Source organism: Methylobacterium sp. UNCCL125, assembly GCF_900116795.1.
Taxonomy (GTDB): domain Bacteria; phylum Pseudomonadota; class Alphaproteobacteria; order Rhizobiales; family Beijerinckiaceae; genus Methylobacterium; species Methylobacterium fujisawaense.
The window spans coordinates 1-41,069 of sequence record NZ_FPBW01000042.1; the positions used below are offsets into that span (position 1 = coordinate 1).

A 41,069-nucleotide genomic window follows, 5' to 3' on the forward strand; every position below is an offset into this window, starting at 1 on the left:
CTGCAGTTCTGCAGCGGTGTCAGGCCCAACGAGGCCGCGAACTGCCGACCGGAGCGGAAGCGTTCGGGCTCGCTCACCGAGGCGGCCAACGCGGTTGCCGACACGATGCCGACACCCGGGATCGTCGCCAGGCGCTGCGACAGGTCGCTGTCCCGATGCCAGGCGAGCAACTCCTTCTCCAGTCGGGTGAGCTGGATCTGCACGGCACCGATCTGATCGGCCAGCCCGGTCACCACGCGCTGGGCGAGCGGCGGCACCTCGGCCGCGTCTCCGGCCGAGAGCCGGGCCGCCAGTTCGAGCGCGTGCCGCAGGCCCCGCGCCATCTCGATCCCGAACTCGGCGAGCAGGCCGCGGATCATGTTCACCAACTGCGTGCGTTGCTTGACCAGCAGGTCGCGCGTCCGGTGCAGCGCCAGCGCCGCCTGCTGCTCGGTCGACTTCACCGGCACGAAGCGCATGCTCGGGCGCGTGACCGCCTCACAGATTGCAGCGGCATCGTTCGCATCGGTCTTGCCGCGCTTCACATACGGCTTCACGTAAGCCGGCGGCATCAGCCGCACGTCGTGGCCCAGGCTCATGAGCTCCCGGGCCCAGTGATGCGCCGTGCCGCACGCCTCCATGCCGACCAGGCAGCGCGGCAGCTTGGCGAAGAACGGCACGACCTGCGCCCGCCTCAGAGCCTTGCGCACGACGACGTGCCCAGCTGCGTCGACGGCGTGGACCTGGAAGATGCTCTTGGCCAGATCGATGCCGACGGTGGTGATCTCCATGGGGATGGCTCCTGCATGAGCGTGGCTGCTGCTTCGGCAGCGACCACATCTTGGCACCGAGATGCCGTCAGTCGGAGCGGGAGCCATCCACCCCATCTGCTTTTGGACAGTTCGTGCATACAAGCGGGCCTTCCTGGCAGGCTACGCATCGGCGACCTCGAAGCTCTGCGAGCCGCCCGAGACCTGCATCACGACCGGCGTCCGCCCCTGCGTCGGCCGCACCGAACTCCCAGGGCCACTTCCGTTTCGACCCAAGTGCGGGAGCGCGTCTGACATTGAAGGTCTTCAGCGTCGTGGCGGCGCGGTTTGTCGGCAAAGCCAGCGTGCGATCACATGGTGGTGCTTCACGCCGAACCGTACCTCCGATCCCCCTATCTTCATGGGCGACATCGAAGGGACGGTCGAGAATGCGACAGGTGAAAGTCAGGCTGATGGAGTCGGGTCTGCGCCCCCGGCGGACGCGCTTGGAAATCCCCGGTTGGGCGGGCGATCCCGAGCCCCGCACGAACGGTTCGCAGGAATATGCCTGGCACTGCATCCCCTTTTCGGAGGCGGCCAAGGGCGGGATCGAGCTGTTCTACCCCTACGACAGCGAGCTGCGCGTGAGCACTCGGGACGGAAAGCTGGTCTTCGAGGGAGCGTTCGCCGAGCCCGGCGAACCAGGGCCGCAAGGGCCGCCGTTCCGGAGCTTCGGCGACGCCTACTACACCTACCAGATCCTCATCGACCTAAAGGTGGATGAAGGTTGGGCGATCAAGACCGAGACCCACCCTCGCTTCTACACCGACCGGACCGGAACCGTGCCGGTCGCGGTACCGGCCCTGATCCGGCACTGGTGGCCGATGATGTACTTCATGGTGTTCAAGGCCCCGGACGAGGGCCGCACCCACGTGTTCCGGAAAGACGAGCCGTTCATGCAGGTCACCGTCGTCCCGGCCGAGGCCGACTTCGAGCTTGTGCCCATGTCCGAGGAAGAGGCGGCCGAGCGCGAACTCCAATCGCGGCGCATCTACGCCAGCCGCGAGACGCTGGCGGCGGACTCGCAGTGGACCTCGGCGACCCACACCGTCTTCGACGGAACCTACCGGCGCATCCTGGGCGCCGCCAAGAGCCAGCGGTGAGGCCGGACGGGGTGGGAACCAGCCACCCCGCCGCAGCCGGCTCAGTACCCGTACGGCACGTAGTAGCCGTGGTGATGATGGTGATGATGGTGATGGTGGTGGTACCGCCGGTAGTACCGGTGGTGATGATGGTGATGGTGATAGAACGGCGGGTAGAAGCCGTGATGATGGTGATGATGATGATAGTAGTATTGCGCCTGCTGGACCGTGGCCTCGCCCTCGGAGGCTGCCGGTAGCAGTTCGGCTTTCGCCGCGGCCTCGTCCGCCTCCTTGAGGAGCGCAACCGCGTTGGGGATGGGCTTGAGCAGGTCGGCGTAGCTCTCGGCCTGCATGGCCGCAGTCAGCCTGGTCTCGGCGGGCATCGCGGCCTGCGCCGGGTCGGCGGCCGCGAGCAGGGTGACGGCCCCGATCAAGCCAGCGACTGTCTTGTCCATCGACGGAATCCTTCCTTGCACGGCGCGGCCCGCCCCCGAAGAAGCGCGGACGGAAGCGCCGCCGGAAACACCACCCGCCATAAAGCCGTTCCGGCTTGCCCAGCGCTCGGCAATCACTTCTCCGGCATGAGCATCCAAGTGTATGCTGCCACTCGCTATTGCCGACGTAGATCTTTGGTGAAATGAAATTTAGTGGATTTTCTTCGCGTCCTCAGTTGCTGCATCTGGCGCGACTACGGCATTGAGTCGTTGGCGTAACCCAGCGGCGCGTGCATGCCGCTTTTCGAGAAGACGGCGATGACGGGACGCTGGCCGTGGGCCTAGCTCGGTCGTGGACTCATAAAGTCCGCAGCCAGACCCGCAGGGCTGCGAGCTTGACGCTGGCGAGGAAGTTGTCGGGGTCGTTGTCGTAGCGGGTGGCGACGGCGCGGAAGTGCTTGATCTTGCTGAAGAAGCGCTCGACTGAGTGGCGGTACTCGTACGGGAACGGGCTGAACGCCAGGACCTGCTGACGGTTGGGCATCGGCTTCACGTTTGCCCACGCGCCCTGCTCCGCCATCCGGGTGCGTAGCGCGTCCCTGTCGTAGGCCCGGTCACCCAACAGGATCTGAGCTGCACCCAACCCGCCCAGCATGTCGGCCGCCGCGCGTCCGTCATGCACTTGGCCTTCCGTGCTCTTGAGCACCACCGGACGGCCCTCGGCATCCACCAGCGCGTGGATCTTGCTCGTCAGGCCGCCGCGCGAGCGACCCATGCCACCGGATCGGCCGTCTTTTTTGGGGCGCAGGCAGCGTGCTGGTGCACCCGCACGCTGGTGGCGTCGATCATCTGCAGGTCGCCCTCGTAAGCCTCTGACACGGAATCCAGAAGCGGACCCCAGATGCCGCGCTTGCGCCAGCGCCGGAAGCGGTTGCCGCAGGTCGTATGCGGGCCGTAGCGCGCCGGAATGTCGGCCCAGGGCGCGCCCGTGCGCAGCCGCCAGACGATCCCGTCCAGCACCCGCCGGTCATCCACGCGCTCCTTGCCGCGCACGTCCGTCGGCAACAGCGGCTCGATCACCGCCCACTCCGCATCCGTCAGATCAAACCGCGCCATCCACGCCTCTCCTGCTCAGAGGGCTAACGATGGCGCGGCTCAACCGTGCCAGCCATTATGGGTTCGCGACCTAACGCTTCTTGCCCAGCTCGGCCGCGATGTCCTTGGTCATTCGCCCGACTTTGCGATGCGCGGCCGTAAGCTGGTCCTGCGTGACACCCCAGCGCTTCATCCAGAACTCGACAGCCTTGCGTTCCGACAGATCGAGGCGGTCCTTGTCGATGAAGCCACGCTTGTCCTTGAGGCCGGCCATGGGGATCCTGTTGGGTTGAAGACCTGCGGTCTGTGAAGAATCTCACGACGGACTGGCGAAGCATGAGCGCGAGGCGTCGCAAGCTAAGCTCTTCGCATTCGTGAAATCAGAAATAGTAAAAATTTATACGATAACTGCTTGTCAGGCGAACAGAGCGGCTAATCTCCGGGCACTTTCTGCTCGGCTTGATATTTGAGCCACATCGCACGATCAACTTCGGCGCGCTTGATACGGTCGGACTCTTTCTCATGCGTCAGCCACAGGACAACGCCGACCATCGTCGCTAGGACGAGCGGGCCGAGGAAAAGAACAACCATCTGTGCGAGCGTCAGGCTCACGCGCGCAGGGCTCCGAGCAGGCGTCTGGCCACCAGATGTAGTATGCCTGCCAGGAGACTCCAACCAACCAGGAGAGCGCTAGCTGTCAGCGCGCTGGCGGTGCCCGAGAAAATCGCCACTGACGGAGAGATACCGCCGACAGCCACGGAAGCGACTGCGACGCCGTTGACCCACATCGCTGTCAGCTTCGCCCGCTCATTGCGGATCAGCTTGGCGTCGTCGGGGCTCAGTGGCGGGATTTCGGTATCGGCCATGACACGGGGCAGCTCGGAGCAACCGAGGGGTTGAATAGAGGCTCGATCCGTGAGGTTATTTAGAACAAATCAGGAACAAAATCCAGGGTCGATCTCGCCTTATCGCGCGCTTTGGCGCCACCATCCCCAATATACGAGAGCCCGGATTTCGGCGGTCATCGGCAGCGGAGGCGGCCCCGATGATGAGCGTGCCCGCTTCTCGGATGGGGTCGGCAGCGGCTTCTAAGCGCGCAATTTGCGCTCAGATGCCGGTAGCTAGGCCAAGCCCAGCTTCACGTGCGCCTCGGCGGGCGTCATCTGCCGAATGGCTTCCTCGGAAAAGCCAAGCTCACGAAGCGCCGCCCGCTGCCGGTTCGTGATCATCAGCGACAAGGCAGGAGACGTTTCAGGCGCGGTGCCCGTAGTGTTCAGCTCGGTGTCCTCGGCGCGGCCGACACGGTCGAGGAACGTTTCCTTTGCCGCAGCCTGATCCAGGCTCAGCCGAAGGTCGTCATCAGTTCCCGCCATTCCCGGCCCTCATTGCTGCTCTGCCGGCCTAAGGTGTGCGTCGGATCAGCAAGGGGACGACGGTACAGCCCGCTCTGACGAAGCAGCAGGCTGTGGCCGTCAGGGCTGTTCCGTGAGGGCGGATCTCGCCTACCGTCGCCCCGAGTGGAAGCGGTGACGCCAGCCCTCATTGAGCCTGCGCTCCTCAGCGCTCTCCTCCGGGACAGCGTCCAGACGCAGCAGGATCATCGCAAAGCCGTTCTTCTGAAGGTAAACCTGCTCATAGAGGTCCGGAGCGTGGAGGTCGCGCTTCACATCGATCCAAAGATCGGCACTGCACGCGACGGTGTCGCTCGCGATATTCGGCTGGTTCGGACTGCTGTGATAGAGCGAGCCTGTCGGAACCGGATTGCCGGCCGCGTGGATGATGGTCGGAAAGGAGAGGCTACGGTAGCATCGCTGCACCCGGCCTTTGCCCGCCACGACGATGGCAATCCGCTCAGGATGGTACTGCACGTAGGCCCGAGCCGCCGCCTCCTTTCTGACCGCGAAGTCGCGCGCGAGCACAAGAACGTGTTGCAGATCGGGCTCGCGAAAGGCCGCCATGGCTCCCCGCAGGAGGTGCGGAGGCATCAGTATGAGAGTGGCGAAGCGGTTGGCCTCCACCTCCCTGCGCTGCCGCTGATCGCCCTCCTTCGCTGTGACGCAGAGCAGGTCAGAATTCTTGCACAGGAACCGGCCGGGCTGATCCGGGACGTGGTGCGCCATGAGGAAGTGGCCGAGTTCGTGCGCGATGGTGAAGCGGCGACGCGGTTCGCCCACGCGCTTGGCGAGGATGGTGCCATCAGACCGCTTCGCGTCGGTAACGAGGCCGCCCTCGAACTCGTCGATGTCGATGTCTTCGATCCGGCGGATGCCGAGTCGCGCGCAGAGCTCTTGGATCGGCACCGGCACCGGAAGGTTCGGCTCGGCCTGTAGGATGCGTTTGACGAGCGCCTCCGGCGAGCCCGCGTCCACGAGATCCATCCTGCTGACCGACATCCGCGCAGCCCCTTTCCGCCCCTGAGCCGATCCATCGGGCCGCCCCGCGCCCGCGATCCAAAGATCGGACTGTGGAGAGTTTGTGCGGGCGGTAACTCAACTGCGCCATCGCGAGCGAGGGCCATACTGACGCGGCTCGGCGGCCCCGAGATCCCAACGGCATCAGTGAGGCTGAGATTGATCCTCGGCACCGATGTGCGCGACCGCCAACTCAATCAACGCCACCTCCTGGGTCGGTTCATCACCGGTCATAGAATGCTTGCTCGCTAAGGCTGAATGCGAGCGCGTGCCCTATCTGAGGGATGCGTCCCCACGCTCGTTATGGTCAAGCTTGCGACAAACGGGGGATGAGCAGTGACCGAAGGGCCAAGTACCAGAGCCCCCGAGCGGGCTCGCCAATCCGATCTCGCGCGCTTCCTTCTCCGCAGCGTGGCAGTCAGCTTGAGCGCGGCTGTGCTGGCGGCCTGCGCGACTCTTGCCCAACCGGGGCCGGGCGGACGGCTGAAGGGTAAGCTCATCGTGGAATGGAAGGGTGAGAACCGGTTCGCCTACCTCCCGGACCCGAAGGACCCGCTCACCTTCGTGACGACCGACAACCGAGCCATCATCCCGCAGCCAATGTACACCGATGGCGGCTCGATCCCGCCTATCCTCCAACCCATCCCTGGCTTCTCACCCTGGGGGTATGGGCCGGCCTACATCGTTCACGACTGGCTGTTCGAGCAGCACCGCTGCGGCTATCCCGGCGCGGACCAGATCAGCTTCGACGACTCTGCGCGCATTCTGGGCGAGGTCATCGACACGCTGATGCGCGAGGGCATGGTTCCGCAGAATCCGGAGGCTCGCGGGCTGATCGAGGCAGGGGTGCGGACACCCTTCGCGCGCCGGTTGTGGGACGCACCTCCAAGCGGGACAAACTGTCAGACGCCGGCCGTGGCGAGCCTGCGCCGGGCCACTCCCGAGGGGCCGACCGTTGTCCAGATCGACTTCTCACGCCCGCGACGGTTCCGCTAGGCTCTGAACCGGATCAGCGTGGCCGCCACGTGCCGGCTCTCGAACCTCCTGCACGCCACATCCCCCTACCGAGGTGGGGCATCAGCCCTGCCGCGCGCGCGGCCACGGTCCTTCAACATCCGAAATAGGCCGGTACAAGCCGATGCGAAATATGGGGCGCAACGTGGGCCGACAACTTCAGCCCTTCCGATTTCGAAAATTAAAACAGCAACTTAAGCCACATAAGTGGCGGAGACGGAGGGATTCGAACCCTCGATACCCATTTCTGGGTATGCTCATTTAGCAAACGAGTGCCTTCAGCCGCTCGGCCACGTCTCCGGCGCTCTGGCTCTAGAAGGTCGGATCCGGCGGGTCAACCCGATCCTGGCGGGCGGCGGCCACGCGGCGGCGCTCGACATGCTTCGCGACGCGCAGATGCCGCGAGATCGCGTAGTTCATCGCCGTCAGGAAGCCGTAGGTGCCGCGCACGAAGTGGCGGCGCCCGAGATAGGCCTTCAGGAAGTTGCCCGGCAGTTCCACGAACACCCGCCAGGTCGGGATCACCACGCCCCGCGTCTCCAAGTCCTCCGCCTGCTGGTCGGAGTAGCGATTCAGCTTGTCGAGCTGGTCGCCGAGCGAGCGCACCGAGAAATGATGGATCACGCCCCTGAGCCGCCCCGGCATGACGCCGGGTTCCAGCGCCACCCGGTCGTGCACCGGCGAGGCAGCGTAACGGCCCCGGTCCTTCCTGTAGAGCCGGACCGGCGTCAGGGTATAGGCGAGCGGGTGCGGGCGGCCCTCGCCGGGAAAGATCTCCGCGATGCCGATCCGCCACGCCGGCCGGCGCGGCTCGCCCGCGGCCCAGAGGGCCCGGATCTCCCGGCCGAGATCCTCCGGCACCACCTCGTCGGCGTCGAGGTTCAGGAGCCAGACATGCCGGCACTGCTCCTCGGCGAACCGCTTCTGCGGGCCGTAGCCCGGCCAGGGATTGTGAATCACCCGCGCGCCGAGCGCGGCCGCCAGCGCCTGCGTGCCGTCGGTGGAGCCCGAATCGACCACCACGAGATCGTCGGTCAGGCCCCGCACCGCCCGGATCGTCGCGCCGATCCGGTCCACCTCGTTGTGGGCGATGATGAAGACCGACAGCGGCAGCCGCCGGTCGGCCGCGGCGGCCGACGGGGACGCGGGCGCGCCGCTCACGCCAGCCAGTCCGGCACCCGGTCGAGGGCGATCAGCGCGTCGACGTCGAGGCGCGGTCGCACCACGGCCGCCCGGTCCCCCCGCACCAGAACCTCCGGCACCAGGGGCCGCGTGTTGTAGGTGCAGGACTGCACCGCCCCGTAGGCGCCGGCGCTCATCACGGCGATCAGGTCGCCCGCCGCCACCGCCGGCATGTCACGGTTGAGAGCGAGATAGTCGCCGCTCTCGCAGACCGGACCCACCACGTCGGCGACGAGGCGCGGCGTCCCGGAACTTGGCTCGAGGACCGGCCGCAGGGCGTGATAGGCCTCGTACAGGGTCGGGCGGATCAGGTCGTTCATCGCCGCGTCGACGATCACGAAGGTGCGCCCCTCGCTGTGCTTCACGTAGAGCACCCGCGTCACCAGGATCCCGGCATTGCCGACGATCATCCGGCCGATCTCGAAGACCGGCCGCAGGCCGAGCGGGGCGAAATGCGGCCGCAGGGTCGCCGCCAGGGCGGCCGGATCCGGCGGCGGCGCGTTGTCGTCGCGATAGGGGATCCCGAGACCGCCGCCGAAATCGATGTGGCGCAGGGGATGGCCGGCCGCCATGAGCGTCCGGGCGAGGTCCGCCAGCAGCCGGGCCGCGTCGGCGAAGGGCGCCAGATCGGTGATCTGGCTGCCGATATGCATGTCGACGCCGTGCACCGCGATCCCCGGCAGGGCGGCGGCAGTGGCGTAGACCGCCGGCGCCCGGGTGATCGGGATGCCGAACTTGTTCTCGTACTTGCCGGTGGAGATCTTGGCGTGCGTGCCGGCATCCACGTCGGGGTTCACCCGGATCGAGACCGGGGCCTTGAGGCCGAGGCCCACGGCCACGTCGGACAGGACCGCGAGTTCCGGCTCGCTCTCGACATTGAAGCAGAAGATGCCGGCCTTGAGCGCGGCCTCCATCTCGGCGCGGGTCTTGCCGACGCCGGAGAACACGATCTTGCCGGGATCCACCCCGGCCGCCAGCGCCCGCTGCAGCTCGCCCCCCGAGACGATGTCCATCCCGGCGCCCTGGGAAGCGAGGGTGCGCAGGACGGCCTGGTTCGAATTCGCCTTCATGGCGAAGCAGACCAGCGCGTCGTCGGCCGCGAAGGCCTCCGCGAAGACGCGGTAATGCCGCTCGAGGGTGGCGGTGCTGTAGCAGTAGAACGGCGTCCCGACCTCCGCGGCGAGGCCGGTCAGGTCGACCGCCTCGGCGTGCAGGCGGCCGTCGCGATAGTGGAAATGGTGCATCTCGGCCGTGTCTCGTCTGCGCGCCGGAGCGCGGCCTGTTTCCCGTGAAACACCCCGCCGCAGGCCGACGCGGGCGCACGCCGACGACCGGATCCGACCGGGTCACCGGGCGCGGAGCACCACGACGGCCTGCCGGCGGCGTGGCGCCGTGCCGGCCTCAGCCCTCTACAGCAGCGGATCCAGAATGAAAGGCTCCTTCGGCACGCGGTAGCCCCGCCGCGCGCCGCGGCTGGTCTCCACCGGCGCATCGGTGCCGCCCGGCGGCACTGCCGCCACGGAGAGTTCGTCGCCGGCGCGCACCGAGGCCGCATCCGGCTCCGGGGCGCCCCCGCCGAGGCCGACGGAGACCGGCAGCGTCCGCCGCCCGGTCGCCGCGCCCCCGCTCGCCGGCGCGGCGGCCGGGGCCGCCGTCTGCGGCGGTTCCAGGGCACCACGCCGCCCGCAGGCGGAGACCGCCAGGGCCACGAGGCCGGACACGGCGAGGAGTTTCAGGGCGGGTTTCGACAACATCGCGCGAGGGTCCGGCGGGCTCGGCACCGGCACGCGATGGCCGGCGGGAGCGCTACCTTAGCCGTTGCCGAGCCCCGGCGCGAGCGCGCCCCCGCCACAGGCCGGGCTCGGTCCTCGGCCGATGGCCCGCTCGGGGGACTTTCGGCCGAGGATTGTCAGCGGAGAGGCGTCAGCCCCGCCGCTCCTTGCCGCCCTGCGAGCCCTGCCGGTTCTTGGCGGGGGCGTTCTGCTGCTGCTCGGCCTCGTAGGCGTCGATCGCCCGGCGGCAGTTCTCGCTCAGCTTCTTCCAGTTCTTCTGAAAGCAGGCGTCGGTGGCCGGATCGTCGGGGGCCAGATTGCCGCAGTAGGTCAGGTAATCGCCGGTGCAGTACTTCTTCAGGGTCTCGTTGCCGCGCTTCGTCTGCTGCGCCGCCGCCGGCAGCGTCAGGACAACGGACGCCGCGACGGCGAGGGCGATCGGCTTCAGGCGCATGGGTATCCGTACCATCTGTCGAAGTTGTGAATGCGTGACGCGTCGACGTTGCGATGATGCCTTTGCGTGGTCGAAACAAGGCAGTCGTCGCAGGTTTTCGGTCCGGTTCTGGTGGTAGAGGCCCCGTTTCGGAGGCGGATCCGCTCAAACCCGTTCGTGCTGCGGCATCGGCGCGGCGGCGCGGGGCATCCGGCCCGGGCCCGTGAGGGCGTCGGCGACCTCGACGATTCGCCGGCGCAGATCGGCGTTCTCCCGCTCGATCCCGGCTTGCCGATCCGGTTGCCGGTCCGGCTGCCGGTCGCCGGAGCGGTCGTTCTGCCGGTCGGCCAGGGTCAGGGCCAGAGCCTCCTCGGCCGCCTTCAGGCTGGCGCGCAGATCGTCGCGCTCGGCCACCAGCGCGGCGGCGTCCGGTGCCGGGGCCGTGCCCTGCCGGAGCGTCAGGAGGCTGTCGAGCAGGTCGGCATGGGCGTCCTCGAGGGCCTGGAGCGTCGCGAGGCTCGCGGTGCCGTCCTCGCGGGCGATCGCCAGTTCGGCCTCGAGCTCCCGGGTCTTGGCCTGGACCTGGGCGATTTCGGCATCGCGGGCCGCGACATCGCGCGCCAGGGCGGCGACCCGCATCGTCCCGGCTCCGATCGCCGCCATGTCGGCCTGCCGCCGCGCCTCGACCGTCTCGACCCGGCGCTCCAGGCGGCGCTGCTGGACGGCGAACTGCGCGCGCAGGAAGTCGCGCTCCGCCGCGATCTCGGCCGGCGAGAGGGGCAGGCGCGCCTCGGCCCGGCGTCGCTCCAGGCGCGCGGCACGCGCATTGAGGGCCGGCAGCAGCAGCAGGCCGCACAGGCTCGCCGCCAGGAAGCCCAGCGCGAAGATCATCACCGTTTCGATCACGAGGGTGCAGTCCGCGCATCCGGCCGGAAGACCCGACCCAAGTCCACTCTAGCCCAGGTTGGCCGCGGGGGTGAAATCCTGCGGCACCGGTCAATCAGAACGGATTCCTGATCAGAACGGGTTCCAGGTCGGCTCACGGGTGAACTTCAAATAACCGACATTGATCCCGAGGCGCGCGCCCACGCCGCTGCGGATCGGCACGACGATGGTCCGGTCGTTGACCACCGCGGTCATCCCGAAGCCGCCCACGAGGTAGGCTGAGCCGTCGACGCCGGCGAAGCGGCGATACAGGTTGCGCACGTTCGGCAGGTTGTAGACCAGCATCATGGTGCGCGCGCCGTCGCCGCCGACGTCGAAGCCGAGGGACGGGCCCTGCCAGTAGATGCGCCGCTGCCCGGCATTGCGGGTGTAGAGGGTGCCCTCGCCGTAGCGGACGCCCGCCACCAGGGCGCCGCCGCCCTCCTGTCCGAGGATATAGCCGTTGGGCTCGCCCCAGCGCCGGCCCGCCTCCTCGACGGTGAGCGCGAGGCCGCGCGACACGGTGCCGAAGAACCGGTGGCCGGATTCCACGATCTCGCCGGGGCGGAAGGTCTCGGGCGTGTCGAGGTCCTCGCCGGCAGCCCGGGCCGGCTCCGCGGCGGCGAGGCCGGCGAGAGAGGCGCCGAAGGGCGCGCCGAGAGCCAGGCCGAGGCCCGCCCGCAGCAGGGTGCGGCGGTCGGTGCCGCGATCGTCTCGTGCCATCATCGTTGTCTCCTCGCCCGGTTCGATTAACGGTTCGTGCGATGGACCTGGGCCGCTCTCGTCCCGCCGGGCCGGCAGCGGCCGCGCCTGCGCCCCGGATCGGCCGGGGCGCCGCCATCCATCCGGGCCGTGCGTCCCGCGAACCCGGGCGGATGAGTCGGACCAGCTTCTGAGGGAATTCGCAAGATGTGGTTAACGCGTCCTGACCCCGCGGCCGCGGCGATCATCCCGGGGGCGGCGCTGACGATCACGCTGGCCCTCGCGCTGACGGCCACGCTGGACCCTCTGCCGGGGGGCGGCCCCCGCCGCGCCGCGGCCGAAGAGGGCCTGCCGTCCCAGACGCGGATCGCGCTGCTGACGCTCAACGGCTTCGACCCCGTCAGCTACTTCCTGGAGGGCGGGCCGCAGGCCGGGGCGGCCCGGTTCGAACTGTCCTGGGACGGCCGGGTCTGGCGCTTCGCCAGCGGCGCCAACCGCGAGGCCTTCCGGGACGATCCGCCGGTCTACGCCCCGCGCCTCGGGGGCTACGACGCTGCCGGAATCCTCGAGGGCCGGCTGGTGGATGCCGATCCCCTGGTCTTCGCGGTGATCGGCGAGCGCCTCTACCTGTTCCGGAATGCCGAGCGCCGCGCCCGGTTCCTGGCCGAGCCCGACCTGGTCCGGCAGGCGGAGGCGGCGTGGCCGGCCCTGCGTGCCCTGCAGGACGTCCCGCCTATGGATGCGCCGCGCTGAGCGGCCCCGTCGGCCTGCTGGTCGGCAGGGCGAGGCGCGGGGCCAGGGCGGGATCGCCCAGGGCCGCGAAGGGCCCGTTGCGATGATCGGGCCCGTGCTGCCCGTAGCGGATCGGGCCACCGCCGGGCACCACCACGCAGCCCCCCGCCGCCGCGACGATGTGATCGCCCGCGGCCGTATCCCATTCCATGGTCGGGCCGCAGCGCACGTAGATGTCCGCCTCGCCGGCGGCGATCAGCCCGAACTTGAGGGCGGATCCGACCTGGCGCGTCTCCAGGACGGGCAGCGCCGCGAGGCAGGCGGCGGTTTCGGGATCGCCGTGCCGCCGGCTGCCCAGGGCGACGAGGCCGGCCTCCGGCGCCGGTCGCGTGTGGACCGGCCGCCCGGCCCCTGGCCGGCCGGCGACCACCGCGCCCTCGACGGTCGCTGCGCCCGCCCACCAGACCCGGCCGAGCCCCGGGGCCGCCAGGGCGGCGGCCACCGGGCGGGCGCCGGACACCAGCGCGATGTTGACCGAGTAGTCCGGCGTCCCGGCGAGGAAGTCGCGGGTGCCGTCCAGGGGATCGACGAGGAAGAAGAGGTCGGCCGGCCGTGTCGCGTCGGTCTGGGCACGCTCCTCGGCCACGACCGCGATCCCCGGGAAGCGTCCGGCGAGGGCCTCGACGATCAGGTCCTCGGCCTCGGTGTCGGCGGCGCTCGACGGTGAGCCGTCCGGCTTCAGGGCGTGGGGGCAGGGGGCCCGATGGTAGCGGCGCAGGATCTCGCCCGCCGCGCAGGCGATCTCGGCGAGCGCCGCGGCGATCCGCTCACGCTCCGGTTCCGAGATCGTCGTCGCGCTCGTCATGGTCCCTCCGGAGGCGACCCTGAATGCCCGAGCCCGCCGGCAATGTCGACCGTGTCTCCCGGGTGTGCGGCCGGCCTGTCGGGCCGGGACGGCCCCGTCAGCCGTGCTCCGGCGGGACATCCGCGGCGCCCGGCATCCGCAAAGTCCGCCGGATCCGCGCCAGCAGGGCCTGGCTCCGGCGCCGGTGGCGGCGCAGCTCCGCCGCGAGGCTGCGGGCGTCCGGAAGGCCCACGGCCTTGGCGATCTGCCGGGCCGCGGTCTCGGAGGGCTCCGCGGCGGGATCGGTCATCACGAGCCGCTGCCACTGATAGACGGCGTCGAGGAACCCGTAGGTCTCGGCGAGGGCCTCGCCCGTTGCCGCGGGCAGGAGGCCGCGCGCCGCCGCCTCCCGGAACAGCGCCTCCGCGCCGAGGCCGATGCAGCCGGGCCAGTCGCGGGCCCGGCTCAGCACGAGGGCCTGGGCCAGGAAGTCGAGGTCGAACAGCGCGCCCGGTGCGAGCTTCAGGTCGAAGGGGCCGGCATGGCCCCGCTCCCGGGCGACCAGGGCCCGCATCGCGCCCGCCTCGGCGCAGACGGCGGCGGTTTCGCGCGGTTGCCGGAGCACCCGGGCGATCGCGGCCGTGACGTCGGCCGCCAGGGTGGCGTCGCCGGCCACGACCCGGGCGCGGGCGAGCGCCATGTGCTCCCAGAGTTCCGCCTCGCCGCCGTGATAGGCCGCGAAGCCGCTGAGCTGCACGGCGGGCGGGCTGTGGCTGCCGTAGGGCCGCAGCCGCAGGTCGACCGCGTAGAGCCGCCCCCGCCGCGTGGCCGTGGTGAGCGCCGCGAACACGCGTTGCGCCAGCCGGTTGTAGGCCACCACGGCATCGAGGGGGCGCCGGCCGTCGCTGGTGCGATTCTCCGGGTCGAAATCGTAGAGGAAGACGAGGTCGAGGTCGGATTCCGCGCTGAGCTGCCGGGATCCGAGGCGGCCCAGCGCCAGGATGCAGCAGCGTCCCTTGGGCAGCGTGCCGTGGTCCAGGGCGAACCGGCGCTCCTCCGCCTCCAGGCTCAGCGCCACCGTCGCGTCGGCGATCGCCGCGTAGGCCTCCCCGGCCTGGCGCGGCGTGAGGATGCCCGACAGGAGGCGGGCGCCGGTGACGAAGGTCATCTGCCGCGTGGCGTCCCGGCAGCGGTCGAGGCTCTCCTCGTGGCTCGCCGGCTGTCCCAGGAGCGCCCGGTACTGCGCGCGGACCTGATCGGGATCGGTGGTCGGCGTCACGAAATCCGCGTCGAGCACGGTGTCGAGGACGTGCGGGCTCAGGCCCACCGTGTCGGCGAGGCGGGGTGCCGTCCCCAGGATGTCGGCGAACAGGAGGCGCAGGCGCTCGTGCGAGCGCAGGATGGCGAGGAGTTCCGCCACCGCGGGCATCCGCGCGAAGGCCCGGTCGAGGGCGAGGAGCGCCGCGTCCGGATCGGCGGTTCCGCCGAGCGCCCGCAGCAGCGCCGGGAGCACCTCGGCGAGGATCTCCCGGGCCCGGCCGGTCCGCAGGGCCGGGCGGCGCCCGAGATGCCAGCCCTGCACGGTCTCCCAGGCCAGGGGCGGATCCCGGAACCCGAAGGCGCCGAGCCGCGCCAGGGTCGCGGGCTCCGGCTCGCTCGCGCCGAAGACCAGGGGGGGCCCGTCCCCGCCCGCCTCCGGCCCGGCCTCGAACAGCAGGGCGTAATGCGCCTGGACCCGGCCGGCGTGGTGGAGCAGCGCCGCCTCGAAGGCCGCCAGGTCGGAAAAGCCCGCGAACAGCGCCAGCGCGGTCAGCGCCTCGGTCCCGGTGGGCAGGCGCTGGGTCTGCTCGTCCCGGATCATCTGGATCCGGTGCTCCAGGGTGCGCAGGAACGTGTAGGCCGCACGCAGCTCGTCCCGGGCCTGCCCGTCGATCCAGCCCTGCGCGACGAGTTCGGCCAGCATCGCGACCGTACGACGCCCCCGCAGGGCGGGCTTGCGGCCGCCGAAGACGAGCTGCTGGGTCTGAACGAAGAACTCGATCTCCCGGATGCCGCCGCGGCCGATCTTGATGTCGTGGCCGCCGACCGCGATGGTCTCGTGTCCGCGGACCATGTGGATCTGCCGCTTCAGCGCGTGGATCTCGGCGATGGCCGGGAAGTCGAAGTGCCGGCGCCAGATGAACGGCGCCAGTTCCGCGAGGAACGCTTCGCCGGCCGGGATGTCGCCGGCGATCGGTCGGGCCTTGATGAAGGCCGCGCGCTCCCAGTTCTGGCCGAGCGTCTGGTAGTAGTCGAAGGCGAAGCCGGTGGAGAGCGCCACCGCGGTGGAGCCCGGGTCCGGCCGCAGCCGGTAGTCGATGCGGTGGACGTAGCCGTCCGCGGTCCGGTCGGCCAGGAGCTTCACCAGCCCCTGCGCCAGCTTGACGAAGAAGGGCTTCGGATCGCCGCCGGTGGCCGCGGCGGCGGAGCCGGCCTCGTAGAAGACGACGAGGTCGATGTCGCTCGAATAGTTCAGCTCGCAGCCGCCGAGCTTGCCCAGGCCGAGGACGATCAGGCCCGACCCGTCCTGCGGCGCCTCCGGATCCGCGGGCCGGAACCGCCCGGCCGCCATCCCCTGCCGGAGCAGCGCCTCGACCGCCCCGCTCACCGAGGCGTCCGCGAAGGCCGACAGGGCCTGGGTCACCGCGTCGAGATCCCAGCAACCGCCGAGATCGGCCAGCGCGACCAGGAGGGCATGTTCCTCCCGGTTGGCGCGCAGCCGCCGGCCGACCTCGGCGAGGTCGGGGTTCGCCCCGCAGGACGCGCCGACCGCGCGCTGCCGGGCGATGATGTCCCGGCTGGCCGCGTCCGGCGCCTGTTCCAGCAGGGCGACGAGCCGGTCCGGCGACCGGGTGGCCGCCCGCCAGAGGAAGGGCGAATGGTCCGCGAGGCCGAGGAGCAGGTCCCGGCACGGCGGCGTCAGGAAACCGGCCGGAAGGGCCGGCGCGATCTCGGCGAGCCGGGCCTGCGCGGCGTCCGGATCGGCGAGGCCGAGCCGGGGGCTCAGGCTCGCGCGCAGCGTCGTGGCCGATCCGTTCCGGAGACCGGTCTCGTCTCTCATGCCGCATCCTCCCTGGCGCGACGGGGCGGGCATCGTAACCGACCGGGCCGCCCGTGTCCGGCCCCGCGCGCGCAGGGACGCGCGGATCCTGGGCTGGGCGGGTCCTGGGCTGGGCGGATCCTGGGCTATGCGGATCCGGAATCGGGGGCCGCCCCGCCCTCCGTCCGATCCGGTAACGCTTTTCAAAGCTGACCGTGGCGTCTATCCGTGCGGACCGGTCGTCGCCCCCGGTCCGACCTGCAGGCCGTGCGGGACCCCCTCGGGCGACTCGATCGCCCCAGGGGCGGCCGAGGACTGGGCGCCCGGGAGCCGGGCGGCCGGAACCCGGCAGCCTCGATCGGGGCCCCGACCCGCAGACGTCCGCACCTCAGATCCGCCCGCCCGGAGCGCACCATGTCCTCCCCGACCTCGCCCACCCTGCATCTCGACGGCCTCGACCTCGCCGCCCTGCTCTGCTCCCGCGTCTGCCACGACGTGATCAGCCCCGTCGGCGCGATCGTGAACGGGCTCGAGGTCCTGGAGGACGACCAGGACGAATCGATGCGGACCTTCGCCCTGGAGCTGATCGGCAAGAGCGCCCGGCAGGCCTCGGCGCGGCTGAAATTCGCCCGCATCGCCTTCGGGGCCGCGGGCTCGGCCGGCGCCTCGATCGACCTCGCCGACGCCGAGGGCGTGGCCAAGGGCATGTTCTCCGACGAGAAGACCAAGCTGACCTGGAGCGCCCCCCAGGCCCTCTTCCCGAAGAACAAGGTCAAGCTCCTCCTCAACCTCGTGATGGTCGCCACCTCGGCGATTCCCCGGGGCGGCGTGATCGACGTCGTCGTCTCCGGCGATGCCGAGGCGCCCACGCTGGTGCTCAAGGCCAAGGGCTCGCATGCCCGCATCCCACCCCACGTGGAGGAGCTGATGGCCGGCCGCCCCGAGAGCGGCACCGTCGACGCGCACGGCATCCTGCCGTTCTACGCGGGCCTCGTGGCGCGGGCCGCCGCCATGGATGTGCGATTCGCCATCGAGGGTGATGAAGTGACTATCACCGCCACGCCCGCCGCGAGCCCCGCAGTGATCGGAGCGCCCGAAGACCCCGACGGCGAGGCTTCGGACACGGCCCTGGCGTGAAATTCTGAAAAACCGAGACGCGGGGCCGGGATGGAAACGCTTCCCTAACCCCGCGCGAGTAAGTAGGTTGCGCGAGACCTTCTCCGCGTAACGAGTAGCGCCTATGGACGACCTGCTTCGCGAGTTTTTGACCGAGAGCGGGGAGCATCTCGACACGGTTGATGCAGAACTTGTTCGATTCGAGCAGGATCCGAACAACGAGACTATTCTGCGAAACATCTTCCGTCTCGTGCACACGATTAAGGGAACCTGCGGATTCCTCGGCCTTCCGCGGCTCGAAGCCCTGGCGCATGCTGCGGAAACCCTGATGGGCCGCTTCCGCGACGGGCTGCCCGCCACGTCGGATTCCGTCACCCTGATCCTGCTGACGCTGGACCGGCTCAAGGCGATCCTGGCCGATCTGGAAGCCACCGGCACCGAGCCCTCGGGCTCGGATGACGACCTCATCTCCGCCCTGGAGCGCATGGCCGAGGGCGCGCCCGAGCCGCAGGCCGTCGCCCCGCCGCCGCCCGAGCCGGTGCTGCCCGATCCGGTGGTCCGCGAGCTGAAGCCCGGCGAGGTCACCCTTGACGAGCTGGAAGCCGCCTTCCTGTCGGCCCCGGGTCCCGACGAATCGGATTTCCTCCCGCCGCCGGCCCCCCTTGCCGCCGCGCCGGCCCCGACGCCCGCGGCCCCCGCGGCGAGCGCGCCGCCGAAGGCCGAGGCCAGGGTCGAGCCGGTCGAGGCCGAGAAGCCCGAGCCGGCCCGCGCCGAGAAGGCCGAGGGCGCCGAGGGTGAGACGACCGCCGCCGCCAAGAATCAGACGATCCGGGTGAACGTCGACACGCTCGAGCACCTGATGACCATGGTCTCTGAGCTGGTGCTGACCCGCAACCAGCTCCTGGAGATCGCCCGCCGCCACGAGGATTCGAGCTACAAGGTCCCGCTGCAGCGCCTGTCGCACGTCACCGCCGAGCTGCAGGAAGGCGTCATGAAGACGCGCATGCAGCCGATCGGCAACGCGTGGCAGAAGCTGCCGCGCGTGGTGCGCGACCTCTCGGCGGAACTCGGCAAGCAGATCGACCTCGTGATGGTCGGCAACGAGACCGAGCTCGACCGGCAGGTCCTTGAGGTCATCAAGGACCCGCTGACCCACATGGTCCGCAACTCGGCCGATCACGGCCTCGAATCGACCGCCGAGCGCGTGGCGGCGGGCAAGCCCGCCCGCGGCACGATCCGGCTCGCCGCCTACCACGAGGGCGGCACGATCACGATCGAGATCGCCGACGACGGCAAGGGCCTGAACCTCGCGGCGATCCGGCAGAAGGCGGTGCAGCGCGGCCTCGCCTCCCAGGCCGATGTCGAGCGGATGACCGACGCCCAGGTCGCCAAGTTCATCTTCCACGCCGGCTTCTCGACGGCGGCGGCGGTGACCTCGGTCTCGGGCCGCGGCGTCGGCATGGACGTGGTCAAGACCAACATCGAGACCATCGGCGGCCTGATCGACATCGCCACGACGGCGGGGCGCGGCACGACCTTCACCATCAAGATCCCGCTGACGCTGGCCATCGTCGCCGCGCTGATCGTGCGGGCCGGCGAGCACCGCTTCGCCCTGCCGCAGGTGGCGGTGCTGGAGCTGGTGCGGGTCGATGCCGGGGCGCAGCGGGTCGAGCACATCAACGGCGCGCCGGTGCTGCGCCTGCGCGAGCGGCTCCTGCCGATCGTCTCGCTCACCGGCCTGCTCGGCCAGTCGAGCCCGGGCGGGGAGGCGGAGCAGGCCGGCTTCGTGGTGGTCGCCCAGGTCGGGCGCGAGCGCTTCGGCATCCTCGTCGACGAGGTCTTCCACACGGAGGAGATCGTCGTGAAGCCGATGTCGGTGAAGCTGCGGCACATCCCGATGTTTGCCGGTAACACGATCCTCGGCGACGGCGCCGTGGTGCTGATCGTCGATCCCAACGGCGTGGCCCGCCAGGTGGCGCAGGGCGTCCAGGGCAGCGGCGGCCACATCGACGCCGACGCCGACGAGGCGGTGGAGATGGCCGACACCAAGACCACGCTCTTGGTGTTCAAGGGCGGCCAGGGCAGCTTCAAGGCGGTGCCGCTGTCGCTGGTCACCCGCCTCGAGGAGATCGAGTGCGCCAAGGTCGAGTGGCTCGGCGGCCGCGCGCTGATCCAGTATCGCGGGCGCCTGATGCCCCTGGTCCCGGCCGACGCGGCGATCACCATCAAGTCGGAGGGGACGCAGGCCCTGGTGGTGTTCTCCGACGGCGAGCGCGCCATGGGCCTCGTGGTCGACGAGATCGTCGACATCGTCGAGGAGCGCCTCGACATCGAGATCGCGGCCGACCGGTCGGACCTGATCGGCTCGGCGGTGCTGCGGGGCCGGGCGACCGACATCATCAACATCGCCCACTTCCTGCCGCTGGCCTACGACGACTGGGCGCGCGGCCTGAAGCGGCCCGAGCAGATCTCCACGATCCTGTTGGTCGACGACTCGGCCTTCTTCCGCGACATGCTGAGCCCGGTGCTGAAGGCGGCGGGCTACCAGGTGGTCACCGCGGCGAGCGCGGACGCGGCGCTGGCGGCCCTCCAGGCCGATCCGCAGATCGAGGTCGTGGTCACCGATCTGGAGATGCCGGGCCGCAGCGGCTTCGACCTCGTCGCCGCCATGCGCCGGGCTGAGCCGCGCCTCGCCGGGCTCCCGGTGATCGGCCTCAGCGGCGCGATCGGCGCCGATGCGGTTGAGCGCGCCCGGGCCCTGGCGATCAGCGACCTCGTGGCGAAGTTCGACCGCAGCGGCCTGATCTCGGCGCTGGCCGAGATCGGCGCCGCCACGGTGTCGAAAGCCGCCTGAGCCTGCACGCCGCCCGCCCCAAAACGATCGAGACGATCGAGACGATCGAATCCGGAGAGTTCCGATGCAGGCTGCCAACGCCAACACCAGCGGCGCCACCACCAACGGCGTCGAGACCGGCGCCACCGACGACTTCGTCACGGTCTATGTCGGCGAGACGCTGTTCGGTCTGGCGATCGAGCGGGTGCACGACGTCTTCGTCCCCTCGGGCGTGACGCCGGTTCCCCTGGCGCCGGCCGAGATCGTCGGCCTCCTGAACCTGCGCGGCCGCGTGGTGACGGCCATGAGCCTGCGCCGGCGGCTGGGCCTGCCCGACGCGGAGGCCCAGGCGGACGGCACCAAGGCCAGCCCGAAGATGGCGATCGGCCTGGAGCAGGCCGGCGAGACCTTCGCGCTGGTGGTCGACGGCGTCGGCGAGGTGCTGAAGCTCGGGGCCGACAGCCGCGAGGCGGTGCCGATCAACCTGGATCCGCGCTTCCGCGATCTCGCCACCTGCGTCCATCGCCTCGACGGGCGGCTCCTGGTGATCCTCGACGTGGACGCGCTCCTCGGCTTCACGCCCGCCGGCGCCAAGGCGGCTTGAGGGAGAGGTCGATGAAGGCGCCCCACGAGACCACCTGCCTGGTGGTGGACGATTCCGCGGTGATCCGGAAGGTCGCCCGGCGGATCATCGAGGATCTCGGCATGAACGTGAGCGAGGCCGAGGATGGCAGCGCCGCCCTCGAAGCCTGTGCCGCCAGCATGCCGGACGCGATCCTGCTCGACTGGAACATGCCGAACATGGACGGCTACGCCTTCCTCCAGGCCCTGCGCCAGAGCGAGGGCGGGGGCGTGCCGAAGGTCCTGTTCTGCACCACCGAGAACGATGTCGGGGCGATCGCCCGCGCCCTCCGGGCGGGGGCCGACGAATACATCATGAAGCCCTTCGACCGCGACATCCTGACGGCCAAGCTCGAACAGGTCGGTCTCGTCGCCGACGCGGCCTGACCGCACGATTCGGCTCCGACGCCCCTGCACCCGCGACCTGTACCCGAGGCAAGCATCATGGCCCTGAGTCCCGCGGTTGCTCCGCTCCGTACACCCACCACCCCGAGCACGACCGCATCCGCCACCACGATCCGGGTTCTGGTGGCCGATGATTCCGCCGTGGTGCGCGGCCTCGTGGCCCGCTGGATCGGCGAGGCCGGATTCGAGCTCGTCGGCACGGCCTCGAACGGCCGGATCGCCCTCGAGCTGATGGCCAAGCACGACCCGGACGTGGTCCTGCTCGACATCGAGATGCCGGAACTCGACGGCACGACCGCGCTGCCGCGCATGCTGGCCATGAGCCCGAGCGTGCAGGTCGTGATGATGTCGACGCTGACCACGCGCAACGCCGACATCTCGTTGAAATGCCTCGCCCTCGGGGCGGTAGACTACATCGCCAAGCCCGAGAGCAGCCGTGGCGTCACCACCTCGGACACGTTCCGGGTCGAGCTGATCGAGCGCGTCCGCGTGTTCGGCTCCGCCCGCGCGCGGAGCCGGCGCCCCGCCTTCGGCCATGTGCCGGCCACCCCGCACGCCCCCGCCGGGCCTGCGGTCGGGCACCACGCACCCGCGGTCGTGGCGCATCCGGCGCCGGCCGCCGCGCGCCCCGCGACCCCCTTCACGCTGCGGCCCAAAGTCCGCAACCGGACCCAGCCCCGGGCCCTGCTGATCGGCTCCTCCACGGGCGGCCCGCGGGCGGTGGGCGAGATGCTGGAGGGAATCGGCTCGGCCGCCCTGCGCCGTCTGCCGGTCCTGATCGTCCAGCACATGCCGCCGATCTTCACCGCGGTCTTCGCCGAACACCTCGCCACCCGTACCGGGCTCCCCGCAGCCGAGGGCAAGGCCGACGAGCGGGTCGAACCGGGCCGCATCTACGTGGCCCCGGGCGGCCGCCACATGGGACTGGCCGCGGCCGCCGGCGGCCCGATCATCAAGCTCACCGACGGCCCGCCGGTGAACTTCTGCCGCCCCGCGGTCGACGTCCTGTTCAAGGACGCGGCGGTCGTGTTCGGCGCCGCCACCGCGACCGTGATCCTCACCGGCATGGGCTCGGACGGCACCAACGGCGCCCGGGCCCTCACCGAGGCCGGCGGCCCGGTTCTGGCCCAGGACGAGGCCACCAGCACGGTCTGGGGCATGCCGGGCAGCGTCGCGCGGGCCGGGCTCGCCGAGGCCGTGCTGCCCTTGCCCGAACTCGCGACGGCGCTCCGCGCCATGATCACGGGGCAGCCGGCATGACCGAACTCGAGTTCGAATTCCTGCGCAGCTTCCTGAAGCAGCGCTCCGGCCTCGCGCTGACGCCGGAGAAGCGTTACCTCGTGGAGAGTCGGCTGACCCCGGTCTGCCGCCGCTTCGGGCTTGCGAGCCTGGGCGACCTGATCGGCGCCCTCAAGCTCGCCCAGAACGGAACGATCGAGCGGGCCGTGGTCGAGGCCATGACCACGAACGAGACCTTCTTCTTCCGCGACCGGATCCCCTTCGACCTGTTCCGCGACACGCTCCTGCCGGACGTGCTGGCGCGCAATGCCAGCCGCCGCCGGCTGCGGATCTGGTGCGCGGCGGCCTCCACCGGGCAGGAGCCCTACTCGCTGGCCATGCTGCTCCAGGAGGCGGCGCCGCGGCTCGCCGGCTGGCAGGTCGAGATCGTCGCCACCGACCTGTCCACCGAGGTGATCGAGAAGGCCAAGCTCGGGCTCTACAGCCATTTCGAGGTTCAGCGCGGCCTGCCGGTGCAGTGGCTGATCAAGTACTTCACCCAGGTCGGCGAGCAGTGGCAGATCGCCCAGAGCCTGCGCAGCATGGTGGATTACCGCCAGCTCAACCTGCTGCACAGCTTCGCCTCGCTGGGCCAGTTCGACGTGATCTACTGCCGCAACGTGCTGATCTACTTCGATGCGCCGACGAAGTCGGACGTGCTGGCGCGGCTCGCCGCGCAGCTCGCACCGGAGGGCGCGCTCCTGCTGGGGGCCGCCGAGACGGTGATCGGCCTCACCGACCGGCTGTCGCCCAACCCGAAGCACCGCGGCCTCTACGGCCATTCCGAGGCCGCGGCGCGCCCGGCCGAGGCGCCGCCGCTGCGCATGGCCGCGAGCCTCTGAATTCAGCGATCGGGGTTCCCGGTCGCGCCCCGGCTCCGGGCCGTCCCTGCACCCGGCACCGCGACGGGGATCCGGGCGGTTCCGGAAACGCGGCCTTAAGACTCGCGTGGGTAATTTGCACACGGACCCGCCGCCGGGCGAATCCGGCTCATCCGTGACCCGAGCCCCCTCATGAGTACCGTCTCATCCACCGCGACATCGCAGCTCTCCGCGCAGCGATGGTCGCCGCCTCCGTCGCCCAAGACCCAGATGTCCGACACGATCAGCAGCGCGCTGTCGGCCGGCACGATCAGCAGCACCGACGCGACGGCGCTCACCAGCGCCCTGAGCAGCATCGATTCGAGTCTGTCGTCGGACAGCTCCGCCTCGGGCAGCACCACGACCCGGTCCAAGCTCGACCCGTCCTCCATGAAGGATCGGATCGACGGCCTGATCGCCGATCAGGTCAGCAGCGGCAGCCTCACCACCGACCAGGCCACGGAGCTGAAGAACCTGTTTTCCAGCCACGGCCAGAGCATTCAGAGCGCGGACGCCACCGGCGACGTGTCCGGGCCGGACGGTCCGCCGCCCGGCCCCCCGCCCGGTCCGCCGCCGGGGAGCGCCGCCTCCGGCAGCACCGGCAGCGGGACCTCGTCCTCCACGTCGGTGACGCAGTCGACGAACGACCTCCTCTCGACCTTCATGCAGCAGCTCCAGAGCAGCCAGTCGGTCGGCGCCGGCTATGGCGCCAACGGCACCACCAACAGCAGCAGCAGCCTCTCGGCCCTTCTGGTCGACTTCCAGAGCTGAGCCGGCGGTGCGGGCGTGGCCGGCCGAGGGGGCCGCCCGCCCGACGCATCGCCCGCCTGCGCGCGGCCGGGGTCGACCTCGGCCGCGCGACGCGGCATCACTCCGCCATCGCATTCGCGCGACCGGACAGGGTCGGGAGGCACGGCATGGCGGCAGGATCGGGGACCGGATTGCCCAAGGTCGCGTTCATCGGCACGGGCGGGACGATCTCGTCCCTCGGGCGCGACACCCTCGACATCCTCGACTACACCGCCACCGACCGGCGCCTCGAAGCCGGCGGCATCCTGGAGGCGGTCCCGGAACTCGCCACCGTCGCCACGGTGGTGCCGGTCCCGTTCCAGGCGGTCCCGAGCCCGGCGATCGGATTTGCCGAGTGGCGCGACCTCGTGCGCCTGTGCGAGCGCCTCGCGGCCGAGCATGCGGATCTCGCGGGAATCGTCATCGGGCACGGCACCGCCACCCTGGAGGAGACCGCCTACGCCCTGAGCCTGACCCTGACGATCGATCTGCCGGTGGTGCTGGTCGGCTCGCAGCGGCCGATGAGCGCCCTCTCCACCGACGCCAAGCTCAATCTCGTGGCCGCGATCCGCACCGCCGCGGCGCCGGCCTCCCGCGGGCGCGGCGTGCTGGTGGTGCTCAACGACGAGATCCAGGCGGCGCGCGAGGTGACCAAGACCTCGGTGGCCCGGCTTCAGACGTTCCGGACGCCGGATTTCGGCGTGCTCGGCCATGTCGACGGCGACAGCGTCCGCTACTATCGCCGCTCCGAGCGGGCGCACGCACCGGGCACGCCCTTCGACATCCGCAGCCTGCCCGCGCTGCCGCGGGTCGATATCGTCTATGGCTACGCCGACGCGGACGGCACCGCGGTCCGGGCCTTCCTGTCGGCGGGCGCGCGCGGCCTCGTCGCGGCCGGTCTTGCCCCGGGCATGACCCCGCCGGCCGAGGCCGAGGCCCTGGAGGCGGCGGCTGCCGCCGGGATCGTGGTGGTGATGTCGACCCGGGCCGGCAGCGGCGTCGTCCCGCTCACCACCCGGCTGCGCACCCGCGGCATCCTCAGCGCCGACAACCTCACCCCGCAGAAGGCCAGAATCCTGCTGGCCCTGGCGCTGACCGTCACGACGGAGCCGGAGGCGGTGGCGCGGCTGTTCGCGACGTATTAGGGCACCGGCCGCCCGAAGGGGGACCGGCTCGGCGCGAGAGGGGGGCGGGGCCGCGGTTCGGCCCGATCCGCGCCGGGGTCGTCCGCGCCCGGCCGGAGGATCACCGGGTGCAGCCGACGCAGATGCCGCGGGTGATGGCGTCGTCGCGGATCTGCTCCGGCGTGCGCCGCTGGATCTGGCTGCTCTCGTCGACGTCGATCTTGTCCGGTTTCGGCACGGTCGCACCGCTCTTGGCGATGTAGTCGCTTCGGTTGGCCGCAACATCCATCGAATCCGGCCTGTCGCCGGCCCGGACCAGAGCCGACGAGACCACCGCAAGAGCGATCGAACATCCGAGAACGAGAGGATACCGCATGGCCGCCTCCGCCGTAGAGGTAGAGCGTGTGACGGCATCACAGACCGATCCGGGTTCCCCGCATTGACCTATCGCAAGGCTCGGCCCGCGTGCGGCGCCGGGCTCGTCGTCATCGGCCCGGTCGCCGTTGCGCTAGATCAAGGCTCGCCGGCCGGGGGCGAGCAGAGTTTGCCGCGGGTCCGCGCCCCGCATCCGGGCCGTCGAGGACCGCATCGTCGCTCTCGTCTGGACGGAACGGCCGGGCAGCGGCAGACCGGATCGCCCGTGAACCCGCAGCCAGCCATGGAGACGCGCTATGACGGACAGCCACGCACACGAGGTCGTCGAGCATGAGGGCCGGGGCGGGGAGGGCGCCCATCCGGATGAGCGCTTTGCCGGCCGCATCGGCGAACACGTGAGACGGGCCCTGCAGGACATCCTGAAGAGCCCCGAAGCGCTGCGGCAGGCGATCCATCTGGGACCGCACGAACACGCGCTGAGCCGCCGGGTGGCCAACGGCCACGATCCGGCCGCAGTGGCGGCGCTGCTCGCCGCCGGCGGCGTCGGCTTCGGGGTGGCATGGCTGATCTTCGGCCAGCATTGGCACCGCACGGATTACGTCGCGCGCCGGATGAGCCACAGCAGCGAACGGATGGCCTGACGCCGTTTCACGGCCCGCCGGGCCGAAGCCTGCGGCACCGGCCTGCGCGCGGGACCCCGGTCCCGCACGGGGGAGGGCGCCGCCTGTCGCCTTACCCCGGCGGTTGCGCCGTCCCGTCGGCCCGCACGTTGCGCTGGATCAACGCCCAGGCTGCGCCGGCAGCGATGAATGGCAGACCTGCGAAGAGGTGAAGCCATGAAACGCGATCTCGCTACGAACCTGAGCGAAGAGACCGAACGGGTCGGCGCCCGCATCGACAAATCCTACGAGAAACTGGCGCTCAAGCTGCGGCGGCGGGCCGACAAGGCGCGCGCGGCCATGGTCAAGTGCAAGAACCGCATCAAGCGGGCCGTCCTCCAGCGGCGGTTCGAGATCTACGCGAATGCCGCGCGCGATATCGACCAGTCCGTGATGGACCGGCAGGCCTCGCCGGGACCGGTGCTGCGGCTGAAACCGGACGAGCGGGGCACGCCCGCTCAGACGTGATTCCGGGCCGCGGCGGGCCCTCCGTCCGTCCGGGCTTGATCCAGCGCAAGGCGGGCCGAAGGTTGGGCTGCGCACCCTGCTCCGTGGCCGGCCGCCCTGCCGATGCCGGTTGATCGATGCCCCGATCCCAAGCCGGGGAGGTTGTGAATGCCAGCGCTCACCCCCGTTCCGGATCAGGCCCCAGGGCCCGATGCCCCGTCGCCGTCCGCGGGCGACCGGTCGCACCTGAGGCTGCATCCCCTGTGCGCCCGGCAGATCATGTCGGCGCCCGTCGTCAGCGTCTGCCCCGACACGGCCCTGCGGCGCGCGATCGATCTCATGCTCGACGCCGAGATCAGCGGCCTGCCGGTCATCGATGCGCAGGGCGCGCTCGTCGGCATGGTGACGGAGGGCGATCTGCTCCGCCGGGTCGAACTCGGCACCGAACACCGCATGTCGCGCTGGATCGCGTATCTGCGCAGCCCCGGCCGGCTCGCCGAGGATTATGTCCACGCGCACGGCCGGCGGGTCGAGGCGGTGATGTCCAGCCCCGTGACCACCGTGACGGAGGACACGCCCCTGAAGGCGATCGTCGAGACCCTGATACGGGCTCGGATCAAGCGGGTGCCGGTCCTGCGCGGGCACGCCGTCGTCGGGATCGTGAGCCGGGCGGATGTCGTCCGGGCTCTCGGCACCGCCTTGGACGCGGACGGGACTGCGGGCCACCGCAGTGATGTCGAGATCCGTCAGGACATCCTCGCGGCCTTCGACCAAGCCGTCTGCATCCCGAAGGCCACCATCGCGGTCGCCGTCCGGCACGGAACGGTCGAGCTCCACGGCTGGATCGCCGACGAGCGGGAGAGGGGCGCGGTGCGCGCCGCCGTCGACGGCGTTCCGGGCGTCGTCGCCCTGCGCGACCATCTGACGTGGGTCGAGCCGATCACCGGCACGGTCCTGCCGGGCCCAGACGACGCCCGGGCGGAGGATTCCGCCGCCACGCATCCCGCCACGCATCCCGCCACGCATCCCGCCACGCCTGCCGACAGCGCCGTACGGATCGAGGGCGCGTCCCCATGAGCGTGGACACCGTCCTGCCCTCCGTCAGCGCCCGCAACCGGACGGCGGAGGTGCTTCGTGACAAGGTCGTCCCCGCGCCCGGGGCCAGCGTCCCGTCTCCCGCGCCATGCCCCCCCGCCGGGCCGGATCGGCGATCACGCGGCCTGTGGCTCACGGCCGCCATCGTGCTGCTGATTCTCGCCGGGGGCGGCTACGGGTGGTGGAAGGCCCACCGCCCGTTGCTGCCGCCGGGCTTCGCCTCCGGGAATGGCCGGCTCGAAGCGAACGTGATCGACATCGAGACCAAGTTCGCCGGCCGTATCGCGCGTCTTCTCGTCGAAGAGGGCGACCTGGTGCGGGCCGGGCAGGTCGTCGCCGTGATGGATACGCGGGATCTGGAGGCGCAGCTGAGCCAGGCGGAGGCGCAGATCCGCCAGGCCCAGAAGGGCGTGGAGGAGGCGGAGCGGACCCTCGTCCAGCAGCAGGCCCAGGTTCTCGCCACCCAGGCCGCGGTCAGCCAGGCCGAGCGCGCCGTCGCGGAGGCCCGCGCCAACATCCAGGAGCGGCAGAGCCACGTGAAGCTCACCCAGCAGGAGCTGAGCCGCTCGACCTATCTCACGGCGCGGGGCTACGCGTCCGCCGAGCAGCTCGACACGCGCCGGCAGGCGGCGGACGAGGCGGCCGCGGCGCTGAGCGCGGCCGAGGCGCGGTTCGGCGGCGGCGAACATGCGCTGGAGGTCGCGCGGAAGAACGCCGACGCGGCGCAGGCCGCCCGGGAGGCGGCGGCCGCGCGGGTCGGCGCGGCCCGGCACGCCCTCGAAGCCCAGACGCAGAGCGCCGCCTTTATCCGGGTCAACATCGCCGACAATTCCCTCGTCGCGCCGCGCGACGGGCCCATCGAGTATCGCGTCGCCAATGTCGGCGAGGTCCTGGGCGCCGGCGGCAAGGTCTTCACGATGCTCGACGCCGCTGACGTCCGCATGGATGTCTACCTGCCGACGCCGGAGGCGGGCCGTGTCCGGATCGGCGCGGAGGCGCGCATCGTGCTCGACGCCTATCCTCGGCACGTCATCCCGGCGCGGGTGGTCTTCGTCTCGAGCCAGGCGCAGTTCACGCCGAAGACCGTGGAGACCCGTGACGAGCGCGACAAGCTGATGTTCCGGATCCGGGTGCGGATCGACCCGGAGCGCCTCCGTGGACGCGAGCGCCTCATCCGCAGCGGGTTGCCCGGGATCGCCTATGTGCGGACCGACGAGACGGCCGCTTGGCCGGCCTCGCTCCTCCCGAGCCCGCCGCCGGCTGCACCGGCTCCCGCGCCGATCCCCACGGCGCCCTGAGACGCGTGATGGGGCCGCCGGATCTCACCGTCGCCCGGGTCGAGCATCTCACCCACCGCTACGGCCGGACCGTCGCACTCGACGACGTGACGCTGGCGATCCCCGGCGGCCGGCTCGTGGGCCTGATCGGGCCGGACGGCGTCGGGAAGTCGTCGCTGCTCGCGATTCTCGCGGGGGCCCGGCGGCTTCAGGCGGGCCGCGCCACGGTCCTCGACGGCGACATCGCGCAGGCTCGGCACCGGGCGGCCGCGTGTCCGCGGATCGCCTACATGCCGCAGGGACTCGGGCGCAATCTCTACGCCAGCCTCAGCGTGCGCGAGAACGTCGACGTCTTCGGCCGGCTGTTCGGGCAGGAGCCGGCGGAGCGGGACGCGCGGATCGCCGAACTCCTGGCCGCCACGGGGCTCGCGCCCTTCGCGGACCGCCCGGCCGGGAAGCTGTCCGGCGGCATGCGCCAGAAGCTCGGCCTCTGCTGCGCCCTGATCCACGATCCCGACCTGCTGATCCTCGACGAGCCGACCACCGGGGTCGATCCGCTTTCGCGCCGGCAGTTCTGGGAGCTGATCGGGCGCATCCGGGCGCGGCGCCCGGCCATGTCGGTGCTGGTCGCCACGGCCTACATGCAGGAGGCGGAGGCCTTCGACTGGCTCGTCGCCATGAACGACGGCCGGGTGGTCGCCACGGGCTCCCCGGAGGGGCTTCGGCGGCGGACCGGCGCGGCCGGCGTCGAGGCCGCCTTCACGGCCCTGCTGCCGCAGGCGGACGCGCCCCCGTCCCGGGCGCCGGTGCCGCCCAGGGCCGCCCCCGGGCGCGACCGGCCGATCATCACCGCCCGCGACCTGACACGGCGGTTCGGCGCCTTCACGGCGGTGGACCGCGTCAGCTTCGACATCCTGCCCGGGGAGATCTTCGGGTTCGTCGGCTCGAACGGCTGCGGCAAGACCACGACCATGAAGGTCCTGACCGGCCTCCTGCCGCCGAGCGAGGGCGAGGCGCTCCTGTTCGGGGAGCCGGTCGCCGCGGGCGGCATCGCGGCGCGCCGACGGGTCGGCTACATGTCGCAGGCCTTCTCGCTCTATGCCGAGCTGACCGTCCGGCAGAACCTCGCCCTGCATGCCCGCCTGTTCCGGCTCAGCCCCGAGGCCAGGCGCGCCCGGGTGGCCGAACTCGTCGCGCAGTTCGACCTCGCCCGCCACGTCGATCAGCGTGCCGAGGACCTGCCGCTCGGCATCCGGCAGCGCCTGTCCCTGGCGGTGGCCGTCGTCCACGGGCCCGAACTCCTCATTCTCGACGAGCCGACCTCCGGGGTGGATCCGCCGGCACGCGACCGCTTCTGGGCTCTCCTGCTCGATCTCGCGCGCCGCCAGGGCGTGACGATCTTCGTGTCGACCCACTTCATGGCCGAGGCCGAACGCTGCGACCGCCTCGCGCTGATGGATTCGGGGCGGGTCCTGGCCATCGACACCCCCGCGGGACTGGTGGCGCGCTGCGGGGCCGCCACCCTGGAGGACGCCTTCGTGGCCCTCCTCGAACGGGCCGGAGCCGGCGGCACCGGAGCGCCCCCGCAGACGCCCGCGATCACGGAGGCGCGGCTTCCCCCGTCCGGCCCCCGGACGGACGGCATCATCCCGTTCAGCCCGCACCGGCTCCTCGCCTGCGCGCGTCGCGAGGCGCTGGAACTGGCGCGCGACCGGATCCGCCTCGCCTTCGCGGTCCTGGGCACGACCTTCCTGATGCTGGTCTTCGGCTTCGGCATTTCCACCGACGTGAACAGCGTCGCCTTCGCGGTGCTCGATCACGACCGGAGCCACGCGAGCCGCGCCTATCTCGAGGACCTGCGCGGCTCGCGCTATTTCGTGGAGACCCCGCCCCTGTCGGGGTTCGGCGATCTCGAGCGGCGGCTCGCCCGGGGGGACATCGCGGCCGCGATCGAGATCCCGCCGGGCTTCGGCCGGGACGTGGCCCGCGGGCGGCCGACGCAGGTGGCGGCCTGGATCGACGGAGCCCGGCCGTTCTTCGCGCAGACCATCCGGGGCTACCTGTCGGGGGTGCACCAGCGCTATCTGTCCGATCCGCGGCGATTTCCTGCCAAGGCCGATCCGGCTCCCCAGGCCGAGATCGCGGTCCGCTTCAAGTACAACCAGGATTTCGACAGCATCTTCGCGATGGTGCCGGCGCAGATCGCCCTCCAGCTCGCCCTGATCCCGGCGATCATGATGGCGCTGGCGGTGGTGCGCGAGAAGGAGCTCGGCTCGATCACCAATCTCTATGTGACGCCCCTGACGCGCCTGGAATTCCTGCTGGGCAAGCAGCTCCCCTATATCGGCTTGGCGCTCGTCAATTTCGCGCTGATGGTCCTGCTGGCCCAGTTCGTCTTCGGGGTCCCGCTGAAGGGGAGCGCCTCGGTCCTGGTCGTCGGCACGCTGATCTACGTGACGGCGACGACGGCCTACGGGATGCTGGTCTCGACCTTCGCGCGGACCCAGATCGCGGCCCTGTTCGGCACCGCCATCATGACCGTACTGCCCGCCACCATGTTCGCCGGGATGCTCGTCCCCGTGGCCTCCCTGTCGGGCCTGGGGCGCATCCTGGGGCGGCTCTTCCCCATGACCTATTACCTGCCGGTGAGCCTCGGGGCCTTCACCAAGGGCCTCGGCTGGGCCGACCTCGCCGGCAGCCTCGCCATCCTGGCTGTATTCGTCCCCGTCCTGACCGCGGCGGCCTGCCTGGCGATGCCCCGGCAGGAATCCTGATCGCGGACGGGACTGCGCCGTGGCCACCCTCGCGAACATCGTCTGGCTCGGGACCAAGGAGCTGCGCAGCTTCGGGCGCGACTACGTCCTGCTGGGCCTCGTCGTCTACAGCTTCTCCCTCGCCATCCTGGCGCAGGCGCAGAGCAGCTCGCAGGAACTGCACAACGCCGCGATCGCCATCGTCGACGAGGACCGCTCGACGCTGTCCCGGCAGATCACGCAGGCCTTCCTGCCCCCCCATTTCAAGCCGCCCGTCGCCATCGCCGAACGGGACATCGTCCCGGCGCTGAACGCGGGCACCTACACGTTCGTGCTCGACATCCCGCCGCGCTTCCAAGCCGACCTGCTCGGTCTGAAGCCGGCCCGGCTCCAGCTCGACATCGACGCCACCGCGATGGTGCAGGCCGGCCTCGGCGCAGCCTACGCGCAGCAGATCGTGGCCGACGAGGTCGCCCGCTTCGTCAGCCGCGCAGGGGGGCCGGCGCCGGCGCCGGTCGCACTCGTCGCGCGCATCGCCTTCAACCCCAATGCCGAGACGGCGTGGTTCACGAGCGTGATGGGGATCCTCAACAGCGTGACGATGCTGGCCATCATCCTGGCCGGTGCGGCGGTGGTGCGGGAGCGCGAGCGGGGGACGTTGGAGCACCTGCTGGTGATGCCGGTCACGCCCTTCGAGATCGCCATGGCGAAGGTCTGGTCCAACGGCCTCGTCATCCTGGTGGCCGTGGGCCTGTCCCTCGTCCTCGTCGTGCGGGGCCTGCTGCACGTGCCGATCATCGGCTCCATCCCGCTGTTTCTGGTCGGGACGGCGGCGTACCTGTTCTTCGCGACGGCGATCGGCCTGTTCCTGGGCACCCTCGCGCGCTCGATGCCGCAGCTCGGCCTGATCTACCTCCTGGTCTACCTGCCGCTCGCCATGCTGTCCGGGAGCAACACGCCGCTGGAGAGCATGCCGCCCTGGCTCGCCACGCTCCTCCAGGCTTCCCCCACGGTCCATTTCGTGGCCTTCGCGCAGGCGATCCTCTACCGGGGCGCCGGTCTCGACGCGGTCTGGCCCCGCATCGTGGTGGTGAGCGTGATCGGCGCCGTGTTCGTCGTCGCGGCGATCCTGCGGTTCCGCAAGACGGTCGCCCTCTCGTGACGTCGGGGGACCGCGGCCGGGGGCCGTCCGCCGCACCTTGATCTGAATCACGGGACGGCGGCTGCGCCTGCCGTACCCTGCGCGGCGTCGCAGGAGACCGTGCATGCTCGACGCTGAGGTGAGAGACCGGGCCGAGACGGCCGCTGAGCCGCCGCGGCCCGGGTTGCGTCTGCGCCCGATCCCGGAGGTCCCCAGCCCGGCATCCCGGCCCGATCCCCCCGAGGACGAGGACGATCTGGCGCCGGTCCGGCGCGCGATCGATCAGAGCGTGCACGCGTCCGTCGCCCGGATGACGGCCGGTCTCTCCCCCGCGGCCCTCGCCGAGGCGTGGTTCGACTGGGCCATCCACGCGGCCTTCTCGCCGGGCAAGCAGGCCACATTGGTGATGAAGCTCCTGCGGAAGCAGGTGCGCCTCGCGCAGTTCGCCGCCCGCAGCGCCGTCCTGCAGGGTCACGCTGCGCCGTGCATCGATCCGCTGCCCCAGGACCACCGCTTCGACGATCCGGCCTGGCAGGTCTGGCCCTTCAGCCTCGCCTGCCAGTCGTTCCTGCTGACCCAGCAATGGTGGCACAACGCCACGACCGGCGTGCCCGGCGTGTGCCGCGCCCACGAGACCATGGTCGCCTTCGCGGCGCGCCAAGTCCTCGATGCCGCCGCGCCCTCGAACCTGCCCTGGACCAATCCGGTCGTGCTGGGCGAGACTGTGCGGACCGGCGGTGCGAACCTCGTCACGGGCCTGCTCAATGCCGCCGAGGACGCCCAGCGCGCGGCCGACGGTCTGAAGCCGGTCGGCGCCGACGCCTTCCCGGTCGGCGTCGCGGTGGCGGTCTCGCCCGGCAAGGTCGTGTTCCGCAACCGGCTGATCGAGCTGATCCAGTACGCCCCCAACGTGCCCGCGGTCCGGCCGGAGCCGGTGCTGATCGTCCCGGCCTGGATCATGAAGTTCTACATCCTCGATCTGTCGCCCGAAAACTCTCTGGTCCGGTACCTCACGGGCCAGGGCCACACCGTCTTCATGATCTCCTGGCGCAATCCCGGTCCGGAGGACCGGGACGTGTCCTTCGACGATTATCGCCGGCTCGGCGTGATGGCGGCCCTCGAGGCCGTCGCGGCCATCGTTCCCGGCCATCCGATCCACGCGGCCGGGTATTGCCTGGGCGGCACGTTGCTCGCCATCGCGGCCGCCGCGATGAGCCGGGACGGCGACGCGCGCCTCGCCTCACTCAGCCTGTTCGCCGCGCAGCTCGACTTCACCGAGGCCGGAGAGCTGACGCTGTTCATCGGCGAGAGCCAGATCAGCTTCCTGGAGAGCCTGATGCGCAGCCAGGGCACCCTCGATGCCCGGCAGATGGCCGGCGCCTTCCAGCTCCTGCGTTCGAACGACCTGATCTGGTCCCGGATCGTCCGCGACTATCTCCTGGGGCGGCGACAGCCGATGACAGACCTGACGGCCTGGAACGCGGACGCGACGCGCCTGCCGGCGCGGATGCACGCCGAATATCTGCGTGGCCTGTTCCTCGACAACGATCTCGCGGAGGGGCGTTTCCTGGCCGGAGACCGGCCGGTCTCCATCAGCGACATCCGCGTCCCGGTCTTCGCGGCGGCCACGGAACGCGATCACGTCGCGCCCTGGCGTTCGGTGTTCAAGATCCACCCCCTCGCCGATACCGACGTCACCTTCGTCCTCGCCAGCGGCGGCCACAATGCCGGGATCGTCGCGCCGCCGGGGCGGAAGCAGGCCCATCATCGGATCCGCACCACGCGGGCGACCGACCGTTACCGCGATCCCGACACCTGGATCGGGCAGACGCCCCAGTGCGAAGGGTCCTGGTGGCCCGCCTGGGCCGCCTGGCTCGCCGAGCGGTCGGGGCCGCCCGCCCCGCCGCCCGCGATGGGCGCGCCGGCCTCGGGCTACGCGGTGCTCGGGGACGCGCCCGGCGCCTACGTGCTGGAAGCCTGAGCGGGTGGCCCGATGGAACCGCCCCGCTTCATCGAGAACCGCACCTTCGACGAGATCGCGGTGGGCGACACCGCCAGCCTGACCCGCACCCTGCAGGCGCAGGACATCAGCCTGTTCGCCCTGGCCTCCGGCGACGTGAACCCGGCCCATCTCGATCGGGATTATGCCGCCGAGGACCGGTTCCACGGGGTGATCGCGCACGGGCTCTGGGGCGGGTCGCTGATCTCGGCGGTGCTCGGCACCGAGCTGCCCGGGCCCGGCACGGTCTATCTCAGCCAGTCCCTGCGGTTCCTGCACCCGGTCCGGATCGGCGACACCGTGACGGCGCGCGTCACCGTGCGCGCCAAGGAGGCCGCCGATCAGCGGGTCCGCCTCGACTGCGTCTGCCTGAATGCGCAGGGCGAGACGGTCATCACCGGCGAGGCCGAGGTGCTGGCCCCCGCCGACAAGGTGCGCCGGCCGCGCGTCCTGCTGCCGGAGGTCCACCTGCACGAGCGGGGCGTGCATTGGAAACCCATGCTTGCGGCGGCGCGCCGCTTCGCCCCGGCGCTGACGGCCGTCGTCCATCCCTGCGATGCGGTCTCGCTTGAGGGCGCGCGCGCCGCGCGCGAGGCCGGGCTGATCGTGCCGATTCTGGTGGGGCCGCGGTCGAAGATCGAGGCCGCGGCGCGCGCGGCCGGCCTCGTCCTCGACGGCATCGAGATCGTCGACGCGCCCCACAGCCACGCCGCGGCGGAGAAGGCGGTCTCCCTCGCCCGCGCCGGCCGGGTAACGGCGCTGATGAAGGGCGCGCTCCACACCGACGAAATCCTGGCGGCCGCCATCGCCCGGGCGACGGGCCTGCGGACCGAGCGGCGCATGAGCCACGTCTACGCCCTCGACGTGCCGAGCTACCCCAAGCCCCTGTTCCTGACCGATGCCGCCGTCAACATCGCGCCGAGCCTGGAGGAGAAGCGCGACATCGTGCAGAACGCCATCGACCTCGCCCGCGCGCTCGGCATCGCGCAGCCCAAGGTGGCGATCCTCTCGGCCGTCGAGACGGTCTCCACGAAGCTCGGCTCGACCCTCGACGCGGCGGCCCTGTGCAAGATGGCCGGGCGCGGGCAGATCATGGACGGCCTCGTCGACGGGCCGCTGGCCTTCGACACCGCCATCTCCCGCGCCGCCGCCGCCGCGAAGGCCCTCGTGTCGCCGGTCGCGGGCGAGGCCGACATCCTCGTGGTGCCGGACCTCGTGTCGGGCAACATGCTCGCCAAGCAGCTGATCCATCTCGCGGGCGCCGACGCTGCCGGTCTGCTGCTCGGCGCCCGTGTCCCGATCATCCTGACGAGCCGCTCCGACAGCCCGGAGGTGCGGCTGGCCTCCTGCGCCCTGGCGCAGCTCTTCGCCCACCGCTCCGGGACGCCCTGATGGATCCGATGCTCAGCGGGGGGAACGCCGGCGCGCCGCGCCTCGAATGCGCCCCGAGGGGCCACGGCAGCGTTACGAGCGTCACGACCACGATGGCTTCACGGCCCTCGACGGACCGAGGGCGGACCCGCGCTCCCGAGCGGTCGATCCCCGACGGGGGCTCCAGCGCATCGGCGCGGGCGCCACGCCTCCAGGGCCGGATCCGGCGAGGGCCGGAACGGCGGCCCCCCGGAGGACGAGGCAGGCCGCGGCACGGCGAGGGTTGCGGGCCAGGGGGGCGGCGCCGGCTCAGACCTCGTAGGCCGACGGGGATTCGCGCAGACGCCAGACTTCGGAACTCGCCGAGATGACCAGCGCGATGCCGAAGCTCACATGCGCCCACGTCGCCACCGTGGCCTCCTGGAAGCCGAGCGCCCAAGGGGCCAGGCAGACCCAGAGTCCCGCTGCCGCGATGGCGTAGACCTCCCAGTCGTAGGTCTGCATCAGCGCCAGCACGGCGAGGATCGCGACCGTGGTGCCGAAGATCCAGGCGTTCCAAGCCGCGGCGGTCTCGGACGCGAATCCGAAATACCAGGGCGCCGCGATCAGGCCGATGCCCAGCAGGAGACTCAATCCGTTCAGGAAGATGTCCTGCGATTGATTGTCGATGGTGCGCATCCTCCGCTCCCTCAACGGGTCCGGCGCGCGTGTCGCCGCCGTGCCCGGGACCGTATTGCGCGGGGCGACGGGACACCTTGCGTTGGATCAAACCGGGCGCCGGGTCCCTCTCGCGGCCGGGCATCGGATCGACGCGGTCGGGGGTTCCGCTGAGCCAGGACACGCTGCCGGTCGAACCGCAATGCCTGATCGCCCGCGCCCGGATCCTCGGCGACCGCATCGATACGGCGGGTCTCGAACGCAACGACACGCTCGCGATCAACCCGCTCGCCTTGCGGGTCGGGTGCGGTTTCGCGGTGGTCTTCCGCTACGGGGTCGTGGTGACGGTCGGGCTGTCTCCGAGCGAGGTGGAGGCGATGGCGGTAGGCCTGCTGTCGCGCGTCCGCGGTCCCGTGACGCGGCCGGAAGAGGAGACCGCCACGATCGAGATCGGGCCGGATCACGACGATCAGGTCGTGCCCGGCGGCCGGATCGCCATCCGCCAGCTGACGCCCGGGCGCCTGATCGTCATCGCCGACATCCTCGCCAAGAGCACGGCGCTGGCGCAGAACGAGATCGAGGTCGCGGCTGTCTTCGACGTGATCGAGCCCTTGGCGCGGCGCCTGGCCGAGACGGGGCGCGCATCGGGCGGCCGTCGGGCCGTCCTGAAGCATGTCGGCAGCACGCTGCTCGTCCAGCACAGGGTGTCGGGGCGCGTGGCGGTCGAGGAGAAGCCCGAGGTGCTGTGGGATCAGCCGGGCCTGGAACGCCTCTACGCGCGCCTCGAGGACGAGTACGAGCTGCGGGAGCGGACGGCCACACTGAATCGCAAGCTCACCGTGATCGGCGCGACGGCGACCGCGCTCACCGACCTGATGCACACGAACCGCTCGTTGCGCCTGGAGATCGTGGTCGTCCTGCTGATCGCCCTCGAGATCGCGATCACGTTCCTTCCCCTGCTGCCCGCCTTCAGGCGATGAGGCCGCCGCCCGGAAGGCCGTCCGGACCGGACCGATCCGGCGCGTTGCCGTCCGCGCGGGGCCGGGCCGGGGCCGCGTCGCTCAAGCCGCGACGCGCCGTCTGGGCAAACGCGTCCAGGGACGGGCGATACGCGCCGGTCAGGACCTGGCGTTGTGTCAACGAGAGGGTGGGCATGCCGGCGCAGCCGCTGATCTGCTCCAGATCCCGGAAGAAGGCGGCCTGCGCGCCCCCCGAGCCCGAGACGGCGACGCCGAGCAGGTGCGGCGGCGCCCCGGCCTCCTGGAGGTAGGTCCGCACCGGCCCGGGAAGCCGGCCGGCCCAGACGGGTGAGCACAGGACGACCGTCTTGAACGGCGCCGGATCGAAGCGCTTCCGGATCGGCGGCCCGATCCGACGGAGCGCATGCCACAGGCCTCTCACGAATCCCGCCGCCCCCGCATAGGAGACCGCAGGCGTGATCCGATCGAGGTCGGCGCCGAGCGCGGTCGCGAGCGCCCGGGCCACCACGTCGGTCGTGCCCGAGCGCGAATAATAGACGACCAGGACGTCACGCATCGCCCGCCTCCGCGTGCCCGAGTGAGCCGCCAGGATCCGCCTCTGTCCCGGGCGCGGCATTGAGGGACATCAAAGGCCGGTCGTCCGGCCTCTTTGCGATGAATCAAGGCTCGCCGTGCCCATCGGCGCACCCTGGCGGCCTGGACCGGAACGCGGATCGTCCTCCGGTTCGCCCTCACAGGATGCGCGCCATGATCAAGGATCTGCTCATCGTCGCGGACGCGGTCGGAGAGGCCGCCGGGCCCTACGCGCTGTCCCTGGCCCGGGAGGTCGGGGCCGCGGCCGGATGCCTGTACCTCCAGCCGGAGGGCGGCGATGAGGCCCCCCTGGCGGAGCTGCCCTATGGCTTCGCCCTCTCGGCCCGTGAGGCCGCCCTCGCGGTGGTGCGCGATGCCGCCGACGACCTGTCCTACGCCGCCAGAACCGCCGACGTGCCGATGGAGATGGAAACCCTGAGCGGGAGCGCGGGCGACATCCGGAGCCGCCTGCTGGATCGGGCCCGCCTCGCCGATCTCATCGTGGTCGAGCGGGCCGATCCGGGCCGCGACAAGCCGGCGGATGCCTATATCGAAGACCTTCTCCTCGGAGCGGGCCGGCCGATCCTCGTGGTGCCGGCGCGGTGGGGCCGGCCGGCGCGGTTCGGCGCCGTCACGGTGGCCTGGGACGGCAGCGCCGCGGCTGCACGGGCGCTGGCCGATGCGCTGCCGCTCCTGAGCCGCGCCGAGCGCGTGCGCGTCCTCACGGTGCAGACGGAGGCGGTGGCCGGCGTCAGCGAGGGCGGCGCCCGCGTGGTGAAGCATCTGGGTCGCCACGGCATCGCCGCCGATTACCGCGCGATCATCAGCGGCACCACCGTCGGCGAAACCCTGCTGGCGGAGGTCGCCCAGGCCGGCGTCGACCTTCTCGTGATGGGGGCCTACGGCCATTCCCGCCTGCGCGAGGTCTTCCTCGGCGGGGCGAGCCGCGACCTCCTCCGCAGGATAACGGTGCCGACCCTGATGGCGCACTGAGCCGCGGAAGGTTTCGCGCACCGGTCGCCGGGGCCCGCGGAACGCCTGTGCTTCGGGCGCGAGCTTCGGACGAAGTCTTGAGCTGAACGAAACTTCCGTTGACCTGCATCAATGCCGGTCATTCCAGCCGGAAGAGGGTTTCAGACAGAATCCGCGCGGAGGCGATTCCGGGGCGGATCCGAAACCATCAGCACGAGGCCAAGCTCATGAAAGTCCGTGACGTCATGCACAAAGGTGCGACTTTCGTCTCGGCCGAGACGCGCGTCGACGTGATTGCGCGGCAGATGCGGGATGCCGATGTGGGCGCGCTGCCCGTCAAGTCGGACGGCCACTTGGTCGGCATCGTCACCGACCGGGACATCGCGTGCCGCGCCCTGGCGGACGGCAAGGACCCGCAGACGATGACCGCGACCGACGTGATGACCACCCGGGTCGCCTGCTGCGCTCCGGATGACGATCTCGCTCTGGCGATCAAGATCATGGAGAACAAGCGGGTCCGCCGCCTTCCGGTCATCGATGCCGACCAGAAGCTCGTCGGCATGGTGAGCCTCGGGGACATCTCCCATAAGGTCGGCGCCGGGCTGTCGGGCGAGGTTCTGCGCGCCGTCTCCGCGCATCATCGCTGACGAAGGCGCGCGGGCAGGCCGCCCTGGGACCGACGGCTGGATCCCGGCCCCCCCGCGCACGCCTGCGGTGCGGATGGAGATCCTGTGTGGACAGCCTGAGGCTGTCTCGATGTCTTGTTGATGTCGTCGTTTTTCCAAATATTCGTATTCTGATTATCGTTTATTTTCGTGTCTTCTGGCGCGGTTGATCTTGAGGTGAATCAATGCCGCATCGGGGTGCGGGCCCTACCGATGCGGACCACTTCTTGAGTATCCGTGTTGGTCAAGTGTGGTTTGGAGCCCAGGGCCGATTGTCCCTGATGAGGGCGTTTGCCATGACGATGAGCCTGCGCATGATGGCCACAAGAGCGACCTTTTTCTGCTTTCCGGCGGCGGTCAGCCGATCATAGATAAGCTTGAGGTCCACGTTGAAGCGCGCGGCAACGATGGCGGGAAAGTAGAGCGCTTGGCGTAGCGCGGCCCGCCCACCTTGAATCCGCTCCTTGCCTTGCCATCGCCCTGATTGTTGCGAGACAGGAGCAAGTCCGGCCAGGCTGGCGGCCTGCTTGCCTTCCAGTTCGCCGAGTTCCGGCATGTCGATGGTAAGCGTAACGGCGGTGACCTCG

At 70.8% G+C, this 41,069-nt stretch carries 42 protein-coding genes and 1 tRNA gene; 22 read left to right on the top strand and 21 right to left on the bottom strand.

What is annotated here, in order from left to right; translation table 11 throughout:
• On the bottom strand, positions 1-770 hold a 770-nt coding region (locus tag BM396_RS28745), incomplete at its 3' end, for an IS110-like element ISMmg2 family transposase (RefSeq protein WP_091995243.1).
• Between the two features lie 407 nt (positions 771-1,177).
• Here BM396_RS28745 and BM396_RS28750 point away from each other — a divergent pair.
• The gene (locus tag BM396_RS28750; RefSeq protein WP_043352361.1) at positions 1,178-1,891 is read left to right on the top strand and encodes a DUF6065 family protein; all 714 of its coding nucleotides are present in this window, start codon (positions 1,178-1,180) and stop codon (positions 1,889-1,891) included.
• 41 nt (positions 1,892-1,932) lie between these two features.
• Here the strand turns inward: BM396_RS28750 and BM396_RS28755 are convergent, their stop codons facing one another.
• The 7 genes from BM396_RS28755 to BM396_RS28780 form a co-directional block, all read right to left on the bottom strand.
• Entirely contained in the window at positions 1,933-2,325 is a 393-nt protein-coding gene (locus BM396_RS28755; protein WP_043386944.1) for a hypothetical protein, read from the bottom strand.
• A gap of 337 nt (positions 2,326-2,662) precedes the next feature.
• Positions 2,663-3,420 (bottom strand): IS5 family transposase gene (locus BM396_RS28760; protein ID WP_091995247.1). Its coding sequence is split into 2 segments (ribosomal slippage): positions 2,663-3,105 and positions 3,105-3,420, totalling 759 coding nucleotides; the frame shifts between segments, so codons are not numbered across the junction.
• Positions 3,421-3,490: 70 nt separating this feature from the next.
• Positions 3,491-3,673, bottom strand: coding sequence for a DUF3606 domain-containing protein (locus tag BM396_RS28765; protein WP_003600567.1), 183 nt, complete (start codon positions 3,671-3,673; stop codon positions 3,491-3,493).
• Positions 3,674-3,831: 158 nt separating this feature from the next.
• Positions 3,832-4,011 carry a hypothetical protein gene (locus tag BM396_RS28770; RefSeq protein WP_043352371.1) on the bottom strand — a complete coding sequence of 60 codons (180 nt, stop codon included), beginning with the start codon at positions 4,009-4,011 and terminating at the stop codon, positions 3,832-3,834.
• On the bottom strand, positions 4,008-4,265 hold the full coding sequence (locus BM396_RS32410; RefSeq protein WP_053622063.1) for a hypothetical protein: 258 nt from the start codon (positions 4,263-4,265) through the stop codon (positions 4,008-4,010). Before BM396_RS32410 ends, BM396_RS28770 begins: the two co-directional genes overlap by 4 nt.
• A 255-nt stretch (positions 4,266-4,520) precedes the next feature.
• Entirely contained in the window at positions 4,521-4,772 is a 252-nt protein-coding gene (locus BM396_RS28775; RefSeq protein ID WP_043352373.1) for a hypothetical protein, read from the bottom strand.
• A gap of 129 nt (positions 4,773-4,901) precedes the next feature.
• Complete coding sequence (locus BM396_RS28780) at positions 4,902-5,777, bottom strand: ImmA/IrrE family metallo-endopeptidase (RefSeq protein ID WP_244538990.1); 876 nt, start codon at positions 5,775-5,777, stop codon at positions 4,902-4,904.
• 456 nt (positions 5,778-6,233) lie between these two features.
• Here BM396_RS28780 and BM396_RS28785 point away from each other — a divergent pair, with 456 nt between their 5' ends.
• On the top strand, positions 6,234-6,806 hold the full coding sequence (locus BM396_RS28785; RefSeq protein ID WP_158713298.1) for a DUF1353 domain-containing protein: 573 nt from the start codon (positions 6,234-6,236) through the stop codon (positions 6,804-6,806).
• A 226-nt stretch (positions 6,807-7,032) separates the two neighbouring features.
• Here the strand turns inward: BM396_RS28785 and BM396_RS28790 are convergent.
• From BM396_RS28790 to BM396_RS28820, 7 genes are all read right to left on the bottom strand, one after another.
• Positions 7,033-7,124, bottom strand: a tRNA-Ser gene (locus tag BM396_RS28790).
• 12 nt (positions 7,125-7,136) lie between these two features.
• On the bottom strand, positions 7,137-7,985 hold the full coding sequence (locus tag BM396_RS28795) for a glycosyltransferase family 2 protein (protein ID WP_170867523.1): 849 nt from the start codon (positions 7,983-7,985) through the stop codon (positions 7,137-7,139).
• The gene (gene lysA, locus BM396_RS28800; protein WP_043386933.1) at positions 7,982-9,250 is read right to left on the bottom strand and encodes a diaminopimelate decarboxylase; all 1,269 of its coding nucleotides are present in this window, start codon (positions 9,248-9,250) and stop codon (positions 7,982-7,984) included. Before lysA ends, BM396_RS28795 begins: the two co-directional genes overlap by 4 nt.
• Before the next feature lie 165 nt (positions 9,251-9,415).
• Positions 9,416-9,760, bottom strand: a complete 345-nt coding sequence (locus BM396_RS28805) for an LPS translocon maturation chaperone LptM (RefSeq protein WP_043352391.1) — start codon at positions 9,758-9,760, stop codon at positions 9,416-9,418.
• 169 nt (positions 9,761-9,929) lie between these two features.
• Positions 9,930-10,232 (bottom strand): hypothetical protein, encoded by a 303-nt coding sequence (locus BM396_RS28810; protein ID WP_043352393.1) that lies wholly within the window; start codon positions 10,230-10,232, stop codon positions 9,930-9,932.
• Positions 10,233-10,376: 144 nt separating this feature from the next.
• Positions 10,377-11,117: a hypothetical protein gene (locus BM396_RS28815; RefSeq protein WP_043386930.1), complete on the bottom strand. Its 741-nt coding sequence runs from the start codon at positions 11,115-11,117 to the stop codon at positions 10,377-10,379.
• A 111-nt stretch (positions 11,118-11,228) separates the two neighbouring features.
• A complete protein-coding gene (locus BM396_RS28820; protein ID WP_043386928.1) occupies positions 11,229-11,861 on the bottom strand; it encodes a DUF1134 domain-containing protein in 633 nt (210 codons plus the stop codon).
• A gap of 183 nt (positions 11,862-12,044) precedes the next feature.
• Between BM396_RS28820 and BM396_RS28825 the strand changes: the two genes are divergently transcribed.
• A complete protein-coding gene (locus BM396_RS28825; RefSeq protein ID WP_043386924.1) occupies positions 12,045-12,590 on the top strand; it encodes a YHS domain-containing (seleno)protein in 546 nt (181 codons plus the stop codon).
• Here the strand turns inward: BM396_RS28825 and BM396_RS28830 are convergent.
• Positions 12,571-13,434, bottom strand: a complete 864-nt coding sequence (locus tag BM396_RS28830; RefSeq protein ID WP_043386923.1) for a 3'(2'),5'-bisphosphate nucleotidase CysQ family protein — start codon at positions 13,432-13,434, stop codon at positions 12,571-12,573. The genes BM396_RS28825 and BM396_RS28830 overlap by 20 nt on opposite strands.
• Before the next feature lie 97 nt (positions 13,435-13,531).
• A complete protein-coding gene (locus BM396_RS28835) occupies positions 13,532-16,513 on the bottom strand; it encodes a bifunctional [glutamine synthetase] adenylyltransferase/[glutamine synthetase]-adenylyl-L-tyrosine phosphorylase (protein ID WP_043386920.1) in 2,982 nt (993 codons plus the stop codon).
• Positions 16,514-16,906: 393 nt separating this feature from the next.
• Between BM396_RS28835 and BM396_RS28840 the strand changes: the two genes are divergently transcribed.
• The 8 genes from BM396_RS28840 to BM396_RS28875 all read left to right on the top strand — a co-directional run bounded on the left by BM396_RS28840 (position 16,907) and on the right by BM396_RS28875 (position 25,539).
• Positions 16,907-17,629 (top strand): histidine phosphotransferase ChpT, encoded by a 723-nt coding sequence (locus BM396_RS28840; protein ID WP_043352403.1) that lies wholly within the window; start codon positions 16,907-16,909, stop codon positions 17,627-17,629.
• 103 nt (positions 17,630-17,732) lie between these two features.
• Positions 17,733-20,462, top strand: a complete 2,730-nt coding sequence (locus BM396_RS28845) for a hybrid sensor histidine kinase/response regulator (protein WP_043352405.1) — start codon at positions 17,733-17,735, stop codon at positions 20,460-20,462.
• Between the two features lie 64 nt (positions 20,463-20,526).
• The gene (locus tag BM396_RS28850) at positions 20,527-21,045 is read left to right on the top strand and encodes a chemotaxis protein CheW (protein ID WP_043386919.1); all 519 of its coding nucleotides are present in this window, start codon (positions 20,527-20,529) and stop codon (positions 21,043-21,045) included.
• An 11-nt stretch (positions 21,046-21,056) separates the two neighbouring features.
• Complete coding sequence (locus BM396_RS28855) at positions 21,057-21,449, top strand: response regulator (RefSeq protein ID WP_043352407.1); 393 nt, start codon at positions 21,057-21,059, stop codon at positions 21,447-21,449.
• Between the two features lie 57 nt (positions 21,450-21,506).
• Positions 21,507-22,727 (top strand): chemotaxis-specific protein-glutamate methyltransferase CheB, encoded by a 1,221-nt coding sequence (gene cheB, locus BM396_RS28860; RefSeq protein ID WP_043386917.1) that lies wholly within the window; start codon positions 21,507-21,509, stop codon positions 22,725-22,727.
• The gene (locus BM396_RS28865; RefSeq protein WP_043386914.1) at positions 22,724-23,587 is read left to right on the top strand and encodes a CheR family methyltransferase; all 864 of its coding nucleotides are present in this window, start codon (positions 22,724-22,726) and stop codon (positions 23,585-23,587) included. Before cheB ends, BM396_RS28865 begins: the two co-directional genes overlap by 4 nt.
• Positions 23,588-23,758: 171 nt before the next feature.
• Complete coding sequence (locus tag BM396_RS28870; protein WP_043386912.1) at positions 23,759-24,376, top strand: hypothetical protein; 618 nt, start codon at positions 23,759-23,761, stop codon at positions 24,374-24,376.
• A 146-nt stretch (positions 24,377-24,522) separates the two neighbouring features.
• A complete protein-coding gene (locus BM396_RS28875) occupies positions 24,523-25,539 on the top strand; it encodes an asparaginase (protein ID WP_043386909.1) in 1,017 nt (338 codons plus the stop codon).
• Between the two features lie 100 nt (positions 25,540-25,639).
• Here the strand turns inward: BM396_RS28875 and BM396_RS28880 are convergent, their stop codons facing one another.
• The gene (locus BM396_RS28880; protein WP_043386906.1) at positions 25,640-25,894 is read right to left on the bottom strand and encodes a hypothetical protein; all 255 of its coding nucleotides are present in this window, start codon (positions 25,892-25,894) and stop codon (positions 25,640-25,642) included.
• A 295-nt stretch (positions 25,895-26,189) separates the two neighbouring features.
• Between BM396_RS28880 and BM396_RS28885 the strand changes: the two genes are divergently transcribed.
• The 8 genes from BM396_RS28885 to BM396_RS28920 all read left to right on the top strand — a co-directional run bounded on the left by BM396_RS28885 (position 26,190) and on the right by BM396_RS28920 (position 36,656).
• Complete coding sequence (locus BM396_RS28885) at positions 26,190-26,534, top strand: hypothetical protein (RefSeq protein ID WP_043386904.1); 345 nt, start codon at positions 26,190-26,192, stop codon at positions 26,532-26,534.
• A gap of 195 nt (positions 26,535-26,729) precedes the next feature.
• Positions 26,730-27,020 carry a hypothetical protein gene (locus BM396_RS28890; protein ID WP_051044756.1) on the top strand — a complete coding sequence of 97 codons (291 nt, stop codon included), beginning with the start codon at positions 26,730-26,732 and terminating at the stop codon, positions 27,018-27,020.
• Between the two features lie 147 nt (positions 27,021-27,167).
• Positions 27,168-28,076 (top strand): CBS domain-containing protein, encoded by a 909-nt coding sequence (locus BM396_RS28895; RefSeq protein WP_091995250.1) that lies wholly within the window; start codon positions 27,168-27,170, stop codon positions 28,074-28,076.
• Complete coding sequence (locus tag BM396_RS28900; protein WP_043386900.1) at positions 28,073-29,392, top strand: HlyD family secretion protein; 1,320 nt, start codon at positions 28,073-28,075, stop codon at positions 29,390-29,392. Before BM396_RS28895 ends, BM396_RS28900 begins: the two co-directional genes overlap by 4 nt.
• An 8-nt stretch (positions 29,393-29,400) precedes the next feature.
• On the top strand, positions 29,401-32,145 hold the full coding sequence (gene rbbA, locus BM396_RS28905) for a ribosome-associated ATPase/putative transporter RbbA (protein WP_043386950.1): 2,745 nt from the start codon (positions 29,401-29,403) through the stop codon (positions 32,143-32,145).
• A 19-nt stretch (positions 32,146-32,164) separates the two neighbouring features.
• Positions 32,165-33,286, top strand: coding sequence for an ABC transporter permease (locus BM396_RS28910; RefSeq protein ID WP_043386898.1), 1,122 nt, complete (start codon positions 32,165-32,167; stop codon positions 33,284-33,286).
• 103 nt (positions 33,287-33,389) lie between these two features.
• Positions 33,390-35,246 carry a PHA/PHB synthase family protein gene (locus BM396_RS28915; RefSeq protein ID WP_043386895.1) on the top strand — a complete coding sequence of 619 codons (1,857 nt, stop codon included), beginning with the start codon at positions 33,390-33,392 and terminating at the stop codon, positions 35,244-35,246.
• Positions 35,247-35,258: 12 nt separating this feature from the next.
• Entirely contained in the window at positions 35,259-36,656 is a 1,398-nt protein-coding gene (locus BM396_RS28920) for a bifunctional enoyl-CoA hydratase/phosphate acetyltransferase (RefSeq protein WP_043386893.1), read from the top strand.
• A 288-nt stretch (positions 36,657-36,944) separates the two neighbouring features.
• Here BM396_RS28920 and BM396_RS28925 read toward each other — a convergent pair whose 3' ends face one another.
• Positions 36,945-37,313: an SPW repeat protein gene (locus tag BM396_RS28925; protein ID WP_043386891.1), complete on the bottom strand. Its 369-nt coding sequence runs from the start codon at positions 37,311-37,313 to the stop codon at positions 36,945-36,947.
• Between the two features lie 77 nt (positions 37,314-37,390).
• Between BM396_RS28925 and BM396_RS28930 the strand changes: the two genes are divergently transcribed.
• Entirely contained in the window at positions 37,391-38,272 is an 882-nt protein-coding gene (locus BM396_RS28930) for an RMD1 family protein (protein ID WP_347568044.1), read from the top strand.
• Here the strand turns inward: BM396_RS28930 and BM396_RS28935 are convergent.
• Positions 38,262-38,828 carry a flavodoxin family protein gene (locus tag BM396_RS28935; protein ID WP_075380915.1) on the bottom strand — a complete coding sequence of 189 codons (567 nt, stop codon included), beginning with the start codon at positions 38,826-38,828 and terminating at the stop codon, positions 38,262-38,264. The two genes, BM396_RS28930 and BM396_RS28935, sit on opposite strands and share 11 nt — an antisense overlap.
• Before the next feature lie 191 nt (positions 38,829-39,019).
• On the opposite strand from BM396_RS28935, the gene BM396_RS28940 reads away from it, so the two are divergent.
• Together BM396_RS28940 and BM396_RS28945 are read left to right on the top strand one after the other, a co-directional pair.
• A complete protein-coding gene (locus BM396_RS28940) occupies positions 39,020-39,838 on the top strand; it encodes a universal stress protein (RefSeq protein ID WP_043386946.1) in 819 nt (272 codons plus the stop codon).
• 206 nt (positions 39,839-40,044) lie between these two features.
• A complete protein-coding gene (locus BM396_RS28945) occupies positions 40,045-40,464 on the top strand; it encodes a CBS domain-containing protein (protein ID WP_043352646.1) in 420 nt (139 codons plus the stop codon).
• Positions 40,465-40,726: 262 nt separating this feature from the next.
• Here the strand turns inward: BM396_RS28945 and BM396_RS28950 are convergent.
• Positions 40,727-41,069, bottom strand: a 343-nt coding sequence (locus BM396_RS28950; RefSeq protein ID WP_139239499.1) for a transposase, incomplete at its 5' end; no start/stop codon positions are given.

Coding starts and splice junctions, on each gene's coding strand:
- BM396_RS28750 (WP_043352361.1), top strand. CDS start 1,178: ATGCGACAGGTGAAAGTCAGGCTGATGGAGTCGGGTCTGCGCCCCCGG.
- BM396_RS28755 (WP_043386944.1), bottom strand. CDS start 2,325: ATGGACAAGACAGTCGCTGGCTTGATCGGGGCCGTCACCCTGCTCGCG.
- BM396_RS28765 (WP_003600567.1), bottom strand. CDS start 3,673: ATGGCCGGCCTCAAGGACAAGCGTGGCTTCATCGACAAGGACCGCCTC.
- BM396_RS32410 (WP_053622063.1), bottom strand. CDS start 4,265: ATGGCCGATACCGAAATCCCGCCACTGAGCCCCGACGACGCCAAGCTG.
- BM396_RS28775 (WP_043352373.1), bottom strand. CDS start 4,772: ATGGCGGGAACTGATGACGACCTTCGGCTGAGCCTGGATCAGGCTGCG.
- BM396_RS28780 (WP_244538990.1), bottom strand. CDS start 5,777: ATGGATCTCGTGGACGCGGGCTCGCCGGAGGCGCTCGTCAAACGCATC.
- lysA (WP_043386933.1), bottom strand. CDS start 9,250: ATGCACCATTTCCACTATCGCGACGGCCGCCTGCACGCCGAGGCGGTC.
- BM396_RS28805 (WP_043352391.1), bottom strand. CDS start 9,760: ATGTTGTCGAAACCCGCCCTGAAACTCCTCGCCGTGTCCGGCCTCGTG.
- BM396_RS28810 (WP_043352393.1), bottom strand. CDS start 10,232: ATGCGCCTGAAGCCGATCGCCCTCGCCGTCGCGGCGTCCGTTGTCCTG.
- BM396_RS28820 (WP_043386928.1), bottom strand. CDS start 11,861: ATGATGGCACGAGACGATCGCGGCACCGACCGCCGCACCCTGCTGCGG.
- BM396_RS28825 (WP_043386924.1), top strand. CDS start 12,045: ATGTGGTTAACGCGTCCTGACCCCGCGGCCGCGGCGATCATCCCGGGG.
- BM396_RS28830 (WP_043386923.1), bottom strand. CDS start 13,434: ATGACGAGCGCGACGACGATCTCGGAACCGGAGCGTGAGCGGATCGCC.
- BM396_RS28835 (WP_043386920.1), bottom strand. CDS start 16,513: ATGAGAGACGAGACCGGTCTCCGGAACGGATCGGCCACGACGCTGCGC.
- BM396_RS28840 (WP_043352403.1), top strand. CDS start 16,907: ATGTCCTCCCCGACCTCGCCCACCCTGCATCTCGACGGCCTCGACCTC.
- BM396_RS28845 (WP_043352405.1), top strand. CDS start 17,733: ATGGACGACCTGCTTCGCGAGTTTTTGACCGAGAGCGGGGAGCATCTC.
- BM396_RS28850 (WP_043386919.1), top strand. CDS start 20,527: ATGCAGGCTGCCAACGCCAACACCAGCGGCGCCACCACCAACGGCGTC.
- BM396_RS28855 (WP_043352407.1), top strand. CDS start 21,057: ATGAAGGCGCCCCACGAGACCACCTGCCTGGTGGTGGACGATTCCGCG.
- cheB (WP_043386917.1), top strand. CDS start 21,507: ATGGCCCTGAGTCCCGCGGTTGCTCCGCTCCGTACACCCACCACCCCG.
- BM396_RS28865 (WP_043386914.1), top strand. CDS start 22,724: ATGACCGAACTCGAGTTCGAATTCCTGCGCAGCTTCCTGAAGCAGCGC.
- BM396_RS28870 (WP_043386912.1), top strand. CDS start 23,759: ATGAGTACCGTCTCATCCACCGCGACATCGCAGCTCTCCGCGCAGCGA.
- BM396_RS28875 (WP_043386909.1), top strand. CDS start 24,523: ATGGCGGCAGGATCGGGGACCGGATTGCCCAAGGTCGCGTTCATCGGC.
- BM396_RS28880 (WP_043386906.1), bottom strand. CDS start 25,894: ATGCGGTATCCTCTCGTTCTCGGATGTTCGATCGCTCTTGCGGTGGTC.
- BM396_RS28885 (WP_043386904.1), top strand. CDS start 26,190: ATGACGGACAGCCACGCACACGAGGTCGTCGAGCATGAGGGCCGGGGC.
- BM396_RS28890 (WP_051044756.1), top strand. CDS start 26,730: ATGAAACGCGATCTCGCTACGAACCTGAGCGAAGAGACCGAACGGGTC.
- BM396_RS28895 (WP_091995250.1), top strand. CDS start 27,168: ATGCCAGCGCTCACCCCCGTTCCGGATCAGGCCCCAGGGCCCGATGCC.
- BM396_RS28900 (WP_043386900.1), top strand. CDS start 28,073: ATGAGCGTGGACACCGTCCTGCCCTCCGTCAGCGCCCGCAACCGGACG.
- rbbA (WP_043386950.1), top strand. CDS start 29,401: ATGGGGCCGCCGGATCTCACCGTCGCCCGGGTCGAGCATCTCACCCAC.
- BM396_RS28915 (WP_043386895.1), top strand. CDS start 33,390: ATGCTCGACGCTGAGGTGAGAGACCGGGCCGAGACGGCCGCTGAGCCG.
- BM396_RS28920 (WP_043386893.1), top strand. CDS start 35,259: ATGGAACCGCCCCGCTTCATCGAGAACCGCACCTTCGACGAGATCGCG.
- BM396_RS28925 (WP_043386891.1), bottom strand. CDS start 37,313: ATGCGCACCATCGACAATCAATCGCAGGACATCTTCCTGAACGGATTG.
- BM396_RS28935 (WP_075380915.1), bottom strand. CDS start 38,828: ATGCGTGACGTCCTGGTCGTCTATTATTCGCGCTCGGGCACGACCGAC.
- BM396_RS28940 (WP_043386946.1), top strand. CDS start 39,020: ATGATCAAGGATCTGCTCATCGTCGCGGACGCGGTCGGAGAGGCCGCC.
- BM396_RS28945 (WP_043352646.1), top strand. CDS start 40,045: ATGAAAGTCCGTGACGTCATGCACAAAGGTGCGACTTTCGTCTCGGCC.